Raw genomic sequence first — 55432 nt, 5'->3', positions numbered from 1 at the left:
TTACCCGGCAAGCTGCTTTCGCTGCGGATCTGCGCATGACTGATCAGCGCAAAGATACAGCTGCCGCCAATGATATTGCCGGCCAGGGTCGGCCCGGCGAATATCAGCCAGAAATCCTTCCACGGCAGTTCACCGGCAAATACCAGGTAAGACACTTCCGCCGAGCCGACCACGATGTGGGTGAAATCCCCCAGCGCCATCAAGTAGGTGATCAGGATGATGATCCAGAGCTTGGCGCTTTCCATCGACGGAATCATCCACACCATGGTGGCGATCATCCAGCCGGAAACGATGCCCTTGGCGAACATCTGGCCGGGGGCGTTTTCCATGACTTTGCGTCCGATCTCAAGGAAGGCCTGATCGGTCTTGGTATCGAAGATCGGCAGGTGCAGCATCACATAAGCCACCAGCAAGGTGCCGCACAGGTTGCCCACCAGCACCACCGTCCACAGCCGCAGCAAGCGCCCGGCATTGGCCAGGGTCGGTTTGCTCATCACCGGCAGCACTGCGGTCAGGGTGTTTTCGGTGAACAACTGCTGACGCGCGAGAATCACCGCCAAAAAGCCCGCGCAGTAACCGAAACTGGCGATGACTTTGAACCCTTCACCGTCCGGCAGGCGCGAGTTGAGCAGGCCCATGCCCATCAATGACAGGCCCATGGTCAGGCCGGCCGCCAGCGCCGACCACCACAATGCCGCCACCGTGCGCTCCAGTTCCTGGTCGCCCTGGGTGCGGATGATTTCATGCAGCACCGCCGCGCGGGGTGGCTGGTTCTTGTCGACGTCGTGCTGCTCTTCCTTCGACAGGTTGGGGGTCTTGCCGTCGTCGTGCGTGGCCATGATGCTCCAGAGTCCAAGGGGTGCCTGTAGCTACGACAGGCTGGAGCGATGGCTGTTCAGTGGCCTGGCAACTAAACCGGTATGCGCCAGGCCTTGGCCATCTCCACCGTGGTCGAACTGAACGGTTTTGACCAGGGCTTGTTGCGCGCGCCGTAGTGCCGAATGATCTCGTCGAGCACCCGGTTGAACGCCGCGGGGGTGGTCGCCTTGGCCAAATCCGCCGCAGCGCGTTGCAGCAGGTCGACATTGGCGTCGGTCTGGCCCGGCCGGTACAGCGATGGGTAGATGACCTCGCGGGTGAAATTTTCGGCCTTTACCGCGATGTCGCGCCGTTTCATTTCGGCGACCGCACTGGCCATGACGCTGGACATCGGCGAGGCGCCCGAAGCCTGCTTGGCCGCCACCTGCAACAACTGCTGAAAATTGCGCTGCCCCGCGGCATTCAATCGACGCCCCAGCCACTCGACGTGCTCAGGCCGGCTGGCGAGCGCATCCAGGTTACGCAGCGCGGCAGACAGCTCAGGTGTGAAGATCAGGGTGTCGTGGGCCTGGTTCACCTTGGCAATGGCACTGTCCAGGGTTTGCAGCGCTTGTTGTGCGTTCTGTCTGAACATCAACACCGCGGCGGCGGCCGGGTCTTTCTGCAAGGTTGCCTGCGCACTGGCCAGCATCGCATCGTCCATTGCCAGCACCGCGTCATCCAACGAGGCGAACGTGTGATGCTCGCGCACCGTGTCGCGTTGTTCCAAGTGCGCCGCCACGGTTTTGCGCGCCTGTGCCTGTAGATGCTGCTTGTCTTGCGCGCTCATGGTGAAATTCACGGTGCCGTTGAGCGTGCCGCGAAAGTCCCCCTTATCCGTCTTCAGCGGCAGGACCACGGTCTGCTCGGCAAACGCCTTGAGCCGCTCATTTTGATAGGCCTCGGCGGACGCATGGGGCGTTCCCGTCAGCTTGTCGACGAGGCTGCTGAAAAAACCGCCGCCTTTTTTCGGCATCGCTGCGTCTTCGGCTTCAAACTTGACGATCAGAGACTCGTGCTGGCTCAACGGGCTTTCTGCAAACGAGGGCTCGATCACCCCGGGGGCCGGCGTGTTGAGCAGCAGGCCGCCGTCCTGGAATGCAGTGGCTTCGGCGGTTTCCTGGAAGGCATGCCCCTGCTCGCCAGGGCGCTTGAAAAGCACCGGCAACGACGCCGAGATGTGCGCGGCGCGGGCGATGTCCATGTCCGGGGTCAGGCTGGCGTTGAACGTCACCAGTTGCGGGCGGCCGTCGAACATCCCTGTGCCGGTGATATTGAGCGGTTTGATCGCCGGGATATGTCGGTTCAACACCTCAAGATCGCGAAACGTCGGAGCCTCGCCGGCGCTGAGCCGGTCGGCGATTTTCATGACTTCACCAGGCCGGGTGGCCCTTGGCGTAGCGGCGATATGGGCAAGGACCGATTGGCGCGACTCATTGCGCAGCAATTGCTCCAAGGGACGCGCCTCGGTTTGCAGGCGCGGCATCATGGTCAGCAACAATTGAGAGATATTGCCCGCCGGGCCTGGCAAGCGCCGGGTGAGTTTGCCCAGGCGAGCACTGGCCTCTTGCAGCCAGGCCGTCAACGGGTCGTCGCTGTTCAACAGGCTCGGCAGGTCGATGCGGTTCGATAGCTTGCCGAAGACCTCGGCGTTCATGCCGCTGGCGAGCAACGAGGCAGAAATCGCGCCGGCGGATGAGCCGGAAATAACCTGGATACCTTGCAGCTTCCCACTGTCCTCCAGCGCCTGCACCATTCCCGGATAGGCAACGCCTTTGGCACCTCCGCCGCTGAGCACCAGATGGCTGGGCGGTGGCGGCGACAACACCACCTCCACCTGGCCGTCAATATTGCGGGAAAGACTCAGTTTGCGCGGTCCCGCGGCCTCAACCAACGTGGTTTTCACGTCTTGGCTGAGGGGGGCTTGCGATGACTGGAGCGAAAGCGGCTGCATCTGCTCAGCCGGATTGGACGACACTTTCATACATAGGCTCTCGATACAGAACGTAGTCCTGAGTCGTGAGAAAGCCTGGGAAAGATCCACGCGGAATGATTTGGTAAAGCAATCAAACCGCTGTGCGGTTACGCAGGAGGGCTGTCTTCCTTGAACTGGTCTTTCACGTATTTGATCTCGGTCCGGCCGTGAGGCGCGGGCAAACCGTCTTCGCCGAGGTTGACGAAGACCATTTTTTCCACGGTGAGGATGCTTTTGCGGGTGATCTTGTTGCGCACTTCACAGGTCAGGGTGATGGAGGTGCGGCCGAAATCGGTGGCGGTGATGCCCAGCTCGATGATGTCGCCCTGGCGCGAGGCGCTGACGAAGTTGATTTCAGAAATGTACTTGGTCACCACGCGCTGGTTGCCCAATTGGACAATCGCGTAGATGGCTGCTTCCTCGTCGATCCAACGCAGCAGGCTGCCACCGAACAGGGTGCCGTTGGGGTTGAGGTCTTCAGGTTTTACCCATTTGCGGGTGTGGAAGTTCATGGTCACTCCAAAGCGTCTTGCCGAATGATGGGCAATATCATGGCAGAGCCTGGGCGCAAGCTCTATGCGCCATTGCCTATCGCCCCCATGCGGGATCTTCATATCGCCGACAGAAAGGCTTGGGAAGTGCCGCGTACACAGCTATAATCGCACCCGCTTCAAAACGGTCATCTTCAGTTGATACCGTTCTCCCGCCACCTGTCCGAGGGGCGCTGCAGCAGGTTAGACCTGTCAGGCTCGGATGGGGCGTTGTCCGGCCTGGTTGTCCTGGCCTGATACTAAACGCACAACGGCGCCCATTCGCACACTACGAATGGAGGCTCTTCATGAGCGCTGTAATTACGCCTGCAGATTTCAACGACTACAAAGTCGCCGACATGTCCCTCGCTGCCTGGGGCCGTCGCGAAACCTTTATCGCCGAATCCGAAATGCCTGCCCTGATGGGTCTGCGTCGCAAGTACGCCGCCGAGCAACCGCTCAAGGGCGCGAAGATTCTCGGCTGCATCCACATGACCATCCAGACTGCCGTGCTGATCGAAACCCTGGTTGCCCTGGGTGCCGAAGTGCGTTGGTCGTCCTGCAACATCTTCTCGACCCAAGACCAGGCCGCCGCCGCCATCGCTGCTGCCGGTATCCCGGTATTCGCCTGGAAAGGCGAGACCGAAGCAGAGTACGAATGGTGCCTGGAGCAAACCATCCTGAAAGATGGCGCGCCTTGGGATGCCAACATGGTCCTCGACGACGGCGGCGACCTGACCGAGCTGCTGCACAAGAAGTACCCGCAGATCCTCGACCGCGTCCACGGCGTGACCGAAGAAACCACCACCGGCGTACACCGCCTGCTGGACATGCTGGCCAAGGGCGAGCTGAAAATCCCGGCCATCAACGTCAACGACTCGGTGACCAAGAGCAAGAACGACAACAAGTACGGCTGCCGTCACAGCCTGAACGATGCGATCAAGCGCGGCACCGACCACCTGCTGTCGGGCAAGCAAGCCCTGGTGATCGGCTACGGTGACGTGGGCAAGGGTTCGTCCCAGTCCCTGCGCCAGGAAGGCATGATCGTCAAGGTCTCCGAAGTCGACCCGATCTGCGCCATGCAAGCCTGCATGGACGGTTTCGAAGTGGTTTCGCCGTTCATCGATGGCATCAACGATGGCAGCGAAGCGAGCATCGACAAGGCCCTGCTGGGCAAGATCGACCTGATCGTCACCACCACCGGTAACGTGAATGTCTGCGATGCCAACATGCTCAAGGCCCTGAAGAAGCGCGCCGTGGTGTGCAACATCGGTCACTTCGACAATGAAATCGACACCGCTTTCATGCGCAAGAACTGGGCATGGGAAGAAGTGAAGCCACAGGTACACAAGGTTCACCGTACCGGCTCGGGCGATTTCGACCCGCAGAACGACGACTACCTGATCCTGCTGGCCGAAGGCCGCCTGGTAAACCTGGGTAACGCCACTGGCCACCCAAGCCGCATCATGGACGGCTCGTTCGCCAACCAGGTACTGGCGCAGATCTTCCTGTTCGGCCAGAAGTACGCCGACCTGTCGCCGGCCCAGAAAGCCGAGCGTCTGACCGTGGAAGTGCTGCCGAAGAAACTCGACGAAGAAGTGGCCCTGGAAATGGTCCGCGGCTTCGGCGGCGTGGTGACTCAACTGACCAAGACCCAGGCCGACTACATCGGCGTGACCGTCGAAGGTCCGTTCAAGCCGCACGCTTACCGCTACTAAGTAACCAGCTCCACCTGCTCTAACCTGTAGGAGCGAGCTTGCTCGCGAAAAACCCAAGGGCACCGCGTACAGCCTGTTTGACGCGTTATCGTTGACGTTCTTCGCGAGCAAGCTCGCTGCTACAGTGCAGGTGGGTTGCACAGTCGGCTTCTGAGTTTCCAAGGGTATTACCATGTCCCAAGACCGTCGCTACAGCTTCGAGTTCTTTCCGACCAAGACCGATGCTGGGCATGAAAAACTGATGGCGACTGCCAAGCAGTTGGCCAGCTACCACCCCGACTTCTTCTCCTGCACCTACGGCGCTGGCGGCTCGACCCGTGACCGCACGATCAACACCGTGTTGCAGCTGGAAAGCGAAGTCAAAATTCCCGCCGCGCCGCACTTGTCGTGCGTGGGCGACAGCAAGGCCGACCTGCGCGCCCTGCTGACCCAATACAAAGGCGCCGGCATCAAGCGCATCGTCGCCCTGCGCGGTGACCTGCCATCCGGCATGGGCATGGCCAGCGGTGAGCTGCGCTACGCCAACGACCTGGTGAGCTTCATCCGCGAAGAAAGCGGCGATCACTTCCACATCGAAGTGGCCGCTTACCCGGAGATGCACCCACAGGCGCGCAACTTCGAAGACGATCTGCAGAATTTCGTGCGCAAGGCCAACGCCGGCGCCGACAGTGCGATCACCCAGTACTTCTTCAACGCCGACAGCTACTTCTACTTCGTCGAGCGTGTACGGGCCATGGGTGTGAACATCCCGATCGTGCCGGGCATCATGCCGATCACCAACTACAGCAAGCTGGCGCGCTTCTCCGACGCCTGCGGTGCTGAGATCCCACGCTGGGTGCGTAAGCAACTGGAAGCCTATGGCGACGACGTCAAAAGCATCCAGGCATTCGGCGAACAGGTAATCAGTGAGATGTGTGAACAATTGTTGCAAGGTGGTGCGCCAGGGCTGCATTTCTATACCCTGAACCAGGCTGAACCTAGCCTTGCCATCTGGAACAACCTCAAGCTGCCACGCTGAAGTTTGCCCGGCTGTGCCAAGGCCCTCGTTTCTACGAGGGCCTTTGTCGTTTTACATGCCCACGGAACCCAGCAGTCCATGAATACAGTGCCCTCGACTTCCCGCCCGCAACTGGTGTATCTGGTTTTCGGTGCCCAGACCTACCATCAGGAAGCCGTCTTCAGTATCGCCAGCGCCTTGGCTTTTCTGCAGGACACCCCGGACGCCGTCGTGGACATCCAGGTATTCAGCGACAACCCCGAACCCTATCGCCTGCTGCCGGTACGCGTGCGCCCGCTGGACGACGCCACCCGCAAACGCTGGAGCGAGCCCCACGGCTATCACTTCCGCACCAAACACGTGGTGCTGCGCCAGGTGCTGGAAGAGTCGTCGACAGCCCTGCTGATCGACACCGACACCTTCTTCCACCATTCGCCCACAGCCCTGTTCGAGCGCGTGCAACCCGGCACTCTGCTGTGCAACGCCTTCTACACCAAGTACCGCGACAATCACGAAAGCATCCTCTATAGCGCCCTGCACCAGCGCCTGCTGGACATGGGCGTGGCCGACGATGACATGATGACCCTCAACTCCGGCGTCATCGGCCTGACGCAACAGGACGCGCACATCCTCGATCACTCCATCGAGTTGATGGATGAACTGTTCCCCCACGCCCAGGGCGCCTACACCCTGGAAGAGTTCTGCCTGTCGATCGCCGCCTACCGCACCGTGAATGTGCGCGAGTGCCCGGACCTGATCCACCATTACTGGAGCCGCAAGCAGCTGTTCCGCGCCAAGGTCAAGGCGTGGATCGCCAAGCATGCGGCCGCCCCCACCAGCGCGCAGGCCCTGGCAGACACGCGTCAGGTTTCCTCGCACCTGCCGCGCCCGCCGCGCTTGCAGCGCCTGATGTACAAACTGATCACCCTGCTCTTGCCCAAGCACCAGCAGCAGTTCATCCGCGAAGTTCTCTACGGTTGCTACGAGCACGAGAACGAGTTCGACCAGGCGTGCGGCCCGGTGTGGTGGGACAAGGCGCGGCAGAATCAGGAAGAGCGCCAGCAACGTCCGCTCGACGCCCACCAACTGGAGCACTGGTTCGCCAACCCGGTGGTCAGGCTGATTCTGGGCGAGCGGCGCAGCGCGATCTACGAACATTTGATAACCTCGCCCGCCAAATAACGATCCTTGCAGATGCGCGTGCCAGAGCTTCTCTTTCATTCAGGAGCATCGTAACCTCAGGCCATGTCCGCCCTTCTGAAGCTGTTGACTGCGACTCTTTTTACTTGCCTGAGCCTGGCCGCTCACGGCGAGAAATTGCGCATCGTCACCGAACCGTGGGCGCCTTACGTGTATGACGACAACGGCACGATGCGCGGGCTGGACTATGAAACCACGGTGATCGTGTTCCAGCGCCTGGGCGTCGATGTGCAGTGGCAATTCCTGCCGTGGAAACGCTGCCTGGCGATGCTCGAACAAGGCCACGCCGACGGCGCGCTGGACATTTTCCACAGCCATGAGCGCGATGCCCTGCTGCTGTACCCCAGCGAACCGCTGTCGGAAGTGGAGTTCGTGCTGTTCTACGCCAATGAGCGGCCCCACCCGGTCCAGACCCTCGACGAGTTGCGCGGGCTGACCGTGGGCACCTCGCCGGGTTACCTGTACGGCGCCGAATTCAGTGAGTCCAGCGTGTTCCAACGCGAGCCGGCGCCGAGTCATGAAGCGAACTTCGGCAAATTGCTGCTTGGCCGCATCGATCTGCTGGTGACTGCCCGCCGGGTCGGCCAGCATGTGATCGCGGCCTTGGGCCTGGAAGGCCAGGTCAGCCAGGCGCCCGCCGTGATCCGCCGCCAGCAGCAGTTCCTCGCCGTGCGCCGTGGCGCGGGCATGGACCTCCTAGTGCAGCGCTTTGCCGCCGAACTCAAGCGTTTCAAGCAAGAGCCGGCCTACGCCGCCTTGAGCGCCAAATATGGTGGTATTCAAAGCGCAACGGCGCCGATTACACTGCACGAACACACCGTTGAGCAGCAGGAAAGCAGCGCGCGGTGATTGCTCTGTTATACTCGGGCCTTCCCGCCAGGCTTACGCCCGGCCGCTGAGGTCTTGAAAAAGACACCCAACCCAGCTACTGCGCAGCTTTGCGGCCCGCGCGAGCCATTGGAGTGTCCGCCAGACGCAGCAGGACCGGACGGGGTTGCGCTCCCCTAAGCGCCATTCACGCCCGGCAAGATTATCCCTTTGGGCCAAGCCCTAACTAAAACAGGATTACTCATGTCCTTTGCTTCCCTCGGTCTCTCCGAGGCTTTAGTCCGCGCCATCGAGGCAGCGGGCTATACCGAGCCTACTCCGGTGCAACAGCGGGCTATTCCCGCCGTGTTGCAAGGTCGCGACCTGATGGTTGCGGCTCAGACAGGTACTGGTAAAACCGGCGGCTTCGCCCTCCCGATTCTGGAGCGGTTGTTCCCCAATGGTCACCCGGACAAGTCCCAGCGTCATGGCCCGCGCCAACCGCGCGTACTGGTCCTGACCCCTACCCGCGAACTCGCCGCCCAAGTGCACGACAGCTTCAAGCTGTATGCCCGCGACCTGAAGTTCGTCAGCGCCTGCATCTTCGGCGGCGTCGGCATGAACCCACAGGTTCAGGCCATGTCCCGTGGCGTTGACGTCCTCGTCGCCTGCCCGGGTCGCCTGCTCGACCTGTGCGGCCAAGGCAGCGTCGATTTGTCCCACGTGGAAATCCTCGTGCTCGACGAAGCCGACCGCATGCTCGACATGGGCTTTGTCCATGACGTGAAAAAGGTCCTCGCCCGCCTGCCGGCCAAACGTCAGAACCTGCTGTTCTCGGCAACGTTCTCCAACGACATCACTGCCCTGGCCGGCAAGTTGCTGCACAACCCGGAGCGCATCGAGGTCACGCCGCCGAACACCACGGTCGAGCGTATCGAACAACGCGTGTTCCGCCTGGCCGCCAGCCACAAGCGTTCGTTGCTGGCGCACCTGATCACCCACGGCGCGTGGGAACAGGTGCTGGTGTTCACCCGCACCAAGCACGGCGCCAACCGCCTGGCCGAGTACTTGGACAAGCACGGCCTCACCGCCGTCGCCATCCACGGCAACAAGAGCCAGAACGCGCGCACCAAAGCGCTGGCCGACTTCAAGGCCGGTGAAGTACGCATCCTGGTGGCCACCGATATCGCCGCACGCGGCCTGGATATCGACCAACTGCCGCACGTGGTCAACTTCGAGCTGCCTAACGTCGACGAAGACTACGTACACCGTATCGGCCGTACCGGCCGTGCCGGTCGTTCGGGCGAAGCCATCTCCCTGGTTGCGCCGGACGAAGAAAAACTGCTGAAAAGCATCGAGCGCATGACCAAGCAGAAAATCGCCGACGGCGACCTGATGGGCTTCGATGCCAGCACCGTTGAGGCCGAGAAGCCTGAGGTGCGCGAGCGTCCGGACGTGCGTAACCCACGCAATCCACGCGGTCCGAAGGGCGATGGCCCGAACGGCGGCGGTGGCGGCGGCGGTCGTCGCGACAAGGGCAAGGACAAGGGCGGCAAGGAAAAAGCGCCGACCAACGGCCGCGGCGAACGCCCGGCCCGCGAGCAGAAGCCCCGCGAAGGCACCCCGGCCCGCGAACAGCGTCAGCCGAGCCAGCCAAGCCAGCCGCCACGCGCCAGCGCCGACCGCGCGCCGGACGAGTTCCTCGACGACGATGTGGATAACTTCGGTAACCGCGTCGACTACGTGCCCCAGGCCAAACCGGCCCAGGGCCGTGGCCGTCGTCCAGGCGCTCCGGCTCCGGGCGCTGGCACTGGCGCACCGCGTGGCGGCCAGCCACAGGGCGCGCGTCAGAACGGCCCGCGCAACAGCAGCGGCGGCACCACCGGTACGCCACCGGCCAAGCGCAGCGGCCCGCGTAACGGCGCACCGCGTGATGGCCAGGCGCGTCGCGAAGACTCGCGCAGCAACAACCGCCGCCCGGCCCGTGACGACCAGCCACGCTTGTCCGAGCCAGCGGTGCAGAACCCGCGCGGCGGCCCAGCGCCGAAGATCATCCACAAGGAGTCGAAAGCCGACCGCTTCCCGACACCGGAGCAGCTGGATCAGTTGCCAGGCCGTCCTCGTGGTGAAAAACCAGCGCTGCTGACCCGCAACCGCGAAGCATAAAAAAAAACCCGTATCGCGAGATACGGGTTTTTTTGCCTGTAGGAGCGAGCTTGCTCGCGAAGGTCGTCAACGATAACGCTGGCAGCCTGAAAAAACGCGGTGTCTCTACGTTTTTCGCGAGCAAGCTCGCTCCAACAAGTGAAGCGTTACTTCGCTTTCACACCTTCAAACGTCACGTACAGCTCAACATTGTTGGACGCTGGGCCCAGGTCCATCTGCTTGCCGAAGTCTTGGCGATTGAAGCTGGTAGTGCCTTCAAAACCGGCACGGTAGCCGCCCCATGGATCCTTGCCTTCACCCAGGAAGGTGGCCTTGACGACGATCGGCTTGGTCACGCCGTGCAGGGTCAGGTCGCCGGTCACGTCGGCAGTGACTTGGCCCGCAGCATTCTTACCGGTGGTTTTAACACTGGTGGAGACGAACTTGGCATCGGCAAACTTGCCAACGTCCAGGAAGTCTTTGCTGGAGATGTGCTTGTCACGCTCAGCGTGGTTGGTGAACACGCTGGCGGTGCGGACGTTGAACTCAATCTTGCTGTCTTCAGGCTTGGCGGCATCGAAGCTGAACTTGCCGTCCAGGTCCTTGAACGTACCGGTGATGAAGCTGTAGCCCAAGTGGCTGATCTTGAAGTCGACGAAGGCGTGCTGGCCTTCTTTGTCGACAACATAGTCAGCGGCCATCACCTGGCCTGCGGACAGCAGAGCAGAACCGATTGCCAGAGCAGCGAGTGTCTTTTTCAACATGCTTTCTATTCCTTGTGAGTCGAGGTTGAACATCAGGCTTTGCGCCCCAGCATTCGCGTGAGGGTCGCATCACGATCGATAAAGTGGTGTTTCAACGCGGCCACGCCGTGCAGGCCGGCGAAAACCACCAGCACCCAGGCGAGGTACAGATGCACCACGCCTGCGGTGTCTGCCTGGTCCGGCAAGCCGGAAACCAAGGCAGGAATCTCAAACAGGCCAAACACCGGGATACCCACACCGTCCGCGGTGGAAATCAGGTAACCGGCGATCATCACGGCAAACAAGCCGACATAAAGGAACCCATGGCCAAATGCAGCACCGATCCGCGTCAGCCGGCTGTAGCTGGCCAGCGCCGGTGGCGGCGGGCTGATCAGGCGCCAGACGATACGCACCAGCATGATGGCGAACAGCGTGATGCCTATGCTTTTGTGCAGATCCGGCGCGTCTTTGCGCCATGCGCTGTAGTAGTCGAGACCGACCATCCACAAGCCCAGGGCGAACAGACCAAACACCACCAGGGCCACGCCCCAGTGCAATACCATGCTGACCCAGCCGTAGCGGGCTGGTGAGTTACGTAGCTGCATGTACTTAATCCCGTAAGAACTGTGCTCAAGACTAACGATTTACCTATCGAATTAAAGCGCAATTTTTTGCTTTGAAATATCGAGAAATATGATCATAAGCCTAGGCACAATACGTTAACGAGGGATTAAGACTATTCCTAAGAAACGTGACAGACCGTCCTGTGTTTACTGCGAATTGCCCCACAATGGCTTGTGACACGGGCCTCCATTGCATAGGCTTGCGCGATTGTTTCACCTGCGCCGGACGCAGGACCGCTTCGAGGAGATAGACGATGGGCTTGAACAACCAGTGGATGCAACGCGACCTTGCGGTGCTGTGGCATCCCTGCACCCAGATGAAAGACCACCAGCAACTGCCGCTGATCCCGATCAAGCGCGGTGAAGGCGTGTGGCTGGAAGACTTCGAAGGCAAGCGCTACCTCGACGCCGTCAGCTCCTGGTGGGTCAACGTGTTCGGCCACGCCAACCCGCGCATCAACCAACGCATCAAAGACCAGGTCGACCAGCTGGAACACGTGATCCTCGCCGGTTTCAGCCACCAGCCGGTGATCGAACTGTCCGAGCGCCTGGTGGCGATGACGCCCGCAGGCCTGACCCGGTGCTTCTACGCCGATAACGGTTCGTCGTGCATCGAAGTCGCGTTGAAGATGAGCTTTCACTACTGGCTCAACCGCGGCCTGCCGAACAAAAAACGCTTCGTCACCCTGACCAACAGCTACCACGGCGAAACCATCGCCGCGATGTCGGTGGGCGACGTGCCGCTGTTCACCGAAACCTACAAAGCGCTGCTGCTCGACACCATCAAGGTGCCAAGCCCGGACTGCTACCTGCGCCCCGAGGGCATGAGCTGGGAAGAACACTCGCGCAACATGTTCCTGGCCATGGAACAGACCCTGGCGGACAACCACGACACAGTCGCCGCCGTAATCGTCGAACCGCTGATCCAGGGCGCCGGCGGCATGCGTATGTACCACCCGGTATACCTCAAGCTGCTGCGCGAAGCCTGCGACCGCTACGGCGTACACCTGATCCACGACGAAATCGCCGTGGGCTTCGGCCGCACCGGCAGCATGTTCGCCTGCGAACAGGCCGGCATCCGCCCGGACTTCCTGTGCCTGTCCAAGGCCCTCACCGGCGGCTACCTGCCGCTGGCGGCGGTGGTCACCACCGAAGATGTCTACAGCGCCTTCTACGACGACTACCCGACCCTGCGCGCCTTCCTGCATTCCCACAGCTACACCGGCAACCCGCTGGCGTGCGCGGCGGCCCTGGCGACCCTGGATATTTTCGAAGAAGACAACGTCATCGAAAACAACAAGGCCCTGGCCCAGCGCATGGCCACGGCCACCGCGCACCTGGCGGACCACCCCCATGTGTCGGAAGTGCGCCAGACCGGCATGGTGCTGGCCATCGAGATGGTCCAGGACAAAGCCACCAAGACCGCCTACCCCTGGCAGGAGCGCCGTGGCCTGAAGGTGTTCGAGCACGCCCTGGCGCGCGGCGCGCTGCTGCGGCCGTTGGGCAGCGTGGTGTACTTCCTGCCGCCGTATGTGATTACGCCGGAGCAGATCGACTTTTTGGCGGAAGTGGCCAGCGAAGGGATCGATATCGCCACCAACAGCAAGGTGAGCGTTGCCGTGCCCAAAGACTTCCACCCAGGCTTTCGCGATCCAGGTTGATTTGCCCTTCAAGCTTTGTATTTTTTCCAGAGAACAGACATGAGACTGTCCCGCTTTTTCACCGACACCCCGCTGAGCCTCGGCGATCACGAACTGCCTGAAGCCCAGGCGCACTACATCAGCCGCGTGCTGCGCATGAGCGAAGGCGATGCCGTGCAACTGTTCGACGGTTCCGGCCAGGAGTTTCGCGGCACGTTGCTGGAGGTCGGTAAAAAACACGTCAGCGTGCAACTGACCGAGCAATTCGCCGGGCAGGCCGAATCGCCGCTGCACATTCACCTCGGCCAGGGCCTGTCCCGCGGCGAGCGGATGGATTGGGCGATTCAGAAAGCCACCGAACTGGGCGTCAACGCCATCACGCCGATTTTCAGCGAACGCTGCGAAGTGCGCCTCAAGGACGAACGCGCCGACAAACGCCTGCTGCACTGGCGCCAGGTGGCGATCAGCGCCTGCGAGCAATGCGGGCGCTCGACGGTGCCGGTGATTCATCCACCGCTGCTACTGGCCGATTGGCTGAAGCAGACCGAGGCGGACCTGAAGCTGGTGCTGCACCCGGTGGCCGAGCCGATGGTCAGCCATGCCAAACCATCGAGCCTGGCGTTCCTGATCGGGCCCGAAGGCGGCTTGACCGACCCTGAAGTCGACACCGCGCAAGACGCCGGCTTCCACGCCGCCCGCCTCGGCCCACGCGTGTTGCGCACCGAAACCGCGCCGGTCGTCGCGCTGGCCGTCGCCCAACAACTGTGGGGCGACTTCTGACCGGCCCGAGGAGCGGGTTTATTCCACCGGCTCGCTGACCGGCGTGGCGAAGATCGCCTTCAACTCGGCGGTCATCGGAAACTCCAGGTTCAGGCCCTTCGGTGGGATCGGCTGTTCAAACCAGCGCCGGTAAATCCCGTTGATCTCACCGGTGCGGTACAGATCGCCCAAGGTGTCGTTGACCACCGCGAGAAACTGCGGATCGTCCTTGCGCACCATGCAGCTGTAGATTTCCCGCGACTGCTCCTCGCCCACCACCACCCAGCGATGTGGGTCCCTGGCCTTGGCGCGCTCGCCGTAGAGCAACGCATCGTCCATATAGAACGCGGCTGCGCGGCCGGTCTCGAGCATCTTGAAGGCTTCGCCATGGTCCTTGGCGCTGATCACCGACAGGTTGCCGTTGTGCTCGGCGTTGTAACTTTTGAGAAAACGTTCGTTGGTGGTGCCGGCGGTCGTCACCACGTTCTTGCCCTTGAGGTCGGCGAAGCCTTGGATGCCGCTGTCTTTCGCCGTCAGCAGTTGCCCCTTCACGTAGATGAAGCCGTAGGAAAACGCCACCTGCTTCTGCCGCTCGGCGGTCACCCCGGTAGAACCGCACTCCAGGTCGACGGTGCCGTTCTGCACCAGCGGGATACGGGTCTGGGAAGTCACCAGGTTGTACTTCACGCTAAGGTTGGCCACCCCGGTTTTCTGCTGGATGCGTTCGACAATCTTGTTGGCCAGGTCCACCGAATAGCCCATGGGCTTGCCGCTCTGGTCGCCCACGTAGGAAAACGGCACCGACGCATCGCGATAACCCAAGGTAATGGACTTGGTGCTGGCGATCTTACTCAACGTGCCCTCTGCCGGCGGTTCATTCGCCTGAACCGGCACGCCGAACAAAAGCCCCAGGGTGCAACCGATCAACAGGATTTTTCTCATTGTTATTCTCCGTTGGTGTGTGACGATTCAAGCGGCGCGGGGCGCCAGGCCCTGCATATCAATCGATGGCATGTGCTGGCCGATCAGTTCGGCCAGCAGTTGGCCGCTGCCGCAGGCCAGGGTAAAACCGAGCGCGCCATGGCCCAGGTTCAGCCACAGGTTGCGATAGGCACTGGCGCCGATCAGCGGCACCCCGGTCGGCGTGGCGGGACGCATGCCGGCCCATTCGACCGCCTGGGCGTAGTCGCCGGCCAAGGGGAATGTCTCGACCGCCTGGCGCCTGATCAACGCGAGCCGCTTGGGCTCGAGGCCGGCGTCGAAACCGACGATATCGACCATCGCCGCCACCCGCAATTGCTCGCCGATCCGGGCGTACACGATCTTGCGGTCGTAGTCGGTGATGCTCACATTCGGCGCCCGATGCTGCGCGCCAATCGGCACGCTCAGGCTGTAGCCCTTGAGCGGATACAGCGGCAGCGCCAGCCCCGGCAACCCCAACTCAGCGCTGCGATGCCCGGCGGCGAGGACCAGTTGCTCGACCGGCATTACCTCCTCGCCCAACTCGATGGCCTGCACCGCACCGGCGCTGTGACGGATCCCGGTGACCTTGCGCCCCAGCAAGAAGCGGCAATGCCCCGACGCTTGCAGGCGCGCCGCCAGGCGTTGGCAGAAGGCGTGACAATCGGCCACTTCCTCGTTCGGCGTGTAGATCCCACCGACAAAACCACCGCTCGCCAGCGCCGGCTCCAGGCGGGTGCAATCGGCCGCCGACAGCACCTGCTGTTGCAGGATATCCGTGACCTTGCGGCGCGCATGCTCGAAGGTGTCGGCGTTGCGAAACGTCACCAGCTTGCCGTTGCGCCGCCAGTCGAAGCCGTCCAGACGATCATCCTCGCGCCATTGCTCCAAGGTGGCCTGGCTCAGGCTCGCCAGGCGCAGCAAGTGGGCGGCATTGCGCCGGTTCACCGAGCCACGGCAGGCGCCGAGGAACGCCGCCATCCAGCGCCATTGCTGCGGGTCGAGGCGCGGGCGCAGCTTCAATGGCGAATCACCGCGCAGCAGCCAGCCAAGCGCTTGCAGCGGCACGCCGGCATCGGCCAGCGGCGCAACGTAGCGATACGACAACTGCCCACCGTTGGCGAAACTGGTTTCGCTGCCCAGGGTGTCGCGCGCGTCGATCAGCGTCACGTCATGCCCGGCGCGCACCAGCGCGTAGGCGCTTGCCAGGCCGATGACCCCACCCCCGATGATACAAACCTGCCTGGCCATCCCCGCTCCTCGCCGTTGAATAAGACGGCTCAAGCGTAGGGGCAGGTGACAGGCCCGCGACAATGAATAAAGATGGGTCACCTATAAGCAAAGGTTATGGACTCGCCATGCGCTTGCGTCATATCGAAATCTTCCAGGCCATCCGCCAGACCGGCTCCATCAGCGCCGCCGCGCAATTGCTGCACGTCTCGCAACCGGCAGTGAGCAAAGTGTTGCAGCACGCCGAGTTGCAACTGGGCTTCCCGCTGTTTCTGCGCGTGCGCGGCAAATTGCAGCCCACGCCGGAAGCCCTGGCGTTGGAACGCGAAGTCGAGAAAGTCAGCGAAAGCCTGCAAGGCGTAAGGCGCCTGGCCAAGAGTCTGCGCCGGTCGCCGGCGCAGAGTGTGCGGATCGGCGCGATCCCGGCGCTGGCGCTGTCGTTGCTGCCACCGGCGATTCTGCAGTGGAAGCGCGCTTACCCGGACATCGCCTGCGAACTGTCCAGCGACCATAGCCGCGAGTTGGTGCAGAAGCTGTTGATGCGCGAAATCGACCTGGCGCTGACCCTCAACTTCGCCGGCCACCCGGGGCTCACCACCCAAGTGCTGGCCAACGGAGCCTTGGTCGCGCTGGCGTCCAAGGGCTATTGGAGCGACGCACAAACCCGCCAGCCGCTGCCGTTGGCGGAGCTGGCGGGAGCGCCGTTGATTGGCCTGTCCAGCGCCGACCCGTTGGCGGCAAAGCTCGACAGTTACCTGGAGAAAGTCGACCCGCCACCACGGGTGAGCCTCTCGGTGCAGACCTACTCCCTGGCCCGCGCGATGGTCGAATCCGGCGCCGGCCTGACCGTCATCGACCCCTTCACCGCCCTCGGCGCGTCGACGGCGACCACCTGCATCCGCACGCTCACACCGCCGCTGCCGATCACCCTGTACGCCCTGACCCGCGCCGACGAACCGCCGCCGCACATGTTGGCCAACCTGCTGCAGATCTTCGGTGAACGTGCCCGGGAGCTGCTCGAACGCCTGTAGTCAGCGCCCTCAACCTCTCTGAAGAACCAATGTGGGAGGGGGCTTGCCCCCGATGGCTGTGGTTCAGCCAGCATATTTGCCAACTGACACACCGCCATCGAGGGCAAGCCCCCTCCCACATTTTTTTAGACCGCGTCGTGCGTTAGAGCACGTAGTGCATGATCGCCACGAAATGCAGCAAACTGCCGCCGATCACAAACAGATGCCAGATCCCATGGGAATGCCGCAGGCGGTCCTCCAGGGCAAAAAAGATAATGCCGACGGTGTACAACACCCCGCCCGCCGCCAGCCAGATAAACCCCGCCGTGCCCAGCGCGGCGATCAGCGGCTTGACCGCCACCAGCACGATCCAGCCCATCACCGCATAGATCACGATCGACAGAACCCGTGCTTCAGAACGCGGTTTGATCTCCTGCAGAATGCCGATCACCGCCAGCCCCCACACGATCCCGAACAACGTCCAGCCCCACGGCCCTCTTAAACTGACCAGGCAAAACGGCGTGTAACTGCCGGCGATCAACAGGTAGATCGAAAAGTGATCGACCTTCTGCATGATCGCTTTTCGCCGCCCCTGCACGCTGTGATACACCGTCGACGCGCTGTACAGCACCATCAACGTAAACCCATAAATCGCCACGCTGACAATCTTCCAGGGGCTGCCGTCCAGGCTCGCCACCACCAACATCCACACCGCGCCCACACACGCCGCGACTGCACCGAGCAAATGGCTCCAGGCGTTGAATCGTTCCCCGTGGTACATCTGTCACTGACCTCCCGTAACCGTTGACCGCTGGCTGACAAGCGTCCCGCCTTGCGCATAAGAGTGCAAGGGCCTTATGACGTTCCGGCGACGCCGCACGGTTTTGCGCGCACAATCGGCAGCATTCGAACAAGAGCCACGGCCATGTTGATCGACGAAGAGTTCACCCTCAAAAAGCTGGAAATCTTCCTGGCCTTCATGCGTACCGGCAACCTGGCCCGCGCCGCTGCCGAGCTGCAAACCAGCAACGTCAGCGTACACCGCGCCATCCACTCCCTGGAAAACGCCCTGCGCTGCCCGCTGTTCAAGCATGAAGGCCGCAACCTCACCCCGCTGGAAAGCGCCTACGTGCTCGAAGAGCGCGCACAAAAGCTGGTGCAGGACGCAGTCGACAGCATCCGCCTGACCCGCGAAGCCGCCGGCTTCTCCGCCGAACGCTTCAAGCTCGGCTCGCTGTATTCGCTGACGGTGAAAACCGTGCCGCAGTTGATCATGGGCCTGAAACTGCGCCGCAGCGAACTCAACATCGACCTGATCCTCGGCTCCAACTTCGACCTGCTGTATAAGCTCAAGAACATGGAGGTCGACGCGATCCTGATCTCCCTCGACGAACGCGCCAACGACCCCGATTGCGAACAGATCGCGTTGTTCTCCGACGACATCTTCCTCGCCACGCCCGCCGACTCGCCCTTCGACCGCGACCAGCAGATCGACCTGGCCGACGTGCGCGACGCCACGTTCATCACCCTCACCCAAGGCTTCGCCACCCACCAGGACGGCAACCGTGTGTTCAAGCAAGCGGGGTTCGAGCCGAAGGTGGCGATGCAGGTCAATGACATCTTCACCCTGCTGAGCATGGTCAGTTCGGGGGTCGGTTATGCGCTGCTGCCGGGGCGGATTGCGGCGGTGTATGAGAACCGCGTGAAGCTGATACCGCTGCAACCCCGGTATCGGTTGCAGCAGCATATCGGGGTGGTGTTCTTGAAGGCCAAGGAGCGTGATCCGAATTTGCTGGCGTTGTTGGCCGAATGTCGGATGTATGCCAATCGGCAGGTGACAGCCTGACAGACCGTTATCGGGGGCAAGCCCCCTCCCACATTGAAACGCACTCCAAATGTGGGAGGGGGCTTGCCCCCGATAGCGCCAGCCCAATCACCGCAACACCCCAAAGTCAGCCCACCAACCCTCGCACAATGAAGTACAGCAACGAAGGCCCGAGCAAACAGCCAAGCCCGGTGTGGAACGTCGCGGTCAGCGCGCCATACGGCACCAGGCGCCGATCCGTCGCCGCCAGCCCCGCCGTCACGCCACTCACCGTACCGGCCAGCCCACCGAACACCATCGCCGAACGCGGGTTATCCAGGCCCATCCAACGCGCCGCAACCGGCGTGCCGACCATCACCAGAATCGCCTTGATCAAGCCAGTGGCAATCGACAGCGCCATCACATCCGAGGTCGCGCCGATCGCCGCACCGGTCACCGGGCCGACGATGTAGGTCACGGCGCCAGCGCCGATGGTGGTCATGCTGATCGCATCGCGATAACCGAACACCCAAGCCATGCTTGCACCGACGATAAACGGCAGGATCGTGCCCAGCAGCAGCGCAATCACACCGATCATCCCGGCCTTGCGCGCTTCGGTGGCTTGCACTTCAAACGCCGTGGCGACGATGGCGAAGTCGCGCAGCATCGCGCCGCCCATCAGGCCGATGCCGGAGAACAGCGATATATCCGCCAGGCCTTTTTGCCCGCCGGTCATGGTGCCGCCGACCCAGGCCAGCACCAGGCCGATCACGATGGCAATCGCCGAGCCGTGAACGCGCCCGAACGTCAGACGCTTGGACAGCACCATGGAAATCCACATCACCACGCCCACGAACGCAAAGGCGGTGACCAGGCCGTTATGCTCCAAACCCTTTTCAATGAGAGCCCACATATCAGCGGCCTCCCACGACAGGTGTCGGTGTGATCAGCGGTTCTTCATCGGGCAGCGGTTCGCCCTTGTGCGTGCGGCTGATCAACGCGATGGTGCAACCACACACCACCACCGAACCAATCGCCGCGAGCACCGCGACCGGGCCGCCGTGCAGAGCGGTGACCACGTTTTGCTGTGCGGCCATCGCCACCACCACGGGGATGTACATCGCCCCCCAGAAGCCGACGCCCATTTCGCAATCCTTGGTCATGCCGCCGCGTTTGTGCATCCACAGCCGTGCGCAGATCAGCAGGATCATCGCGATGCCCACCCCGCCCACGTTGGATTTGACGCCGAGCAACACGCCAAGCATGTCGCCCATGATCACGCCCGCGAGCGTGCAGATCGCCAGCAATGCCACACCGTAAATAATCATTGTTGTTGTCCTCAAAGTGCTCGATCGATTTTTTGTTGTTGTGCTTCGAAAGCCTTGGGTGGTGCTTTATCGGTGGCGGCGCTCCTCCTCTTCCAGCAGGGCCTGCAAGGTGTCCAGGCGCGCACCTTCGCAGGCGATCACCGTGCCGTGTTCGAACACGCGGCGTGACAAGCCGGTGAGAACGGCGCCGGGGGGCAGTTCGATCTGCAGGCGCACGCCGCGCTCATAGGCGCTTTGCACGGTGCCGCGCCAGTCGACGACGCGGCACATGTTGAAGGCCAGGTCGTCGCGCAATTGCGCAGGGTCGCGGATCGGCCGCGCCCGGGTACTGCTCAAGTAGCTGATGCGCGGTGCATTGAGCGTGACGAACGCTTCAGCCAGCACCTGGGCCGGGCGCTCCAGCAGCGCGCAATGGGACGGCACGCTGACGGCCAGGCGCTTGGCGATGCCGTTGCCTTTGACGCGCTGGGCGACACGCTGCATCGCTTCATCGCTGCCGGCGATCACCGTCTGGTTGTCGGCGTTGATATTGGCCAGGTACACCGGGGTTTCGGGGCTATGGATGTCGGCCAGCAGGGTTTCGACAGTGGATAAATCCGGGCCGATCAGGGCGGTCATACCGTAGCCCTGTGGATAAGCCTGCTGCATCAGTTCGCCACGCAGGCTGACCAGCCGGACGGCGTCGGCAAAGTCCAGGGCACCGGCAATCCCCGCCGCCGGGTAAGCACCGATGGACAAACCCGCCACATAGTCCGGCGTGCGCGCCAACAGGCGCGCATGGGCCACACCCGCAATCAACAGACACAACTGCACAGCGCGGGTACTGGCCAAGGCTCGCGCAGAGTCGAGTGGGCGAACGTCTTCAGCCAAGGCCTCGCTGGCTTCGTCCAGCACCGACGCGGGCAAATGCCGAAGCATGCCAGGGCGTTGCGCGCCCTGCCCCGGAAACACCAGCAGGCTGCTCATATCAGCGCCTGCCAGGGATCGATGACCAGGTGCGCGCCGCTGGCGGTTTTGAGTAATACGCGACGTGACGAGCCGGCCCATTCGCGCAAGGCGACGGCGCCAAACGGGGTTTGCAGTTGCAGGTCCACGGCGCAGACCGCCGTGTCCAGGATCGCCAGCAAGTCCTCGGCGTCGCGTCGCTCCAGCGGCTCGGGGGTGTGCAGGATCAAATCCAGATCGCTGGCGTCATGCAGCGCTTCGATGCCCGTGGCCAATTCAAAACCCGCACTGCCGCTGACGCCCCAATCCTTCTGCGCCAGCAGCGGCCGCAGTTGAGCCAGCGCCTGCAATGCCGGCAAATCCCGTGGCGATGTCACCTCGCGCAGGGCTTGCGGCGTCACGCGCCGCCGCACCAGCGCCAGCGGCATCTGCGCGGCGAAACGCTGCTCGCGCAAACGCCCGCGCACGCCGACCGCCACCAGGCCCGGTTGCGCAATGGCGCGGCGGACCACCACCGGCTGCCCGGCGCCGAGCGCCTCCAGCACCCAGGCCGGCGCATCGGCAGGCACATGCGCCGGGGTCATGCCCCAGAGCAGGTCGTGGGCGTTCACCATTGCGCCCGCAGCAGTTGGCGCACATGGCTGGAGGCGGCGCGATGGGGCGCACCCAGGCGACCGCTCAAATCACGGCCATCGACATCCTTGATCGCATTGACCAGGCAGTCGCTGACCCGCGCCACATCGTCCTTCGTCGGCTGTTCAATCTGGCTGACCGACAGGGTCTCCCAGAGCAAACCGAGGCTGGCATAACTGTCGATGTCATAGGCCATCGGCGGCACGCTGGCGGCCAGGGCTTCGAGCTCTTCGACGCTGCGCAGGGTCACCCGCGCCGCCGAGGCCTTGCCCATGGCGTGAACCATCACGCCGGGGTCGCGCAGGGCGATCAGGCGGTTGGCCTGGTAGCCGTGGGCGAGGAACGCGCCGGACATGGCCTTGCCCACCAACAACCCGATCACCGGGTGCCCGGCCAGACGGGCCCGAGCGTAGCTGTCGACCGCGGCGGCCAGGGCTTGATGGATGCCGAGGGCTTCTTCGCGACGGCCATAGGCCTGGCTCGGCACATCGACGATGGCGATCAACGGGCGCTGGTCGCCGGTCGCAATGGCTTCATCCACGGCTTTGGCCAACCCCCAGCCTTCGAGCAGGCCGACTTCGCCATTGCGTGCGCGGGGGAAGCGGTTTTGCGCGTCAGGGACCACGGCGATAAAGCGCACCGTGTGTTCACCCAATACGCCATCGGCGACTTTCAGCGAGTCCGGCAACCCTTCCACGGGTTGGGCGCCGGCACTCAACGCGTTGAACCACTGCAAGCCTCTCATGAGCGTTCTCCCTGATACAGATCGCGAACCGTCGCCGGGTCGATTTGCGGTTCGGCGTCCAGTTCAGCCAGGCGCGCCAGATAGAAGTCGGCGCGGCGACTGCGTTGTTGGGCGGGCAAGCCGAGCTGCAATAGCGCGCTGACGGTCTGCTGAATCTGCGCGACATCATCCGCCACGTAACGGTCGGCCAAGCCGCTGTTGAAGCGTTGTTCGCCGCCGGTCAGGCTCCAGATAAAGGGCCGGTCGCGGGAATCGTATTCATCCAGGCCGGCTTCCTGCTCGATCACCTGCGGACCGTTCAAGCCCAGGCGCGCTTCGCGGGTCACCAGCAGATAGCTGCACAGCCCGGCGGCGATGGACATCCCGCCAAAGCAACCGACGCTGCCCGCCACCACGCCGATCACCGGCTGATACTGGCGCAGATCGACAATCGCGGCGTGGATATCGGCAATCGCCGCCAGGCCCAGGTTGGCTTCCTGCAGGCGCACGCCACCAGTTTCCAGCAGCAGCACGGCGCGGGTCGGGATGCCGTTGCGGTTGTCTTCGGCCGCCAGTTCAAGGGCGCCGGCGATTTTTGCGCCGCCGACCTCACCGAGGCTGCCGCCCTGGAAGTTGCCTTCGATCGCGGCGATCACCACCGGCTTGCCAGCGATGTTGCCTTTGGCGATCACCACGCCGTCGTCGGCCTGGGGCACCACGCCCTGACGGCTGAGCCAGGGCGACATGACCCGTTCGAACGGGTCGATCAGCTCGCGGTAAGAACCTGCGTCCAACAAGGCCTTGGCCCGCTGCCGTGCGCCCAGTTCGACGAAGCTGTGTTTGCTGAGCAAGTCAGTCATGGCCGATCTCCTCGAAGCCTTGTTCCAGGCGCAGGCGCACCACGCCGGGCGTGGCACCGAAGTCGTGGATATCAATGTTCAACGCGGGCGGCGTGTGCTCCTGGAAGATCCGCTCGAACAGGTGCTGCCAGCGCTGTTCGGCGCCATTCACCGAGGTCTGTACCTGAATGCTCAGGATGCCGGGCGTGCCCGGTTCCAGCAGCACTTCGAGGTCGCCCGAACCGACACACCCCACCAGCGCGCGACCTTTGGGCGGCTGCCCGGCGGGAAATTCAAAGGATAAGGTTTCCATCAAAACGCTCCATCGAGGCGGTCGATAAACAGGCAGGCGGCCAACAGGTCGGCGGCGCCGCCGGGGGAGGCATTCAGGGCCAACAGCTGTTGGTCGAGTTCGTGCAAATGGCGGCGACCGGCCAGGGTCGCGCTGCCGCCTGCGTCGAGCACCGCTTGAGCGCCGTGTTGCATGGCGTGCAGGCCCGCGGTGCCGGCGCGGTAGAGCACGCAGGTGTCGGCCAGGGCGGTCATGATCGCGAGCAACGCATCCAGGCGCGCGTTCTGTTCACCGGCCTGTAGCTGGCGGCTTTTGTGCAGTTGCGGCAGGCCGCGTTGCAGCACCGAGGGGAAACCCAGCTGGGCTTCCTCACGGGCACCGCGTGCGCCGTAACGTTGCGCCACCTGCGCGCCGTGGCTCATGGGTTGCGGGGCATGGCGATCGTCGAGCAGGGCCAGTTTTGCCGCTGTCAGGGTTACGGCATTCGGGTGAAGGGATTGGGGTTCCAGTGCCGCAGCCGCGGTGAGTAAGCCGAGGGCCCAGATCGCACCGCGATGGGTGTTCACGCCGAGGGTGGTGACGAGCATCGCCTGTTCACCCTCACGACCGATGCGGCCGAGGGCTTCGCGCAGGGGCAAGCCGACTTCACCGATGTCGCGGGCGGCTTCGGCCATTGCCAGGAACATCGGCCACAGCGACAGCGCCGAGGCGTGCATCAGGCCCAGGTGCAAATCGCGGTGGGCGCCGTTGCCACGACGGTCCACCAGGGCCGGTTTGGGCGACAGGTCGGCTTCGTCGATCAGGGCGTCGACGGCCAGGTCCGCCAGGCGTTCGGCAACGCTGAGTGGGTGCAGTTTGAGGGCGCGCATTTACCAGCTCCTGAACTTGGCGGGAGGGTTGTACAAACCGCCGGACCACTCCACCAGGTCGGCCACGCTCTTGGCGGCCAACAACTCGCGGGTGGCGTCGGTGCGGCGGATGCCGAGGTCTTCGGGCCAGGCGATCAGGCCCTCACGGCGCATGCGCGCGGTGTCTTTGGGGTTATGGCGCATGCCGATGGCAGTCACCCCGGCGACGGCGGCAATCATCGCCTGGCGCTCTTCCAGGGAGCGCGCCTTGTACAGGTAGGCAATGCCTTCTTCGGTGAGCAGGTGGGTGACGTCGTCACCGTAGATCATGATCGGCGCCAAAGGCATGCCGCTTTTGCGCGCCACCTCCACCGCGTCTAGGGTGTTGACGAAGGTCGGTTTGCCGCCCTCCTGGAACGTCTCGACCATTTGCACCACGAGCTTTTTGCCGCGCTCCAAGAGTGCTTCGGGAGCATCCTCGTGACGCATGTCGAGCCAGGCCGGGGTGCCATGGCGGCGGCCACGCGGGTCGTGGCCCATGTTCGGTGCGCCGCCGAAACCGGCGAGGCGCCCGCGGGTGACCGTGGAGGAATGCCCGTCGCCGTCGACTTGCAGGGTGGCGCCGATAAACAGGTCCACCGCGTATTGGCCGGCCAGTTGGCAAAACATGCGGTTGGAGCGCATGGAACCGTCGCGGCCAGTGAAGAACACATCCGGTCGGGCGGCGATGTAGTGTTCCATGCCCAGTTCAGTGCCGAAGCAATGCACGCTTTCGACCCAGCCGCTTTCAATGGCGGGAATCAGCGTGGGGTGCGGGTTGAGGGTCCAGTTGCGGCAGATCTTGCCCTTAAGACCCAGGGATTCGCCGTAGGTGGGCAGGATCAATTCGATGGCGGCGGTATTGAAGCCGATGCCGTGGTTGAGCGACTGCACGTTGTGTTTTTCGTAGATGCCGCGGATTGCCATCATCGCCATCAGCACATGCACCGGCTTGATGTGGCGCGGATCACGGGTGAACAGCGGTTCGATGTAGAACGGCTTGTCGGCCACCACCACGAAGTCGACCCAACTGGCCGGGATGTCGACGCGGGGCAAGTCGGTGACGTCATCCACCAACTGATTGACCTGCACAATGACAATGCCATCGCTGAACGCTGCCGGCTCGATCAGCGCCGGGGTGTCTTCGGTACTCGCGCCGGTGTAGATATTACCGGCGCGGTCGGCCATGAAGCCGGCCGAGAGCACCACATTGGGGATCAGGTCCACCACCAACCGGGCATAGAGTTCGATGTAGGTGTGGATCGCGCCGATTTCCAGCAGGCCGTCTTCCAGCAACTGGCTGATGCGCAAGGATTGGGTGCCGGCGAAAGAGAAGTCGAGCTTGCGCGCGATGCCCTTTTCAAACAGGTCCAGGTGCTCGGACCGGCCGACACTGGGCATGATCATGTGCAAATCGTGGAGCTTGGCCGGGTCAGCCTTGGCCAGGGAGCGCGAGAGGAAATCCGCCTGCTTCTGGTTATTGCCCTCCAGCACCACGCGGTCGCCGGGGAGAATCAGGGCTTCGAGGGCCTCAACGATTTTGTCGCTGGGCAGCACGGCCCCATCCGCATACTGCTTGACCAGCCCGAGCCGCCGCTGCTTCTCGTCGCGCCGCCGCGTCCAGCGCGAGTCGGGGGTAATTATTGTTGTCATGGTCGCTCCACGGGTTTGCTGTCGTGGGCTGTACCTTAGGAGTGATTCAGAGGGGCATCAATCAAGCTGGGCGGCGGATCGTTACGGCTGGAGTAATGAATCAGCCACAGACACGGGGTTAAGCCTAATGGGGAGCAACATGCCCCCCAAAACAGCCCACGGCGCTACTCGAAGCGAGGTAAATGCGGAACCACCGTCGGCTTTTGCGCACTCACCCATGCGTCGAACCCTCCGGTGATCGATGTTACGTGCAGGTAGCCCATATCAAGCAGCGATACAGCCGCGAGTGCTGCACGACCACCCGTTTTGCAGTACAGCACGACCTTAAGGTCCCGCGAACTGAGTGCGGTATCGTTGGACAGTTTAAATTCCAGCATTCCGCGCGAGGCATGCACAGCGCCCGAGATATGACCTGCGGCATACTCGTCGGCTTCACGTACATCAATAAGTACATCCGCATTCTGGATAGCCAGGTCAACGTCTTCGATGGCAACTTCTTCGATACGGGCTTTAGCGTCTACTACAAGATCGTGGGCAGTTTTAATCATGGTATTTGGGAAGCGTCCAGTTGGGAGAGTTAGCCGACGTTCAAAGCGGCGCCGCAACACCTGCGCGGCTGCCATCGGTATTAATCATGTGGTCGGCCATTTCGGAAAACATACGTTGCAGCTTCGCATTCAGGACTGCGTCATCCACCTGCTCGTTGATTGCCTGACACATGCACAGCATCCATTCGTCGCGCTCGACAATACTGACTGCAAAGGGCGCATGTCGCATGCGCAAACGCGGGTGGCCACGTTCCTGTTGAAACAGTGGCGGACCGCCAAGCCAGCCACTCAGGAACTTGAATAGACTGTCGGCGCTGCCGGCAAGACTCGGCGGGTGCATCTGGCGCACTCTTCGCGCCTCGCACAGCACCTCCATCAATTCGAAAAAGCGGTCGACCAGTTTATGGATACCCGCCTCTCCCCCTAACTGGAGATAAGTACTGGTGTTGTTCTTATGCACGGTACTCAATAGTTCAGTCATATCGTCAGCACTCAATGTTGGAACTTTATCCCGCGGGCAAGCGCATGTGTCACACAGCACTGCCATTGGCAGATGACGCCGCCGTCGTTTATCGCAACGGGCCATGACCAGGCAGTTAGCACGCGCCATGCCAAGAGCGGAAATGTGTTTTTTATTGATTGATAACAAATACTTAACTATTCGAGCACGAAGATGGCAGATGCGTTGGCAGTCACATATTCTGCCAATCGGCTATGACGGCAGTGGTTGGCAGTCAGGGTGCGGGCGAGCGCCTACGACGTGTGGCAGGCCGAGCATTGGGAGCAGCGGATTGATTGAGCTCTGAAGACGAGCGCTAACCTGTGTGGGAGGGGGCTCGCCCTCGATGGCAGTGGCTCAGTTACAGATACTGAGACTGACACACCGCCATCGGGGGCAAGCCCCCTCCCACATTTGTTCGGCGGTGTCTTTTAAATAGCGGTCCCCAAAAGGGAGTGATCAGTCGCTGTTTGGGAACGTTTCAAGATGCTGGAGAAGGGCTGACTTGATCCCGCGCTCTGTCGACCAGCAACTGCCCCAAAGCCGCCATTTGCTGGATTCCGAGCATGATTGCGCGCTGCGAGCGACACGTTCATGCAGGGCGCAAAATATTGCAGGAAGAATCCGAACGCTGACTCATCACAACTCCATCACCACCTTGACCGCTCCAAGACCTTCGAGGGCGTAGCTGTTGTACTCATACACGCCCCCCTGAATATCCAACCGAAGCACGCCCTCATGCTCACTTACTTGCACATCGGGTTCTTTGGTTTTCAGAAATGGATGAGCCGACACCAACCCTGTGAGTATTTCCTGATCACTCCCCAGGTCCTTATGAACGTAGTACCTGTAGGAAAAGCCCACCGTCGCACCACCCTGCCCATCCCGCGCGCCGTAGATTGAGGTGCCGTTGCCCAAGGAATGTTTCAACACCACCTCATCCAGATCCGGTGTCCCGGGCGACATGACCCAACTGCCCGCGATATAAATCAGGCAGACCACTAACAGGCAGTTACGCAGGATCGGTATGAAGCCTTCAGTGGCCTTGAGAAATCGCATACTCAATACCTCTCCTTATCCAATATTGATCTCGCGGGTCATCACCAAAAGGATCACCTCCCCACCATGATCCAAAATCCGGATGGGTGGTTTTTGCGATGGTCTGAGCAACACCAGCGGCGCGCAGCAACACGTGCTCAGGAATGCCCAACACCGTACCAGTTGCACCGTAATTGAAGTTACCAAAAGCCTCGTATTGGCGCCCTCGCTTCTTGTAGTTCCATGGCCCGGCAGCTCTGACCTGAGAATAAAACCAGGAGTAGGCGAACGCCGAGCCTGACTGGAGATGAACACGCTTGCATTTGGCTATTGCCATATTTTCTAGAAGTGAAACACCAGGCGGCATTAACGGTACGGCCATGTGCCGGTCCTTGTTGGCAGTGAGGGGTGCTGAAATTAGCATCCCACTCAGGCCAGAAAACCTGTCCAATCCAGGCAAAGAACTTGCCTACATAAACAACATTCAATTCTGACATCAGTGCGCTCAACGCTAACCTGTGTGGGAGCAAGCCCCTCCCACATCGGGATCATCGCAAGGCTTATGTTCAGGCCAGGCCGGATTCAACCAGCAGGGCTTCTAACCCCATCAAATCCGGCACTTTCGCCACATGCTCCCCCACCTGCACCGCCGCCAGTTCCAGCGGGCACAGCGGCACATCCACGTAGCTCAACTGGCTATCGAGTTTGTAGGAGCGGGGAATCCCCTGGATCACCATCGCAATGAACTTCAATGACGGCCGCCCGCCCAGGGCGTTCAGCACGACGATGCGCGAGCGCTCGCCGGTCACGCTGGCTTCACCGCAGGCCGCTTCGAAGCTGATCAGCGGCAATTGCCGGTCGCGCCAGGTCACTTGCCGCAGGTACCAGGGCGGTGCGTCGCTGGCCGGTTCGCCGCGCTGGAAGTCGATCAGTTCAGCGATGGCGACGTTGGGCAGCACCAGGTGGCGGTCGGCGAGGGGCAGGAGCAGGCCGGTGAGTTGGCTGGTGCGGTGGTCAAGCATGGGACTTGCTCCAATAGGCGATGCTTTCCAGCAGCACCGACTCCTGATACGGCTTGCCGAGGTAGTCGTTGACGCCGATGGCCATGGCGCGGTCGCGGTGTTTCTGGCCGGTGCGGGAGGTGATCATGATGATCGGCAAGCGCATCAGCCGTGGGTCGTTGCGCACCTGGATGGCCACTTCGAAACCGTCCATGCGCGGCATTTCGATGTCCAGCAGCATCAGGTCCGGGGTGTGTTCTTCCAGCACGGCCATGGCGTCGATGCCGTCCTTGGCGGTGAGGACGTTCATGCCGTTGCGCTCGAGCAGGCGGCTGGTGACTTTGCGCACGGTGACCGAGTCGTCCACCACCAGCACCAGCAGCGGGCGCTTTTTCAGCGGCGCGTTGAGCAGCAGCGGGACGTCCACCACCTGGGCCGGCAAGGCCGGTTGCCGGGCGCGGATGTGGGCGAGCAGGTCGATGATCAAGACCACGCGGCCATCGCCGAGAATGGTCGCCCCGGAGAGCCCCTTCACCCCGGCAAACTGCGGCCCCAGGCCCTTGACCACGATTTCCCGGCTCCCCGCCATGCTGTCTACCTGCACCGCCACGTGCCGTTCGTTGTACTGCACCAACAGCACCGGCAACGGTTGGTACTGGCCCAGCAGTTTCGGGCGGGCGACCGTGTGCAACAGGTCACCGAGGTAAAACAGCTCATAGCGCTGGCCAGCGTATTCATAACGCGGCGGGTCCAGTTGATAGTGCCCTTCCAGCTCATGGGGCAACACGCGCACCAGACCTTCGATGGTGTTGAGCGGCATCGCGTATTGATCGTCCGCGCACTGCACCATCAGCGCACGGTTGACCGACACGGTGAACGGCAGGCGAATACGAAAATGCACGCCCGCCCCCGGTATCGAATCGATAAACATCGAGCCGCCAAGCTGGCGCACTTCTTCATGCACCACGTCCATGCCCACGCCACGCCCGGAAATCTGGGTGATCTTTTCCGCGGTGGAGAACCCCGGCTGCAGGATGAACTGCAACACGTCATGGTCGCTGATCTCTTGATCAGCAGCGAGCAGGCCGCGCTTGATCGCCTTGCGCCGTACCGCATCGAGAGACACGCCGGCACCGTCGTCGCGCAGGTCGAAGAGGATATCGCCGCCTTCGTGGGTCAGGTCCAGGGTGACGCGGCCCTTCTCGGGCTTGCCGGCCAGCAGCCGCGCCTCGCGGGACTCCAGGCCGTGATCGACGGCGTTGCGCAGCATATGTTCCAGCGGCGCGACCATGCGTTCCAGCACGTTGCGGTCCATCTCGCCCTCGGCATTGCCGACCACGAATTCCACGTCCTTGCCCAACTCCTGCGCGACCTGGCGCACGATGCGCTTGAGGCGCGGCAGCATGCGTTCAAAGGGCACCATGCGCGTTCGCATCAGGCCTTCTTGCAATTCGGTGTTGATGCGCGCCTGTTGCTGCAACAGGTCGTGGGCATCCTGGTTGCGGCGTTCGAGGGTTTCCTTGAGGTCGAGCAAGTCGGAAGCAGACTCGAACAACGCCCGGGACAGTTGCTGCAACTGTGAATGACGGTCCATTTCCAGCGGGTCGAATTCGTCATAGTCCAAGCGCTCGGCTTCGGCCTGCTGACGGCTGAAGAGGCGGCCCTGGGTTTCGCTGTCGAGCCGACGCAGTTGGTCGCGCATGCGCTCGAGGGTGGTTTCCACCTCGTTGAGGGCAACCTGCGCGTCGTTGACCTGCTGTTCGATTCGGCCACGGAAGATCGAGGTTTCACCGGCCAGGTTGACCAGGTCGTCCAGCAGGTCGGCGGAGATTTTCACCATGTCGGCCGTCGGTTCGACAGCCGCTTCGGCCTTGCCCGTCACCAACGCCACCGCCGCCACCGGCTCATCGCTGGGGTGGACCAGGCTCTTGATGCGCTCGATGAGTTTGTCCACCGAGCCCACCGGCAAGCCCGCCGCCACCGCATCGATCATCTGCGCCAGGCGGTCGTGACAACCTTGCAGCAAGGCGAACAACTCAGAGGACGCCACGAGCAAACCGGAGGACAAGCCTTCGTAGAGAAACTCCAGCTCATGGGCCAAGTCGCCGATCGGGCCGATCTCGACCATGCGCGCACCGCCCTTGAGGGTGTGCAGGTCGCGCAGCAGGGTTTCGACTTCCTGGCGGTTATGGGGCTCAGCCTGCCAGCGCAGCAACGCCGCGCCCGAGCTGTCGAGAATATCGGCGGCTTCTTCGAGGAAGATATCCAGCAATTCAGGGTCGATGCCCAAGGTATGCGCGGTCGCGACTGGCGCCGTGGGCGAACCGCTGTGGCGCAACGCCCGGACTTTGGCGATCAACTCACTGGAATCGCTCAGCGCCTGATGCTCTTGCAACTGGTCCAACTGCAACGCCAAGTGCTCATGACTGGACATCAGTACCTGGGACAGCTCGCCGGAATAGCTGTAGCGGCGGTCCGCCAGGCCTTCGTAAAGGCCTTCCAGCTCGTAGGCAAGGTCGCCGACCGGCCCGATTTCGGCCATGCGCGCGCCGCCCTTGAGGGTGTGCATATCGCGCTGCAACGAGGTCAACGGCGCGACGCCCTCGGGTTCCAGCAACCAGCGCTTGAGGGATTGCCCGGCGCTGTCGAGGATATCCACGGCTTCTTCGAGGAAGATCTCGACGATCTCATCATCTACCACCGCGTGCCGATCCAGGCGGGCCGTCGCGGCGCCCAGTTCGGAGATGCTCAGCGCACGGCTGCCGTCGCTTTTGATCAGGCCGGTGGCGGACGGATCGAGGGCGCCATCCAGCAGCTCGCGCAAGGCTTGCATGCGCGTCGGGGCCGGGCTGATTTCCTGACCGGCGGCCAGTTCGTCGAGCATGTTGATCAGCGCTTCGTGGGCCTGTTCGGCCTCCTGGAAAAACCGCTCGCTGACCGCCAGGCTGCTTTCTTCCACGGCGCCGTAAAGGTCGAGCAGGGCTTCGCACAGTTCGTCGATGGCGTGCAGGTCGGCGAGGTGCGCGCCCTGCCCCAGGGTAGTCAATTCATCCAGCAGCGCGGTCAGTTCCTGGCGTTCGCCGGGGTGTTGTTGCCAGCGGCGCAGCAGGCTTTCGGCGTCGAGCAGGATGTCCATGCCCTGGGCCAGGAAGTTGTTGATCAACTGCGGATCACGCTTGATCCGCAGCCCGGTGCTCGGCGCTTCGAGCTGGGCTTGAAGCTGCTGATCGAGCAGGCTTTGGGTGCGACCGATCAGGTCGGCGGCCCCTTGGATCGGCATCAGCGGGTCGCCGTTCAACTGGCGCAAGCCCCGTTGGAACAGGCCCTCGGCCTCCAGCAGCAGTTCCACTTCATCCAGGTCCAACGGCAGGCGGTGGGCCTTGTACTCGCGGGTCAGGTGATCGAGCGGGCGCGCCAGTTCGGCGATCGGCAGCACGCCGGCCATGTAAGCGCTGCCTTTGAGGGTGTGCAAGGCGCGTTGCAGCTCATCGCTGACTTGCAGCGGCACATGCTCGGCGGCCTGGCGCAGGAAATGGTTGAGGCTGTCGAGGTGGCTCTGGACTTCGTTGCGGAAGATCTCCAGCAGCATCGGGTCATGGGGTTCGGCAGCCGCCACGGCAGTGCCGCTGGCCAACGCGTGGGCGCGCGCGGCCAGGGCGTCGACCGCGTCCCGCTGGCGCTGGGCACCGGCGGCGAAGTCGGCGATCAGTTCCGGCAGCAGGGCCACTGCTTCATCCAGCACCTGTTGCACCTCGGGGCCGGCGGCCACGCTGCGCTCCAGCACGCGGTTGAGCAGGTTCTCCACGGCCCAGGCCAGTTCCGCCAGCACCAGGGCCCGCACCATGCGGCCGCTGCCTTTGAGGGTGTGGAAGGCACGGCGCATTTCGCCGAGGGCGGTTTTATCGACGCCGCTCGGCAGATGGTGGTGCAGCACCTCGAGGACTTCGGCGGTCTCTTCGAGGAACACTTCACGCAGTTCGTCGTCGATCGGCTCTTCACCGGCCGGCGGCGGCAGCAGGCTGCCGGGGCGTTGCAGGGCGGGCGGGTTCAAGCGCGAAGCGGGATTGGCCAGCGCGTCGAACTGGGACTGGCTCGGCGTGCTCTCGCTCGACAGCGCACCATCCGGCGCCACCAGCGCCTGGCGCCAGGGCTTTTCGGCAGGCAGGTAACCCAGCGCGGCCAGGCCCCGGGTGGCCAGCTCCAGCACCCGTTCGCCAGCGGCGTCGGGGTCTTGGAGCATGCGCTCCAGGTAGTACTCCAGGCCGCTGATCACGTCGGCGAAATGCTCCAACTGCTCTGCGGACGGCACTGCGTCGTTGATCATCAGTTGTTCATCGACGTAATCAGTGCAACCGCGCATCAGGCTCGCTGCGCGTGGCAGTGGAATCATCGCCAGGGCGCCGCGCACCTGGCTCAACAGCTCCGGCAGGGACTCCAGGCGCTGGCGCTCCCACTGGGCGTCGATGCAGTCGATCACCAGCTCTTTGGCTTGCTTGAGGCACTGGCAGGACTCGCGGATCACCAACTGATGAATCTGCGTCAGGTCGGTGGTGGGCAGGCGGCTTTCTTCGCGGTTTTCCGGCTCGACCGTGCCCGCCATCCCGGCCAGCGTGGCTTCGACGTAGAGCAAGGCGCCGGCGACATCCATCAGCACCGCATCGTTGGGTTCGCGCTGGCCCTGGGCCAGGCTCAACACCACCGCAAGCTGGTCGATGATAACTTTGCGCGGCTGGCCAAAGCCCAGCACCGCAAGGGTATCGGCGATTTGCCGCAGCGGCGCCAACAGCGCATCGAGGTCGCTGGTGTGTTGACGGTCGCTGCGCACGAACAGGTCGAGGCGCTCCTTGACCCGCACCAGCTCCTCGCACAACGCGCCGAGCACCGAGCCCATTGCATTGCGGTCCGGCCCGGCCAGGCGCGCCCGTTCGGCATCGACCACGGCGCTGTCGGGCAAGGCTTCATCGAGGCCGTAGCGTTCTTTCAGGCTTTGCATGCGCGGCGTTGGCCGGGTGACTTTGGCGACGTAGAACAGCAGGCTCTTGAGCAGTTCATCCGGCGCCGGCTGGTTGATGCCGCCAATGCCCTGGACAAGCAGGCGCTTGAGTTGCTTGTCGCTGGCCTTGAGCAGGCTGCGCAGCGCCGGGCTGTTGGCGATCACGCCGGTCAACATGCCCTCGACCAGCGCCGAGGTAACTTGCCACAGCGGCAACAGCGGCGCGCCCTGGCACAGCGCTTCGAGGCGCGCGAAGACTCGCGCCATGTCTTCCAGGTTGCTCGGGCCGTGATCTTCGCGCAGCAACCCGGCCAGGGCTTGTTGCAGCAGCAGGTGCCACTGGCGCACCTGCTCGTTCAGGTCGGGCGGCGCGCGTTGCGCCAGCGTTTCTTCGGACAACGGCGCAATCGACAGCAGTTGCGGGCTGAACAGGCTGGTTTCGGACAACAGGCTTTCGCCGCGCGCACTGCGCAGGTCGTTGAGCAGCGGCAACACCACCAGCGGCAAGTCGCGACGCGCGCTGTGGATGCGGTCCAGGTACAGCGGCAATTGGCCGAGGGCTTGTTGTAGCAGGCGGATGCTTTCATCGCGCTGGCTGACGCGCCCGGCCTGCAGGGCCAGAGCCAGGGCTTCGATTTCTTCGGCGAGCAGCGCCGCGCCGTAGAACTCGACCATTTGCAAGGCGCCATGCACTTGATGGATGCACGCCAGGCAGTCGCCGAGGGTGTCGTTGTCGGTGGTTTCGACAAACGCGTCCAGCGCCGAACGGGCCTGTTTCAGGGTTTCGGCAATGTCGCCCTTGACCCATTCGAGGGCCACGTAGTCGTGCCGATCAACCATAACTGCTCCGCTTAGAATTCATGAGTTGCTGGTGTTCTTGAAACAAAGAGCGAGATCACATGTGGAGGGGGCTTGCTCCCGATGACGGTGTATCAGTCACCTGATTCATTGACTGACCCACTGCCATCGGGAGCAAGCTCCCTCCCACATTTGGATTGCATTTCAATCATCAGCCTGCTTAGCAGCCGGGAGGGTGAAGCCCGATACTGAGCGGCGCAGCTGGCTGGCCATCTTCGCCAGGTTGCCGATGCTCTCGGCGGTGGCGGTCGAGCCCGATGAGGTCTGGCTGGTGATCTGCTGGATGACGTTCATGGTCAGCGAGATCTGCCCCGCCGACGACGTCTGTTGCTGCGCCGCGTTGGAAATACTCTGGATCAGCGCCGCCAGGGTTTTCGACACGCCTTCGATCTCTTCCAGCGCCACCCCGGCGTCCTGGGCCAGCCGTGCGCCGCGCACCACTTCGGTAGTGGTCTGTTCCATCGAGATGACGGCTTCGTTGGTGTCGGCCTGGATCGCCCGCACCAGGGTTTCGATCTGCCGCGTGGCCGCCGAGGAGCGCTCGGCCAGGCGTTGCACTTCATCGGCAACCACCGCGAAGCCGCGCCCGGCATCCCCGGCCATGCTTGCCTGGATCGCGGCGTTGAGCGCAAGGATGTTGGTCTGGTCGGCGATGTCATCGATCAGGCTGACAATGTCGCCGATCTCCTGGGACGACTCGCCCAGGCGCTTGATGCGCTTGGCGGTGTCCTGGATCTGCTCGCGAATGTTGTCCATGCCGTGGATGGTGTTGTGTACCACTTCATTGCCCTTGTTGGCGATTTCCACCGAGCGCTCGGCCACCGCCGAGGATTCAGCCGCGTTCGCCGACACCTGATCGATCGACTGGGCCATCTGCTTGATCGCGGTGGAGGCCTCGGCGATTTGCTGGGCCTGATGCTCCGAGGCCTGCGCCAGGTGCATGGCGGTGGCCTGGGTGTCCTGCACCGCGCCGGCGACCTGGCCGGCGGTGAGGTTGATGGTAGCGACAAGGTCGCGCAGTTGGTCCACGGAATAGTTGATGGAGTCGGCGATGGTGCCGGTGAAGTCTTCGGTCACCGAGGCTGTCACGGTGAGGTCGCCGTCGGCCAGGTCTTCGATTTCATCCAGCAGGCGCATGATCGCGTTCTGGTTGCGCTCGTTCTTCTCGGCGGTTTCCCGCAGTTGCTGGTTGGTGGCGCGGACCATCACCAGGCCGATCAGGATGATCGAGGCCAGCGCCAGCAAGCCCAGCACATAGCCGCCGATCGTGTCGAAGCTGCGCCCGCCGGCGAGGTTTTCAAAGCCGGTGGCCAGGAGCGAGGCTTCATCGAGCAGGGTTTGCGAGAGGTTGAAAATATTGCTCGCCGAGGCCCGGACCTGGAACAGTTGCGGTGAGGTTTCGAGGATCTCGTCCACGGAGCCGGAGACAAACTCGAACAGCTCGGCGATTTCCGCCAGGCGCGCCCGTGCGTCGTGGTCCTCGACCTGGGTGATGCGCAGCCCGGGGTTGCCCTGGAGCATGCCGGTGAGCACCTGGCCGAAGCGGTTGGCATCGCGGCCAAAGGCATCGGCGGCCTGCGCGGCGGTTTCGTCACCGGCCAGCACGGTGTTGACCGCCCCCAGGATCCGTTCGGCCAGCAGCGACTGGCGCTGGGCCAAGGCCACCTGGCTGGCCGGGGCGCCGCGTTGCAGCAGGATATCCACGACCTTTTCCGATTCCATCTGCAGTTGCGGCACGGTTTCGGCCAGGGTCGCGGCAACTTGATGCAACGACAGCACGGTCTGTTCGCTGGCGAGGATCGCGTCGGTGTTTTTCAGCAGCGCTTCCCAGTCGGTCTGCACCGCCCGCATCTCTGCACGTACCGCACTGGGCGCGGCGGGCAGGCCGGTGGCCGGGTCGCCCTTTTTCAGGTAACCCCAGCGCCGGGCAAAGTCATTGCGCGCCTCCGCCAGCAACTTGAACGCCGCGGCCTTGCCGGCGGCGGCTTCGGTGGCGTTCTTGGCGATACGCTGGGACAGCACCCGCAACTCACCGGCGTGGCCGATGTACTGCTTGTCGTAGGTGGACTGGGTGTTGAGGTACGCGAAGTTGGCGAACAGCAACATGATGAACACGATCAGCGCAATAAACAGCACGATGATCTGCGAGCGGCTGCGTGAGCCTGCCTGGGGTTTGGGCGTGGTAGCGGTGGTCATGCGGCAACATCCATGAAGCCAGGGGCCTGGGCCAGAGCGAAGGGGCTGAAGACCTGCCATTGCTGATCAGCGTCGAACCGGCCACTGATAAAGGGTACGCCGGGGGTGGCGCTGGGCAACAAGGCGTCTTGTGCGAAATGCTGCATACCCACCACCTCGTCCACCAGCAGCCCGATAAATATGTCCTGGTATTCCACGACCAATACCCGCCGCTGCTTGTCTGCCTTGGACAGCGCATGGCCGAGGAACCCGCCGAGATCCATCACCGGCAGCAGGCGCCCACGCAGGTTAGCGACTCCTCTGATCCAGGTCTTGACCCCGGGCATTAAAGTGCAGCGCGGCTCATGCAGCACTTCGGCGACTTCGCGCATGGGCGCGACAAACCACTGTTCGCCCACGCGAAAGCCGATCCCGCTCCAGCCTTGCAGGCGGGTTTCCTGGGACGGCAGGTCAGCGGCCAGCAGGCGACAGCGGCGGTCGATGTCCAGCAGCAGCTCGAAGGCGGTTAGCGACTCGGTCATGATGGCGTGCCGTCAGCGGGCCAAGACCTTGTTCAGGGTGGCGATCAGCGTGGCTTCGTCCACCGGCTTGGTCAGGTAATCCTTGGCGCCCTGGCGCGCGCCCCAGATTTTGTCGGTTTCCTGGTCCTTGGTGGTGATGATGATGATCGGGATGCTGTTGGTTTCCCGCTCCTTGGACAGCTGGCGGGTGGCCTGGAAGCCATTGAGGCCCGGCATCACGATGTCCATCAAGACCGCGTCGGGCTTTTCCTGGCGGGCCAGGGCCACGCCGTCGGCACCGTTTTCCGCTTTCAAGACCTGATGACCGTGCTTTTCCAGCATGCCGGTCAGTTTGTACATTTCGGTCGGCGAATCGTCGACGATCAGAACACGTGCCATGGTTTTCCCCACTACATTGGAAGACGCACGCCCTTGTGAGGTTGCGTCAGTGTGCTTGTTCTACTGCGGCGAAACCCGGCACGTAGGCCTTGATCGCGCCCAGCAGTTCTTCCTTGCTGAAAGGCTTGGTCAAAAACTGATCGACACCGACGATACGCCCCTTGGCCTTGTCGAACAGGCCGTCCTTGGAAGACAGCATGATCACCGGGATCGACTTGAACGCCGGGTTGTTCTTCACCAGGGCGCACGTCTGATAGCCATCCAGGCGCGGCATCATGATGTCGACAAAGATAATGTGCGGGTGATGATCCACAATCCGGGCCAGGGCATCGAAACCATCGATGGCCGTGATGACATCGCAGCCCACGTTCTTCAACAGGGTTTCGGCGGTGCGGCGGATCGTTTTCGAATCGTCGATCACCATCACTCTCAAGGCGTTGGAATGCTGTTCCATATCTGCTCTACCATCGCCACAGCGAATCGGTTTTCGGTGTGTACGGCCTGATACTGCCCAGGATGAGCGTCACAAGCCTTGGAATTCAGGGGCTGCTGCGCCGTGGCAGTCTTTTTAGCACAGTCTCGTGGAGCAATCTATCGAGCGACCCGCCAGGTGGTTTTTCCTTGACCCACAACAGTCGCAGCGCCACTCTGACGCCACTTTTATGCGCCCTAATTTGCTAGAGGAAATCCCCCATGAGCGTTCGCGTCGGCATTGTCATGGACCCTATCGCCAGCATTTCCTATAAAAAGGACAGCTCGCTGGCCATGCTCCTGGCCGCCCAGGCCCGCGGCTGGAGCCTGTTCTATATGGAACAGCGCGACCTTTACCAGGGCGACGGCGAGGCGCGTGCGCGGATGCGTCCGCTCGAGGTGTTCGCCAACCCTGAAAAGTGGTTCGAGCTGCAAGACGAAATCGACAGCCCCCTGAGCGACCTGGACGTGATCCTGATGCGCAAGGACCCGCCGTTCGACATGGAATTCGTCTACTCCACCTACCTGCTGGAGCAGGCCGAGCGCGCCGGCGTGCTGATCGTCAACAAGCCGCAGAGCCTGCGCGACTGCAATGAGAAGCTGTTCGCCACGCTGTTCCCGCACTGCACGCCGCCGACCGTGGTCAGCCGCCGCGCCGATGTGCTGCGCGAATTCGCCGCCAAGCACGGCGATGTGATCCTCAAACCGCTGGACGGCATGGGCGGCACCTCGATCTTCCGCCACCGCGCCGGCGACCCGAACCTGTCGGTGATCCTCGAAACCCTGACCGCCCTGGGCACCCAGCAGATCATGGGCCAGGCTTATCTGCCGGCGATCAAGGACGGCGACAAGCGCATCCTGATGATCGACGGCGAACCGGTGGATTATTGCCTGGCGCGCATCCCGGCAGCCGGCGAGACCCGCGGCAACCTGGCGGCCGGCGGTCGTGGCGAAGCCCGGCCTTTGTCGGACAAGGACCGCTGGATTGCTTCCCAGGTCGGCCCGACCCTGCGGGAAAAAGGTTTGCTGTTCGTAGGCCTCGACGTAATTGGTGAACACCTCACCGAAATCAACGTCACCAGCCCGACCTGTATTCGCGAGATCGACAATGCATTTGGCACGAACATCGGCGAAATGCTGATGGCCGCGATTGAGCGCAAGCTACAAGCCAAGTGACATAGAACAGCCGGACACCCGCCAACATTGCGTTATCATGCGCCACCTGTGAAACACGCGATGTTGGTTTTCTTGTCATGACACTCCCGTCCGATCTGCCCTTCGAACCCTCCCCCAGCGGCGTGCGCCCGGCTGATCGGCTCGGATTTACCCTGTTTCTCGCGGCATTGATCCACCTGGCGCTGATCCTCGGCGTGGGTTTCACCATGGTCGAACCCAAGCAAATCACCAAGACCCTGGAAATCACCCTCGCCACGTTCAAGAGCGAAAAGAAGCCCGAGAAGGCCGATTTTCTCGCCCAGGACAATCAGCAGGGCAGCGGCACGCTGGACAAGAAAGCCGTGCCCAAGACCACCGAAGTGGCACCGTTCCAGGACAACAAGGTAAATAAAGTCTCCCCGCCGCCGACGCCCAAGCCCGAAGTCCCCCAGGCCGCGCCCAAGCCTGTGGTGACCACCGTCGCGCCGAAACCGCAAAAAGCCGCGACCCAGCGCGAGAAAACCAAGACCGAACCGCGACCCGAGCCCGTCAAGCCGGCGCCGACCTTCGACAGCTCGCAGCTCTCCGACCAGATCTCCAGCCTCGAAGCCGAACTGGCCAATGAGCAACAGCTGTACGCCAAGCGCCCGCGCATCTACCGCCTGAACGCAGCGTCCACCATGCGCGACAAAGGCGCCTGGTATAAGGACGAGTGGCGCAAGAAGGTCGAACGCATCGGCAACCTCAACTACCCGGACGAGGCCCGCCGCCAGCAGATCTACGGCAATTTGCGCTTGCTGGTGTCGATCAACCGCGACGGCACGTTATATGAAGTGCAGGTGCTCGAATCGTCCGGCCAGCCGCTGCTGGACCAGGCCGCCCAGCGCATCGTGCGCCTGGCCGCGCCCTTTGCGCCGTTCAGCGGCGACCTGAACGACGTGGACCGCCTGGAAATCATCCGCACCTGGCGGTTTGCCAAGGGCGATCGCCTGTCCAGCAACTGATAACCCCAATCAACACCAATCACTGTAGGAGCGAGCTTGCTCGCGAAAAACTTGAGAGCGACGCGGTTCTACCTGGAGCACTTCGTTATCGTTGGCGTTTTTCGCGAGCAAGCTCGCTCCTACAGAAAAGGCGACGGCGCTGTATTCGGATCACTCCCAGCTTGTCAGTTCGCCCCTCCAACGCCACACTAGCGGACATGAAAAATGTCAGCCCGACCTACCTCAAGCACCAATTCCTGATCGCCATGCCCCATATGGCCGACCCGAACTTTGCGCAGACCTTGACCTACATTGTCGAGCACACGGCCAATGGTGCCATGGGGTTGGTGGTGAACCGCCCGCAGGAGCTGAACCTGGCCGATATCCTCGAGCAACTGCGCCCGGAGATCGACCCGCCAGCCCGCTGCCAGGGCGTGCCGATCTATATCGGCGGGCCGGTGCAGACCGATCGCGGCTTTGTGCTGCACCCGACCGGGCCGAAATTCCAGGCCACGGTGGACCTCGACGGCGTGTCGCTGTCCACATCCCAGGACGTGTTGTTCGCCATTGCCGACGGCGTCGGCCCCGAACAGAGCGTGATCACCCTCGGCTACGCTGGCTGGGAAGCCGGGCAACTGGAGGCCGAGCTGGCCAGTAACGCCTGGCTGACCTGCCCCTACGATGCCAACATTCTGTTCAACACTGCCGCCGAGCTGCGCCTGGACGCGGCCGCGGCCAAGCTGCGGGTCAACCTCAGCCTGCTGACCAGCCAGGCGGGGCACGCCTGATGGCCTTGCGTCTGATCCTCGGTTTTGACTACGGCACCAAACAGATCGGCGTCGCTGTCGGCCAGGTCATCACTGGCCAGGCCCGCGAGCTGTGTACCTTGAAAGCCCAGAACGGCATACCGGACTGGAACCAGGTCGAAGCCCTGATCAAGGAGTGGAAGCCCGATGCGGTGGTGGTCGGCCTGCCCTTGAACATGGACGGCACCCCCAGCGACATGTGCCTGCGCGCCGAAAAGTTCGCGCGCCGCCTCAACGGCCGCTACAACCTGCCCTTTTATACCCACGACGAGCGCCTGACGACCTTCGAAGCCAAGGGTGAGCGCCGCGACCGTGGCGGGCAGAAAGGCAGCTACCGCGACAACCCGGTGGACGCCATCGCCGCGGCCTTGCTGTTGCAGGGTTGGCTGGATGAAAACACCGCGTTATTTGAATCCTGACTGACGCGGCTTGCCGCGTCTTTTTACGTTTGAGCCCGGTCCTTGCTGGCAAACCCTGCCGCGCAAGGCCTTGAAGGAGCGACCATGAGCCTGCCAAACCCCGCCGAACTGATCAGCCAGATGGCGATTCGCCTCAAGGCCCACCTGAAACACCGTGGCATCAGCGAGCCGCGCTTCATCGGCATTCGCACCGGCGGCGTGTGGGTGGCCCAGGCGCTGCTGCAAGAGCTGGGCAACGATTCGCCGCTGGGTACGCTGGATGTGTCCTTCTACCGCGACGACTTCAGCCAGAACGGCCTGCACCCGCAAGTGCGCCCGTCGGCCCTGCCGTTCGAGATCGAAGGCCAGCACCTGGTGCTGATCGATGACGTGCTGATGAGCGGCCGCACCGTCCGCGCCGCGCTGAACGAGCTGTTCGACTACGGCCGCCCCGCCAGCGTGACCCTGGTCTGCCTGCTGGACCTGGACGCCGGCGAGTTGCCGATCAGCCCGGATGTGGTCGGCGCGACCCTGTCGCTTTCAGCCCAGCAGCGGGTAAAATTGTCCGGTCCCACGCCGCTCGTACTCGAACTGCAAGACCTTGCCCTTTAACCCGCCTTGTAAAGAGTCCCCGCGATGACGCCTCTAGATGCCAAGCGCCCGCTGCAGCTCAATGCTCAGGGCCAGTTGCAACACTTCTTGTCCCTCGACGGTTTGCCCCGCGAACTGCTCACCGAAATCCTCGACACCGCCGACTCGTTCCTCGAAGTCGGTGGCCGCGCGGTGAAGAAGGTCCCGCTGCTGCGCGGCAAGACCATCTGCAATGTGTTCTTCGAGAACTCCACGCGCACCCGCACCACCTTCGAACTGGCGGCCCAGCGCCTGTCGGCCGACGTGATCACACTGAACGTGTCGACCTCGTCGGCGAGCAAGGGCGAGACCCTGCTCGACACCCTGCGCAACCTCGAAGCGATGGCCGCCGACATGTTCGTGGTGCGCCACGGCGACTCCGGCGCCGCGCACTTCATCGCCGAGCACGTCTGCCCGCAGGTGGCGATCATTAACGGCGGCGACGGCCGTCACGCCCACCCGACCCAGGGCATGCTCGACATGCTCACCATCCGTCGGCACAAAGGCAGCTTTGAAAACCTTTCGGTGGCCATCGTCGGCGACATCCTGCACTCGCGGGTAGCGCGCTCGAACATGCTGGCCCTGAAAACCCTGGGTTGCCCGGATATCCGCGTGATCGCGCCGAAAACCCTGCTGCCGATCGGCATCGAGCAATACGGCGTGAAGGTCTACACCGACATGACCGAAGGCCTCAAGGATGTGGACGTGGTGATCATGCTGCGCCTGCAACGCGAACGCATGTCCGGTGGCCTGTTGCCGAGCGAAGGCGAGTTCTACCGCCTGTTCGGCCTGACCACCACGCGCCTGGCCGGAGCCAAGCCGGATGCCATCGTGATGCACCCGGGGCCGATCAACCGCGGGGTGGAGATCGAATCGGCGGTGGCCGACGGCAACCAGTCGGTGATTCTCAACCAGGTGACCTACGGCATCGCCATACGCATGGCGGTGCTGTCCATGGCCATGAGCGGGCAAACCGCGCAACGTCAATTCGAGCAGGAGAAGGCCCAGTGAAGCTCAGCATTCTCGGCGCCCGCGTCATTGATCCGGCCAGTGGCCTGGATCAAGTCACTGATCTTCATCTGGAAGCCGGCAAGATCATCGCCATCGGCGCTGCGCCCGCTGGCTTCAGCGCCAGTGAAACCCTCGACGCCAAGGGCCTGGTGGCCGCGCCTGGCCTGGTCGACCTGAACGTCGCCCTGCGCGAGCCGGGTTACAGCCGCAAAGGCAACATCACCAGCGAAACCCGCGCCGCCGCCGCCGGTGGCGTCACCAGCCTGTGCTGCCCGCCGCACACCAAACCGGTGCTGGACACCTCGGCCGTGGCCGAGCTGATCCTCGACCGCGCCCGCGAAGCCGGCAATTGCAAAGTGTTCCCCATCGGCGCCCTGAGCAAAGGCCTGGAAGGCGAGCAACTGGCCGAACTGATCGCGCTGCGCGATGCCGGTTGCGTGGCCTTCGGCAACGGCCTGGAGAGTTTCCGCAGCACCCGCACGCTGTGCCGTGCCCTGGAATACGCGGCCACCTTCGACCTGACGGTGATCTTCCACTCCCAGGACCGCGACCTGGCCGAAGGCGGCCTGGCCCATGAAGGCGCCGTGGCCAGCTTCCTCGGCCTGCCGGGCATCCCGGAGACCGCGGAAACCGTGGCCCTGGCCCGCGATCTGCTGCTGGTGGAACAAAGCGGCGTGCGCGCGCACTTCAGCCAACTGACCAGCGCCCGCGGCGTCGCCCTGATCGCCCAGGCCCAGGCCCGCGGCTTGCCGGTGACGGCGGACGTGGCGCTGTATCAGTTGATCCTGACGGACGAGGCGCTGATCGACTTCTCCAGCCTGTATCACGTACAACCGCCGCTGCGCACCCGTGCCGACCGCGAGGGTTTGCGTGCGGCGGTGAAGTCCGGTGTGGTGTCGGCGATTTCCAGCCATCACCAGCCCCACGAGCGCGATGCCAAGCTGGCACCGTTCGGCGCGACCGAGCCGGGTATCAGCAGCGTCGAGCTGTTGCTGCCGTTGGCGATGACGCTGGTGGCGGATGGCTTGCTCGACCTGCCGACGCTGCTGGCGCGCCTGAGTGCAGGCCCTGCCGAAGCCTTGCGCCTGCCAGCGGGCAAGTTGGCGGTGGGGGCGGCGGCAGACCTGGTGCTGTTCGATCCAGCCAGCTCGACGATTGCCGGCGAGCACTGGCTGTCCAAGGGCGAAAACTGCCCGTTCATCGGCCATAGCCTGCCGGCGAGCGTGCGCTACACCCTGGTGGACGGACGCATCAGCTACCAGGCCTAAAGCGGGCTCGGTAAAAAATGTGGGAGGGGGCTTGCCCCCGATAGCAGTGGGTCAGCTACAGATAAGCTGACTGGTCCACCGCCATCGGGGGCAAGCCCCCTCCCACATTGGGTTCTCTATAGAGCTTGAGAGATCAGCGCCCGCCTCTTAACTCGGCGTTACGGATCGATATCTGCGTATTCAACGTCCAGAAGTCATACAACACCCCCACCAGGAACAGGCCGCCGGTCAGCAGGTACAGCAGGCCGGTGATCCATTTGCCCTGATACATCCGGTGTACACCGAACACGCCGAGAAACGCCAACAGAATCCAGGCCACGTTGTATTCGATCGGGCCGGCGGTAAAACGCAGGTCGGCTTCACGGTCCATCGCCGGAATCAGGAACAAGTCGATCAGCCAGCCGATCCCCAGCAAGCCCAACGTGAAAAACCAGATCGTCCCGGTGACGGGTTTGCCGTAATAGAAGCGATGCGCCCCGGTAAAACCAAAAATCCAGAGCAGGTAACCGATCACCTTGCTGTGGGTGTCTTGCTGCGAAACATCCTGTCGATAGGTGTTCATGGCGTACCTCTTTTGCTGCGATAGATAAATTTTTTCACTTTCTTTGTGACTTTTTTACATGCGCCCGACGTATGGCCGATGGTATCTTCGCTCCCCTGAAAGCCTGATGCCACCTGACTTGTGTAGGACAATTGCGGCGATTCGTCGCGTATTTCCTGAGTTTGACCCCAAGGTTCAGTCGACAAACGGCCTGAGAACGACACAAAAAGCTGTTATAAAGTTGCGCGCAAACCCATAAGAGCCACGCCTAATGCGACCATTTTTCAAGACATGGCTAACCATTTGCCTATTAATGCCACTGGCCGCCCACGCCACCAATCGTGAGCAACGACTTCCTAACGTCAACGGCTTCACCCCTAAAGTCCACAGCACACCCAGCACGGCCAAATCCGTAAAGCCCACCGTCAGCCGCCCGACTAAACTGAGCAAGGCCCACGGTAAGGCAACACCCGGCCTGATGGCGGGTAACACCAAGCAAAGCAGCACCGTCCTCAGCCGCGCCGTGAATGTGCTCGGTACACCTTATCGTTGGGGCGGCAGCAGCCCAAGTAAAGGGTTCGACTGCAGCGGCCTGGTAAAATATGCATTCAACGACGTTGCCGCGGTGGATTTGCCACGCACCTCCAACGCCATGGCCGCCGGCCACGGGCAGAAGGTTGACCGCAAGGACTTGAAGCCGGGCGACCTGCTGTTCTTCAAATTGAAGAGCCGCCGGGTTAACCACGTTGCCATCTACCTGGGCAACGACCGCTTTATCCACGCACCGCGTCGCGGCAAGTCGGTCAGCATCGATACCCTGAAGAAGCCGTTCTGGGACAAGAACTACGTGATCGCCAAGCGGGTTCTGCCGAAAGAACAGAACAACCTGCGGATCGTCCAACGCTGATCTGAAGCTGGAATACAGTACCCATGTGGGAGGGGCTTGCCCCTCCCACATTTGATTTCATTGCCCACAAGATCTCATATGTCTGTCGGCACCCTCGCCTTCTCCCGCGCCGCCTCCCGGCTGATCACGCCCTGCGTGACCAAGGCCTTCAAGCGCATATCCAACGCCTGCATCCCCGATGTACCACCGGTTTGAATCGCCGATACGATCTGCGCCACCTTGTCTTCGCGGATCAAATTGCGAATGGCAGGCGTACACAGCATGATTTCATGGGCCGCCACGCGCCCGCCGCCGATCTTCTTGACCAACACCTGGGACACCACTGCCTGCAGCGACTCCGAGAGCATCGAGCGGACCATCGGCTTTTCTCCCGCAGGAAACACGTCCACCAGGCGATCCACGGTCTTGGCCGCCGACGCAGTGTGCAGGGTGCCGAAGACCAGATGCCCGGTCTCAGCCGCCGTCAGCGCCAGGCGGATGGTTTCCAAGTCACGCAGTTCACCCACCAGGATCACATCCGGGTCTTGCCGCAGTGCCGAACGCAAGGCCGCCGAAAAACTGTGGGTGTCGCGATGCACCTGGCGCTGGTTGATCAGGGCCCGGCAGGGCTGGTGGATGAATTCGATGGGGTCTTCCAAGGTGAGGATGTGCTGGCGCCGGTGCTGGTTGAGGTGATCGATCAGCGCCGCCAGGGTGGTCGACTTGCCCGAACCGGTGGGCCCGGTCACCAGCACCAGGCCGCGCGGCAGTTGGGCGATACGCTGGAATACCGTGCCCAACCCGAGGCTTTCCAGGCTCTGGACCTGGGCGGGGATGTTGCGAAACACCGCGCCCATGCCACGCGCCTGCTGGAACACATTCACCCGGAATCGCCCGACACCGGGCAGCTCGAAGGCGAAATCCGTTTCAAGAGATGTTTCGAAATCCTTTTGTTGGTAGCGGTTGAGCAAAGGGCTGAGCAAATCCGCCACGTGCGTGGGTGACAACACTGGCCCATCCAGGGACCAGACCTCGCCATCCATCCGCAGCATCGGTGCGAGGCCGGCCGACAGGTGCAGGTCGGAGGCGCCCCGGCGCACGCTGTGCGTGAGTAATTCAGTGATATCCATAGGGCTTTCCATTTCCAGTAGAATGCCGCGGACTCCATATCCACGGGCGCATCTTGAATGTCGACGATAGCAGACAACATTGGCCAGGTTCGCCAGCGCATCCGCGCCGCAGCCGACGCCGTGCAACGTGACGCAAACAGCATCCACCTGCTGGCCGTGAGCAAGACCAAGCCCGCGCAAGCCGTGCGCGAAGCCTATGCCGCCGGGATGTGCGATTTCGGCGAAAACTACCTGCAGGAAGCCTTGGGCAAACAGGCCGAATTAACCGACCTGCCCTTGAGTTGGCACTTCATCGGCCCCATTCAATCGAACAAGACTCGCGCGATCGCCGAGAACTTCGCTTGGGTGCATTCCGTGGACCGCCTGAAAATCGCACAACGCCTGTCCGAACAACGCCCGGCCGACCTGGCCCCGTTGAACATCTGCATCCAGGTCAACGTCAGTGGCGAAGCCAGCAAGTCCGGCTGCACGCCCGCCGACCTGCCGGCGCTGGCCAACGCGATCAGCGCCCTGCCGCGCTTGAAGTTGCGCGGTTTGATGGCGATCCCTGAACCGACCGAAGACCGCGCCGCACAGGATGCAGCGTTCGCCGCCGTCCGCGACCTGCAGGCCAGTTTGAACCTGCCGCTCGACACACTTTCCATGGGCATGAGCCACGACCTCGAGTCGGCCATCGCCCAAGGCGCCACCTGGGTGCGGATCGGTACCGCCCTGTTTGGCGCCCGCGACTACGGTCAGCCGTGAAATGGCCGACTTCCCTCTGAATAAGGACCTGTCATGAGCAACACGCGTATTGCCTTTATCGGCGCCGGCAACATGGCGGCCAGCCTGATCGGCGGCCTGCGGGCCAAGGGCCTGCAAGCCCAACAGATCCGCGCCAGCGATCCGGGCGCCGAAACCCGCGCCCGCGTCAGCGCCGAACACGGTATCGACACCTTCGCCGACAACGCCGAGGCCATCCAGGGCGTCGACGTGATCGTGCTGGCGGTCAAGCCGCAAGCCATGAAAGCCGTGTGCGAAAGCCTGCGCCCGAGCCTGCAGCCGCACCAGTTGGTGGTGTCCATCGCCGCCGGCATCACCTGCGCCAGCATGAACCGCTGGCTCGGCGCCCAGCCCATCGTGCGCTGCATGCCCAACACCCCGGCGCTGCTGCGCAAAGGCGTGAGCGGTTTGTATGCCACCGCCCAGGTGAGCGCCGAACAGCGCGACCAGGCCCAGGAACTGCTGTCCGCCGTGGGCATCGCCCTGTGGCTGGAACAGGAAGAGCAACTGGACGCGGTGACCGCCGTCTCCGGCAGCGGCCCGGCCTACTTCTTCCTGCTGATCGAAGCCATGACCGCCGCCGGCGTGAAACTGGGCCTGAGCCGGGACATCGCCGAGCAACTGGCCGCGCAAACCGCCCTGGGCGCCGCGCAGATGGCCGTGACCAGCGACGTGGATGCCGCCGAACTGCGCCGCCGCGTGACCTCCCCCGGCGGCACCACGCAAGCCGCCATTGAATCGTTCCAGGCCGGGGGCTTCGAAGCCCTGGTGGAAAAAGCACTGGGTGCCGCGGCACATCGTTCGGCCGAGATGGCCGAGCAACTGGGCAAATAGTCGCCCCCAACCTGCAACTGGACTAGATAGGAATCGAACATGCTCGGAATCAATGACGCTGCCATTTTCATCATCCAGACCCTGGGCAGCCTGTACCTGCTGATCGTGCTGATGCGCTTTATCCTGCAACTGGTGCGGGCGAACTTCTACAACCCGCTGTGCCAGTTCGTGGTGAAGGCCACCCAGCCGCTGCTCAAGCCCCTGCGCCGGGTGATCCCGAGCCTGTTCGGGCTGGACATGTCCTCGCTGGTGCTGGCGCTGCTGCTGCAGATCCTGCTGTTCGCGGTGATCCTGATGCTCAACGGCTACCAGGCCTTGACCCTCCTGCTGCTGCCATGGGCGCTGATCGGGGTTTTCTCGCTGTTTTTGAAGATCCTCTTCTGGTCGATGATCATCAGCGTGATCCTCTCGTGGGTCGCACCCGGCAGCCGCAGCCCTGGAGCCGAGCTGGTCGCGCAGATCACCGAACCGGTGCTGGCGCCGTTCCGCCGGTTGATCCCCAACCTGGGCGGTCTGGACATCTCGCCGATCTTCGCGTTTATCGCGATCCAGCTCCTGCAAAGCTGGGTGATCCCGCGCCTGGCGTTCTATGCGTTCATGCCCAAAGAGCTGTTCGGGTTGATCTGATTCAGCCGCGCTTGCGTGTCAGGGCCGGATAACCTCCGGCCTTTGCTTGCCGCTAGGGGCAGCGGTCTTTAGACTTACGCCTCATTTAAACGAGAGCAGGGTCGATGCCAGCTGCCTTCCCCCCCGATTCTGTTGGACTGGTCGTGCCCCAAATGGCGCACTTCAGCGAACCGCTGGCCCTGGCCTGCGGACGTTCGCTGCCCGCCTACGACCTGATCTATGAAACCTACGGCCAGTTGAACGCCACGGCGAGCAACGCCGTGCTGATCTGCCACGCCTTGTCCGGCCATCATCACGCCGCGGGCTTCCACAGCGTCGACGAGCGCAAGCCCGGCTGGTGGGACAGCTGCATCGGCCCCGGCAAGCCCATCGATACCAACAAGTTCTTTGTGGTCAGCCTGAACAACCTCGGCGGCTGCAACGGCTCGACCGGCCCCAGCAGCCTCAACCCGGAAACCGGCAAGCCCTTCGGCGCCGACTTCCCGGTGCTGACCGTGGAAGACTGGGTCCACAGCCAGGCGCGCCTGGCCGACCGGCTGGGCATCCAGCAATGGGCCGCCGTGATCGGCGGCAGCCTCGGCGGCATGCAGGCCCTGCAATGGACCATCACTTACCCCGATCGCGTGCGCCATTGCCTGGCCATCGCCTCGGCCCCCAAGTTGTCGGCGCAGAACATCGCCTTCAACGAAGTGGCGCGCCAGGCGATCCTGACCGACCCGGACTTCCACGGCGGCTCGTTCCAGGAAGCCGGCGTGATCCCCAAGCGCGGCTTGATGCTGGCGCGGATGGTCGGGCATATCACCTACCTGTCCGACGATTCCATGGGCGAGAAATTCGGCCGCGGCCTCAAGAGCGAGAAACTCAACTACGATTTCCACAGCGTCGAGTTCCAGGTGGAAAGCTACCTGCGTTATCAGGGCGAAGAGTTCTCCGGGCGGTTTGACGCCAACACCTACCTGCTGATGACCAAGGCCCTGGACTACTTCGACCCGGCCGCCAACTTCGACGACGACCTGGCGAAAACCTTAGAGGGCGCGTCGGCCAAGTTCTGCGTGATGTCGTTCACCACCGACTGGCGCTTCTCGCCGGCCCGCTCGCGGGAACTGGTGGATGCCTTGATGGCGGCGAAGAAAGACGTCTGCTACCTGGAAATCGATGCTCCGCAAGGCCACGACGCCTTCCTGATCCCGATTCCTCGTTATCTGCAGGCGTTCAGTAACTACATGAACCGCATAACTCTGTGAGAACGCCATGAGAGCCGACCTGGAAATCATCCAAGACTGGATACCCGCCGGCAGCCGTGTGCTCGACCTTGGCTGCGGCAATGGCGAACTGCTGAGCTGGCTGCGCGACAACAAGCAAGTCACCGGCTATGGCCTGGAAAACGACCCGGACAACATCGCCGAGTGCGTGGCCAAGGGCATCAACGTGATCGAGCAGGACCTGGACAAGGGCCTGGGCAACTTTGCCAGCAACAGCTTCGACGTCGTGGTGATGACCCAGGCCCTGCAGGCGGTGCATTACCCGGACCGCATCCTCGACGAAATGCTGCGCGTCGGCCGCCAGTGCATCATCACCTTCCCCAACTTCGGTCACTGGCGCTGCCGCTGGTACCTGGCCACCAAGGGCCGCATGCCGGTGTCGGATTTCCTGCCGTACACGTGGTACAACACGCCGAACATCCACTTTTGCACCTTCGAAGACTTCGAAGCCCTGTGTGGCGAGCGGGAAGCCAAGGTGATCAACCGCCTTGCCGTCGATCAACAGCACCGCCACGGCTGGGCGAGTAAACTATGGCCCAACCTGTTGGGTGAAATCGGGATTTACCGGGTCAGCAGCCCGGGCCTGACAGACCACAAGATCGCCGTCTAACTATTTTCGAGGAAGACGAATATGAGACGCCTGGCTGTATTTCTACTCACCGCGTGCCTGGGCGTCAGCGCCATGGCCGCCGATGCCATCGACAGTAAGCGCCAGAAGGAATTTGGCGATATCACCGTACACTACAACACCTTCACCTCCAGCTTCCTGCAACCCGATACGGCCCAGGCTGTCGGCGTGGTACGCAGCAAGAACAAGGGCTTGATCAACGTGACCGTGATCAAGGGCGTGACGCCCGTGACCGCGCAAGTGACCGGCACGATCAAAGACCTGAGCGGCAGGAGCGAAATCCTGACGTTCAAGCAGATTACCGAAAAAGGTGCGATCTATTACCTCGCGCCCTACAACGTGCCGCAACAGGAAGTGCGGGTTTTCACCATCAACGTTGAAACCGGCGGCAAGGCCCATGGTTTCCAATTCAACCAGGAACTGTTTCCGGCGGACTGATGAACCTGACTCAACTCGTGCTGGCCAGCCATAACGCCGGCAAACTCAAAGAACTCCAGGCCATGCTCGGCGAGTCCGTGCAACTGCGCTCGATCGGCGAGTTCAGCCAGGTCGAGCCCGAAGAAACGGGCCTGTCGTTCGTCGAGAACGCCATCCTCAAGGCGCGCAATGCCGCGCGCCTGTCCGGCCTGCCGGCGCTGGCGGACGACTCGGGCCTGGCGGTGGACTTCCTCGGCGGCGCCCCCGGTATCTATTCGGCGCGCTATGCCGACGGCAAAGGCGACGCGGCGAACAACGCCAAGCTGCTCGATGTGCTCAAGGACGTGCCGGATGCCGAGCGTGGCGCGCAGTTCGTCTGCGTGCTGGCCCTGGTGCGGCATGCCGACGATCCGTTGCCGATCCTCTGCGAAGGCCTGTGGCACGGGCGCATCCTGCATGCGGCCAGCGGCGCGCATGGGTTTGGCTACGACCCGCTGTTCTGGGTGCCGGAGCGCGATGTCTCCAGCGCCGAACTGAGCCCGGCCGACAAAAACCAGATCAGCCACCGCGCCCGCGCCATGGCTTTGCTGCGCCAGCGCCTGGACTTGAAATGACCCAGAACACCTCCGCGCAGCCGCTGATCCACGGCGGCGCGCAAACACCACGGGCGACCCTGCCCCATCTGCCGCCCCTGGCGCTGTACATCCACATCCCGTGGTGCGTGCGCAAATGCCCTTATTGCGACTTCAACTCTCACACCGCCAGCCCTGTGTTGCCGGAAGAAGAGTACGTCGATGCGCTGCTGGCCGACCTCGATCAGGACCTGCACGCGGTTTATGGCAGGGAACTGAGTTCGATCTTCTTCGGTGGCGGCACGCCGAGCCTGTTCAGTGCCGCCGCGCTGGGCCGCCTGCTCAAGGGCGTGGAAGCACGCATCCCGTTTGCCGACGACATCGAGATCACCCTGGAAGCCAACCCGGGAACGTTCGAGCAAGAGAAGTTCGTGGCGTACCGCAAGCTGGGGATCAATCGCCTGTCCATCGGCATCCAGAGCTTCCAGCAGGAAAAACTCGCGGCCCTGGGCCGTATCCACAACGGCGATGAAGCCGTGCGCGCCGCCGGCATGGCGCGCCAGGCCGGGTTCGACAATTTCAACCTGGACCTGATGCATGGCTTGCCCGATCAGTCCCTGGACGACGCCCTGAGCGACCTGCGCCAGGCCATCGCGCTCAAACCGACCCATTTGTCGTGGTACCAACTGACCCTGGAGCCCAACACCGTATTCTGGAACCAGCCGCCGACGCTGCCGGAAGACGACACCCTGTGGGATATCCAGGAAGCCGGCCAGGCGCTGCTGGCCGAACACGGTTACGCGCAATATGAAGTCTCAGCCTATGCGCAACCGGGGCGAGCGGCGCGACATAACCTCAACTACTGGAGCTTCGGCGACTTCATCGGCATCGGTGCCGGCGCCCATGGCAAGCTCAGCCACCCGGACGGGCGCATCGTCCGCACCTGGAAGACCCGCGCACCGAAGGACTACCTCAACCCGGCCAAAAGCTTCCTGGCCGGCACGAACGCGCTGACCAACGAAGAGCTGCCGTTCGAGTTCCTGATGAACGCCCTGCGCCTCACCGAAGGCGTCGACGCCAAGCTCTACGCCGAACGCACCGGTCTGGCGCTGGCAAGCCTCGCGCAAGGCCGCACCGAGGCAGAACAAAGTGGCTTAATGCAGGTCGAACCGTCACGCCTGGCGGCGACTGACCGCGGGCAACTCTTTCTCAATGACCTGTTGCAGAAGTTTTTGAGCTGATCGCTCTTAAGGAAATCGAATGGATTTGGTACTCGACCTGCTCGCCACCGTATCCCGCTGGAGCCGCAGCAACCTGTCGGAAATCTCCCTGGCCCTGGTCGGCTGCCTGTTGGTGCTGTTCGGCGCCGACATCAAAGGCTGGGTCGAGGCCCGCCTCGGCAGCATCGCCGGCGCCTTGCGCGTACCGTTGATGGCCCTGCTGTGCATGATCGGCAGCGGCGCGGCGCTGATCTACGCCACGCCGTGGATTGTGCGGGGGCTGAGCCAGTTCAACAACTACAGCCTGGCGCCGGTATTGGTGGTGGTGCTGGTATTGATCGGCGTCGTCGCCGACCGCCGCTGAATTTAAAGCCAGATACAAAACAATGTGGGAGGGGGCTTGCCCCCGATAGCAGAGTGTCAGTCAACCACTCTATGACTGACCCACCGCTATCGAGGGCAAGCCCCCTCCCACATTTTTTGACCGCATTCCAAGTTACTGGCTGATCAGTCGACTTTCTCGAACTTCAGATCCCACACCCCATGCCCCAACCGCTCGCCGCGGCGTTCGAACTTGGTGATCGGGCGCTCGGCCGGGCGTGGTACGCATTTGCCGTCTTCGGCCAGGTTGCGGTAGCCAGGGGCGACGTTCATCACTTCCAGCATGTATTCCGCATAGGGTTCCCAGTCGGTGGCCATGTGCAGGATACCGCCGACTTTCAGCTTGCTGCGCACCAGCTCCGCGAAAGACGCCTGGACGATGCGGCGCTTGTGGTGACGGCTTTTGTGCCATGGGTCGGGGAAAAACAGCATCAGGCGATCGAGGCTGTTGTCGGCGATGCAGCGGTTGAGCACTTCAATCGCGTCGCAGTCGTAGACCCGCAGGTTGGTCAAACCCTGGGTCAGCACGCCATTGAGCAGCGCGCCGACACCTGGGCGATGGACTTCCACACCGATGAAATCCTGTTCCGGCGCGGCTGCGGCCATTTCCAGCAGGGAGTGGCCCATGCCGAAGCCGATTTCCAGGGAGCGCGGGGCCGAACGGCCGAACACTTGGTCATAGTCCACCGGCGCGTCGGCCAGGGGCAGGACGAACAGCGGCGTGCCTTGCTCCAGGCCCTTTTGCTGGCCTTCGGTCATGCGACCGGCGCGCATCACAAAGCTCTTGATGCGGCGGTGCTTGGACTCGTCGCCCTGTTCCACGGTGTTCGGCGTTTCGTTTGATTCAGTCATCAATGGCTCTTACTTGATCAGACCATCCAGCGGCGAGGAGGCGCTGGCGTAGAGTTTTTTCGGCATGCGCCCGGCGAGGTAGGCCAGGCGGCCCGCGACGATGGCGTGTTTCATGGCTTCGGCCATCATGATCGGCTGTTGGGCATTGGCGATGGCCGAATTCATCAGCACCGCTTCGCAGCCCAGCTCCATGGCGATGGTCGCGTCGGAGGCAGTGCCCACGCCCGCATCCACCAGCACCGGGATCTTGGCTTCTTCGAGGATGA

57 protein-coding genes, 1 pseudogene and 1 riboswitch (2 of these 59 cut by a window edge) are annotated in these 55432 nt (G+C 62.7%); of the genes and pseudogenes, 26 read left to right on the top strand and 32 right to left on the bottom strand.

Annotated elements, in window-relative coordinates:
* The 3 genes from INT12_RS09360 to INT12_RS09350 form a co-directional block, all read right to left on the bottom strand.
* Positions 1 to 839, bottom strand: the 5' portion of a protein-coding gene (locus INT12_RS09360; RefSeq protein WP_017844965.1) for a formate/nitrite transporter family protein. 49 nt of this gene lie to the left of the window's left edge; only the first 839 of its 888 coding nucleotides appear in the window; its start codon is at positions 837 to 839; its stop codon lies off the left edge, out of view.
* A 71-nt stretch (positions 840 to 910) separates the two neighbouring features.
* A complete protein-coding gene (locus tag INT12_RS09355; protein WP_193039515.1) occupies positions 911 to 2842 on the bottom strand; it encodes a patatin-like phospholipase family protein in 1932 nt (643 codons plus the stop codon).
* 98 nt (positions 2843 to 2940) lie between these two features.
* Entirely contained in the window at positions 2941 to 3345 is a 405-nt protein-coding gene (locus INT12_RS09350; protein WP_017844967.1) for an acyl-CoA thioesterase, read from the bottom strand.
* 198 nt (positions 3346 to 3543) lie between these two features.
* Positions 3544 to 3650: riboswitch (S-adenosyl-L-homocysteine riboswitch) on the top strand.
* Positions 3651 to 3671: 21 nt separating this feature from the next.
* On the opposite strand from INT12_RS09350, the gene ahcY reads away from it, so the two are divergent.
* The 5 genes from ahcY to INT12_RS09325 all read left to right on the top strand — a co-directional run bounded on the left by ahcY (position 3672) and on the right by INT12_RS09325 (position 10251).
* Entirely contained in the window at positions 3672 to 5081 is a 1410-nt protein-coding gene (ahcY, locus tag INT12_RS09345) for an adenosylhomocysteinase (RefSeq protein WP_017844968.1), read from the top strand.
* A gap of 172 nt (positions 5082 to 5253) precedes the next feature.
* Entirely contained in the window at positions 5254 to 6099 is an 846-nt protein-coding gene (metF, locus tag INT12_RS09340; protein WP_017844969.1) for a methylenetetrahydrofolate reductase [NAD(P)H], read from the top strand.
* Between the two features lie 78 nt (positions 6100 to 6177).
* Positions 6178 to 7260, top strand: coding sequence for a hypothetical protein (locus INT12_RS09335; RefSeq protein ID WP_193058831.1), 1083 nt, complete (start codon positions 6178 to 6180; stop codon positions 7258 to 7260).
* Between the two features lie 63 nt (positions 7261 to 7323).
* Entirely contained in the window at positions 7324 to 8127 is an 804-nt protein-coding gene (locus tag INT12_RS09330; protein ID WP_193058830.1) for a substrate-binding periplasmic protein, read from the top strand.
* A gap of 222 nt (positions 8128 to 8349) precedes the next feature.
* Entirely contained in the window at positions 8350 to 10251 is a 1902-nt protein-coding gene (locus INT12_RS09325; protein ID WP_046381778.1) for a DEAD/DEAH box helicase, read from the top strand.
* Between the two features lie 146 nt (positions 10252 to 10397).
* On the opposite strand, the gene INT12_RS09320 is transcribed toward INT12_RS09325, so the two are convergent.
* Both INT12_RS09320 and INT12_RS09315 read right to left on the bottom strand, forming a co-directional pair.
* Positions 10398 to 10994, bottom strand: a complete 597-nt coding sequence (locus tag INT12_RS09320; protein ID WP_017844972.1) for a YceI family protein — start codon at positions 10992 to 10994, stop codon at positions 10398 to 10400.
* A 32-nt stretch (positions 10995 to 11026) separates the two neighbouring features.
* Positions 11027 to 11578, bottom strand: coding sequence for a cytochrome b (locus INT12_RS09315; protein WP_017844973.1), 552 nt, complete (start codon positions 11576 to 11578; stop codon positions 11027 to 11029).
* Positions 11579 to 11850: 272 nt separating this feature from the next.
* Between INT12_RS09315 and INT12_RS09310 the strand changes: the two genes are divergently transcribed.
* Together INT12_RS09310 and INT12_RS09305 are read left to right on the top strand one after the other, a co-directional pair.
* A complete protein-coding gene (locus INT12_RS09310) occupies positions 11851 to 13257 on the top strand; it encodes an adenosylmethionine--8-amino-7-oxononanoate transaminase (protein ID WP_057003944.1) in 1407 nt (468 codons plus the stop codon).
* Between the two features lie 39 nt (positions 13258 to 13296).
* Positions 13297 to 14016 carry a 16S rRNA (uracil(1498)-N(3))-methyltransferase gene (locus INT12_RS09305; RefSeq protein WP_193039518.1) on the top strand — a complete coding sequence of 240 codons (720 nt, stop codon included), beginning with the start codon at positions 13297 to 13299 and terminating at the stop codon, positions 14014 to 14016.
* 18 nt (positions 14017 to 14034) lie between these two features.
* On the opposite strand, the gene INT12_RS09300 is transcribed toward INT12_RS09305, so the two are convergent.
* Together INT12_RS09300 and INT12_RS09295 are read right to left on the bottom strand one after the other, a co-directional pair.
* Positions 14035 to 14937: a transporter substrate-binding domain-containing protein gene (locus INT12_RS09300; protein WP_193039519.1), complete on the bottom strand. Its 903-nt coding sequence runs from the start codon at positions 14935 to 14937 to the stop codon at positions 14035 to 14037.
* A gap of 27 nt (positions 14938 to 14964) precedes the next feature.
* Positions 14965 to 16206, bottom strand: a complete 1242-nt coding sequence (locus INT12_RS09295; RefSeq protein ID WP_193058829.1) for a D-amino acid dehydrogenase — start codon at positions 16204 to 16206, stop codon at positions 14965 to 14967.
* 107 nt (positions 16207 to 16313) lie between these two features.
* Here INT12_RS09295 and INT12_RS09290 point away from each other — a divergent pair, with 107 nt between their 5' ends.
* Positions 16314 to 17216 carry a LysR family transcriptional regulator gene (locus INT12_RS09290; RefSeq protein ID WP_017844978.1) on the top strand — a complete coding sequence of 301 codons (903 nt, stop codon included), beginning with the start codon at positions 16314 to 16316 and terminating at the stop codon, positions 17214 to 17216.
* A 142-nt stretch (positions 17217 to 17358) separates the two neighbouring features.
* On the opposite strand, the gene trhA is transcribed toward INT12_RS09290, so the two are convergent.
* A complete protein-coding gene (gene trhA / locus INT12_RS09285; RefSeq protein WP_017844979.1) occupies positions 17359 to 17976 on the bottom strand; it encodes a PAQR family membrane homeostasis protein TrhA in 618 nt (205 codons plus the stop codon).
* Between the two features lie 144 nt (positions 17977 to 18120).
* Here trhA and INT12_RS09280 point away from each other — a divergent pair, with 144 nt between their 5' ends.
* Positions 18121 to 19041, top strand: a complete 921-nt coding sequence (locus INT12_RS09280; protein WP_017844980.1) for a LysR substrate-binding domain-containing protein — start codon at positions 18121 to 18123, stop codon at positions 19039 to 19041.
* A gap of 106 nt (positions 19042 to 19147) precedes the next feature.
* Here INT12_RS09280 and madM read toward each other — a convergent pair whose 3' ends face one another.
* The 20 genes and pseudogenes from madM to pilG all read right to left on the bottom strand — a co-directional run bounded on the left by madM (position 19148) and on the right by pilG (position 38786).
* On the bottom strand, positions 19148 to 19912 hold the full coding sequence (madM, locus tag INT12_RS09275; RefSeq protein WP_104904309.1) for a malonate transporter subunit MadM: 765 nt from the start codon (positions 19910 to 19912) through the stop codon (positions 19148 to 19150).
* A 1-nt stretch (position 19913) separates the two neighbouring features.
* Positions 19914 to 20327 carry a malonate transporter subunit MadL gene (gene madL, locus INT12_RS09270; protein WP_017844982.1) on the bottom strand — a complete coding sequence of 138 codons (414 nt, stop codon included), beginning with the start codon at positions 20325 to 20327 and terminating at the stop codon, positions 19914 to 19916.
* Positions 20328 to 20393: 66 nt separating this feature from the next.
* Complete coding sequence (gene mdcH, locus INT12_RS09265; RefSeq protein WP_193058828.1) at positions 20394 to 21293, bottom strand: malonate decarboxylase subunit epsilon; 900 nt, start codon at positions 21291 to 21293, stop codon at positions 20394 to 20396.
* Positions 21290 to 21886 (bottom strand): malonate decarboxylase holo-ACP synthase, encoded by a 597-nt coding sequence (locus tag INT12_RS09260; RefSeq protein ID WP_193058827.1) that lies wholly within the window; start codon positions 21884 to 21886, stop codon positions 21290 to 21292. Before INT12_RS09260 ends, mdcH begins: the two co-directional genes overlap by 4 nt.
* Entirely contained in the window at positions 21880 to 22650 is a 771-nt protein-coding gene (gene mdcE, locus INT12_RS09255) for a biotin-independent malonate decarboxylase subunit gamma (protein WP_193039523.1), read from the bottom strand. Before mdcE ends, INT12_RS09260 begins: the two co-directional genes overlap by 7 nt.
* Positions 22647 to 23489, bottom strand: a complete 843-nt coding sequence (locus tag INT12_RS09250) for a biotin-independent malonate decarboxylase subunit beta (protein ID WP_046381770.1) — start codon at positions 23487 to 23489, stop codon at positions 22647 to 22649. The genes mdcE and INT12_RS09250 overlap by 4 nt, the downstream gene beginning before the upstream one ends.
* Positions 23482 to 23781, bottom strand: a complete 300-nt coding sequence (locus INT12_RS09245) for a malonate decarboxylase subunit delta (RefSeq protein WP_046381769.1) — start codon at positions 23779 to 23781, stop codon at positions 23482 to 23484. The genes INT12_RS09250 and INT12_RS09245 overlap by 8 nt, the downstream gene beginning before the upstream one ends.
* Entirely contained in the window at positions 23781 to 24629 is an 849-nt protein-coding gene (locus INT12_RS09240) for a triphosphoribosyl-dephospho-CoA synthase (RefSeq protein WP_193039524.1), read from the bottom strand. Before INT12_RS09240 ends, INT12_RS09245 begins: the two co-directional genes overlap by 1 nt.
* Entirely contained in the window at positions 24630 to 26300 is a 1671-nt protein-coding gene (gene mdcA / locus INT12_RS09235) for a malonate decarboxylase subunit alpha (protein WP_046381767.1), read from the bottom strand.
* Positions 26301 to 26464: 164 nt separating this feature from the next.
* Entirely contained in the window at positions 26465 to 26845 is a 381-nt protein-coding gene (locus INT12_RS09230) for a rhodanese-like domain-containing protein (protein WP_104904597.1), read from the bottom strand.
* Between the two features lie 43 nt (positions 26846 to 26888).
* On the bottom strand, positions 26889 to 27329 hold the full coding sequence (locus tag INT12_RS09225; protein ID WP_193058826.1) for a group II truncated hemoglobin: 441 nt from the start codon (positions 27327 to 27329) through the stop codon (positions 26889 to 26891).
* Positions 27330 to 27828: 499 nt separating this feature from the next.
* A pseudogene (locus INT12_RS31930) lies at positions 27829 to 27930 on the bottom strand (DUF6124 family protein); the annotation flags it as partial.
* A gap of 56 nt (positions 27931 to 27986) precedes the next feature.
* Positions 27987 to 28406: a hypothetical protein gene (locus INT12_RS09220; RefSeq protein ID WP_046381766.1), complete on the bottom strand. Its 420-nt coding sequence runs from the start codon at positions 28404 to 28406 to the stop codon at positions 27987 to 27989.
* Entirely contained in the window at positions 28384 to 28767 is a 384-nt protein-coding gene (locus tag INT12_RS09215; RefSeq protein WP_079444867.1) for a polymorphic toxin type 44 domain-containing protein, read from the bottom strand. Before INT12_RS09215 ends, INT12_RS09220 begins: the two co-directional genes overlap by 23 nt.
* Positions 28768 to 28951: 184 nt before the next feature.
* Positions 28952 to 29407, bottom strand: a complete 456-nt coding sequence (locus INT12_RS09210; RefSeq protein WP_017844993.1) for a chemotaxis protein CheW — start codon at positions 29405 to 29407, stop codon at positions 28952 to 28954.
* Positions 29400 to 35219, bottom strand: a complete 5820-nt coding sequence (locus INT12_RS09205) for an Hpt domain-containing protein (RefSeq protein ID WP_193039525.1) — start codon at positions 35217 to 35219, stop codon at positions 29400 to 29402. Before INT12_RS09205 ends, INT12_RS09210 begins: the two co-directional genes overlap by 8 nt.
* Positions 35220 to 35381: 162 nt before the next feature.
* Positions 35382 to 37433 carry a methyl-accepting chemotaxis protein gene (locus INT12_RS09200; protein WP_017844995.1) on the bottom strand — a complete coding sequence of 684 codons (2052 nt, stop codon included), beginning with the start codon at positions 37431 to 37433 and terminating at the stop codon, positions 35382 to 35384.
* Positions 37430 to 37954 (bottom strand): chemotaxis protein CheW, encoded by a 525-nt coding sequence (locus tag INT12_RS09195; RefSeq protein ID WP_046381763.1) that lies wholly within the window; start codon positions 37952 to 37954, stop codon positions 37430 to 37432. The genes INT12_RS09200 and INT12_RS09195 overlap by 4 nt, the downstream gene beginning before the upstream one ends.
* Positions 37955 to 37966: 12 nt before the next feature.
* On the bottom strand, positions 37967 to 38332 hold the full coding sequence (gene pilH, locus INT12_RS09190; RefSeq protein WP_046487806.1) for a twitching motility response regulator PilH: 366 nt from the start codon (positions 38330 to 38332) through the stop codon (positions 37967 to 37969).
* A 46-nt stretch (positions 38333 to 38378) separates the two neighbouring features.
* On the bottom strand, positions 38379 to 38786 hold the full coding sequence (gene pilG / locus INT12_RS09185; protein ID WP_010564379.1) for a twitching motility response regulator PilG: 408 nt from the start codon (positions 38784 to 38786) through the stop codon (positions 38379 to 38381).
* Positions 38787 to 39025: 239 nt separating this feature from the next.
* Between pilG and gshB the strand changes: the two genes are divergently transcribed.
* The 7 genes from gshB to INT12_RS09150 all read left to right on the top strand — a co-directional run bounded on the left by gshB (position 39026) and on the right by INT12_RS09150 (position 45054).
* A complete protein-coding gene (gene gshB, locus INT12_RS09180; protein WP_017844998.1) occupies positions 39026 to 39979 on the top strand; it encodes a glutathione synthase in 954 nt (317 codons plus the stop codon).
* Positions 39980 to 40056: 77 nt separating this feature from the next.
* Entirely contained in the window at positions 40057 to 40962 is a 906-nt protein-coding gene (locus INT12_RS09175; protein WP_017844999.1) for an energy transducer TonB, read from the top strand.
* Positions 40963 to 41159: 197 nt separating this feature from the next.
* Positions 41160 to 41729: a YqgE/AlgH family protein gene (locus INT12_RS09170; protein WP_193039526.1), complete on the top strand. Its 570-nt coding sequence runs from the start codon at positions 41160 to 41162 to the stop codon at positions 41727 to 41729.
* On the top strand, positions 41729 to 42166 hold the full coding sequence (gene ruvX, locus INT12_RS09165; RefSeq protein ID WP_005792259.1) for a Holliday junction resolvase RuvX: 438 nt from the start codon (positions 41729 to 41731) through the stop codon (positions 42164 to 42166). Before INT12_RS09170 ends, ruvX begins: the two co-directional genes overlap by 1 nt.
* Before the next feature lie 84 nt (positions 42167 to 42250).
* On the top strand, positions 42251 to 42757 hold the full coding sequence (gene pyrR / locus INT12_RS09160; RefSeq protein WP_017845001.1) for a bifunctional pyr operon transcriptional regulator/uracil phosphoribosyltransferase PyrR: 507 nt from the start codon (positions 42251 to 42253) through the stop codon (positions 42755 to 42757).
* A gap of 24 nt (positions 42758 to 42781) precedes the next feature.
* A complete protein-coding gene (locus INT12_RS09155; RefSeq protein ID WP_017845002.1) occupies positions 42782 to 43786 on the top strand; it encodes an aspartate carbamoyltransferase catalytic subunit in 1005 nt (334 codons plus the stop codon).
* Positions 43783 to 45054, top strand: a complete 1272-nt coding sequence (locus tag INT12_RS09150) for a dihydroorotase (protein ID WP_193039527.1) — start codon at positions 43783 to 43785, stop codon at positions 45052 to 45054. The genes INT12_RS09155 and INT12_RS09150 overlap by 4 nt, the downstream gene beginning before the upstream one ends.
* A 133-nt stretch (positions 45055 to 45187) precedes the next feature.
* Here the strand turns inward: INT12_RS09150 and INT12_RS09145 are convergent, their stop codons facing one another.
* Positions 45188 to 45616: a TM2 domain-containing protein gene (locus INT12_RS09145; protein WP_017845004.1), complete on the bottom strand. Its 429-nt coding sequence runs from the start codon at positions 45614 to 45616 to the stop codon at positions 45188 to 45190.
* 250 nt (positions 45617 to 45866) lie between these two features.
* On the opposite strand from INT12_RS09145, the gene INT12_RS09140 reads away from it, so the two are divergent.
* Positions 45867 to 46502 carry a C40 family peptidase gene (locus INT12_RS09140; protein ID WP_046487813.1) on the top strand — a complete coding sequence of 212 codons (636 nt, stop codon included), beginning with the start codon at positions 45867 to 45869 and terminating at the stop codon, positions 46500 to 46502.
* A gap of 74 nt (positions 46503 to 46576) precedes the next feature.
* Here the strand turns inward: INT12_RS09140 and INT12_RS09135 are convergent, their stop codons facing one another.
* Positions 46577 to 47611, bottom strand: coding sequence for a type IV pilus twitching motility protein PilT (locus tag INT12_RS09135; RefSeq protein ID WP_193039528.1), 1035 nt, complete (start codon positions 47609 to 47611; stop codon positions 46577 to 46579).
* Positions 47612 to 47668: 57 nt separating this feature from the next.
* On the opposite strand from INT12_RS09135, the gene INT12_RS09130 reads away from it, so the two are divergent.
* From INT12_RS09130 to INT12_RS09090, 9 genes are all read left to right on the top strand, one after another.
* Complete coding sequence (locus INT12_RS09130) at positions 47669 to 48355, top strand: YggS family pyridoxal phosphate-dependent enzyme (protein WP_017845007.1); 687 nt, start codon at positions 47669 to 47671, stop codon at positions 48353 to 48355.
* A 33-nt stretch (positions 48356 to 48388) separates the two neighbouring features.
* Positions 48389 to 49207 carry a pyrroline-5-carboxylate reductase gene (gene proC, locus INT12_RS09125; protein WP_017845008.1) on the top strand — a complete coding sequence of 273 codons (819 nt, stop codon included), beginning with the start codon at positions 48389 to 48391 and terminating at the stop codon, positions 49205 to 49207.
* Between the two features lie 39 nt (positions 49208 to 49246).
* A complete protein-coding gene (locus tag INT12_RS09120) occupies positions 49247 to 49834 on the top strand; it encodes a YggT family protein (RefSeq protein ID WP_017845009.1) in 588 nt (195 codons plus the stop codon).
* Between the two features lie 104 nt (positions 49835 to 49938).
* Positions 49939 to 51078 (top strand): homoserine O-succinyltransferase MetX, encoded by a 1140-nt coding sequence (metX, locus tag INT12_RS09115; RefSeq protein WP_026139792.1) that lies wholly within the window; start codon positions 49939 to 49941, stop codon positions 51076 to 51078.
* 7 nt (positions 51079 to 51085) lie between these two features.
* Positions 51086 to 51706 carry a methionine biosynthesis protein MetW gene (metW, locus tag INT12_RS09110; RefSeq protein WP_017845011.1) on the top strand — a complete coding sequence of 207 codons (621 nt, stop codon included), beginning with the start codon at positions 51086 to 51088 and terminating at the stop codon, positions 51704 to 51706.
* A 21-nt stretch (positions 51707 to 51727) separates the two neighbouring features.
* The gene (locus INT12_RS09105) at positions 51728 to 52162 is read left to right on the top strand and encodes a DUF4426 domain-containing protein (protein ID WP_017845012.1); all 435 of its coding nucleotides are present in this window, start codon (positions 51728 to 51730) and stop codon (positions 52160 to 52162) included.
* A complete protein-coding gene (gene rdgB / locus INT12_RS09100) occupies positions 52159 to 52755 on the top strand; it encodes an RdgB/HAM1 family non-canonical purine NTP pyrophosphatase (RefSeq protein WP_193039532.1) in 597 nt (198 codons plus the stop codon). The genes INT12_RS09105 and rdgB overlap by 4 nt, the downstream gene beginning before the upstream one ends.
* Positions 52752 to 53954, top strand: coding sequence for a radical SAM family heme chaperone HemW (gene hemW, locus INT12_RS09095; RefSeq protein ID WP_193039529.1), 1203 nt, complete (start codon positions 52752 to 52754; stop codon positions 53952 to 53954). The genes rdgB and hemW overlap by 4 nt, the downstream gene beginning before the upstream one ends.
* 19 nt (positions 53955 to 53973) lie before the next feature.
* Positions 53974 to 54297, top strand: a complete 324-nt coding sequence (locus INT12_RS09090) for a DUF3392 domain-containing protein (RefSeq protein ID WP_003176691.1) — start codon at positions 53974 to 53976, stop codon at positions 54295 to 54297.
* A 143-nt stretch (positions 54298 to 54440) separates the two neighbouring features.
* On the opposite strand, the gene trmB is transcribed toward INT12_RS09090, so the two are convergent.
* The gene (trmB, locus tag INT12_RS09085) at positions 54441 to 55166 is read right to left on the bottom strand and encodes a tRNA (guanosine(46)-N7)-methyltransferase TrmB (RefSeq protein ID WP_017845015.1); all 726 of its coding nucleotides are present in this window, start codon (positions 55164 to 55166) and stop codon (positions 54441 to 54443) included.
* Between the two features lie 9 nt (positions 55167 to 55175).
* Positions 55176 to 55432 carry the 3' portion of a thiazole synthase gene (locus INT12_RS09080; protein WP_017845016.1) on the bottom strand. 538 nt of this gene lie beyond the right edge of the window, so 257 of the gene's 795 nt are visible here — the last part of the coding sequence; the start codon falls outside the window, past its right edge; it ends in the stop codon at positions 55176 to 55178.

Source organism: Pseudomonas sp. K8, assembly GCF_014889455.1.
GTDB lineage: Bacteria > Pseudomonadota > Gammaproteobacteria > Pseudomonadales > Pseudomonadaceae > Aquipseudomonas > Aquipseudomonas veronii.
The sequence above is the reverse complement of the archived record's forward strand: the minus strand, read 5'-3'. Positions and strand labels throughout refer to the sequence as shown.

Bases quoted from the DNA above. Each gene is read 5' to 3' on its own strand.
- INT12_RS09210 (WP_017844993.1), bottom strand. From the start codon at position 29,407: ATGCTTGACCACCGCACCAGCCAACTCACCGGCCTGCTCCTGCCCCTC.
- INT12_RS09195 (WP_046381763.1), bottom strand. From the start codon at position 37,954: ATGACCGAGTCGCTAACCGCCTTCGAGCTGCTGCTGGACATCGACCGC.
- pilH (WP_046487806.1), bottom strand. From the start codon at position 38,332: ATGGCACGTGTTCTGATCGTCGACGATTCGCCGACCGAAATGTACAAA.
- metW (WP_017845011.1), top strand. From the start codon at position 51,086: ATGAGAGCCGACCTGGAAATCATCCAAGACTGGATACCCGCCGGCAGC.
- mdcE (WP_193039523.1), bottom strand. From the start codon at position 22,650: ATGAGAGGCTTGCAGTGGTTCAACGCGTTGAGTGCCGGCGCCCAACCC.
- pilG (WP_010564379.1), bottom strand. From the start codon at position 38,786: ATGGAACAGCATTCCAACGCCTTGAGAGTGATGGTGATCGACGATTCG.
- INT12_RS09215 (WP_079444867.1), bottom strand. From the start codon at position 28,767: ATGGCCGTACCGTTAATGCCGCCTGGTGTTTCACTTCTAGAAAATATG.
- INT12_RS09305 (WP_193039518.1), top strand. From the start codon at position 13,297: ATGAGACTGTCCCGCTTTTTCACCGACACCCCGCTGAGCCTCGGCGAT.
- mdcH (WP_193058828.1), bottom strand. From the start codon at position 21,293: ATGAGCAGCCTGCTGGTGTTTCCGGGGCAGGGCGCGCAACGCCCTGGC.
- proC (WP_017845008.1), top strand. From the start codon at position 48,389: ATGAGCAACACGCGTATTGCCTTTATCGGCGCCGGCAACATGGCGGCC.
- INT12_RS09280 (WP_017844980.1), top strand. From the start codon at position 18,121: ATGTTGATCGACGAAGAGTTCACCCTCAAAAAGCTGGAAATCTTCCTG.
- madL (WP_017844982.1), bottom strand. From the start codon at position 20,327: ATGATTATTTACGGTGTGGCATTGCTGGCGATCTGCACGCTCGCGGGC.
- INT12_RS09330 (WP_193058830.1), top strand. From the start codon at position 7,324: ATGTCCGCCCTTCTGAAGCTGTTGACTGCGACTCTTTTTACTTGCCTG.
- INT12_RS09350 (WP_017844967.1), bottom strand. From the start codon at position 3,345: ATGAACTTCCACACCCGCAAATGGGTAAAACCTGAAGACCTCAACCCC.
- INT12_RS09355 (WP_193039515.1), bottom strand. From the start codon at position 2,842: ATGAAAGTGTCGTCCAATCCGGCTGAGCAGATGCAGCCGCTTTCGCTC.
- INT12_RS09105 (WP_017845012.1), top strand. From the start codon at position 51,728: ATGAGACGCCTGGCTGTATTTCTACTCACCGCGTGCCTGGGCGTCAGC.
- INT12_RS09315 (WP_017844973.1), bottom strand. From the start codon at position 11,578: ATGCAGCTACGTAACTCACCAGCCCGCTACGGCTGGGTCAGCATGGTA.
- INT12_RS09325 (WP_046381778.1), top strand. From the start codon at position 8,350: ATGTCCTTTGCTTCCCTCGGTCTCTCCGAGGCTTTAGTCCGCGCCATC.
- INT12_RS09250 (WP_046381770.1), bottom strand. From the start codon at position 23,489: ATGACTGACTTGCTCAGCAAACACAGCTTCGTCGAACTGGGCGCACGG.
- INT12_RS09260 (WP_193058827.1), bottom strand. From the start codon at position 21,886: ATGGTGAACGCCCACGACCTGCTCTGGGGCATGACCCCGGCGCATGTG.
- INT12_RS09245 (WP_046381769.1), bottom strand. From the start codon at position 23,781: ATGGAAACCTTATCCTTTGAATTTCCCGCCGGGCAGCCGCCCAAAGGT.
- INT12_RS09155 (WP_017845002.1), top strand. From the start codon at position 42,782: ATGACGCCTCTAGATGCCAAGCGCCCGCTGCAGCTCAATGCTCAGGGC.
- INT12_RS09320 (WP_017844972.1), bottom strand. From the start codon at position 10,994: ATGTTGAAAAAGACACTCGCTGCTCTGGCAATCGGTTCTGCTCTGCTG.
- madM (WP_104904309.1), bottom strand. From the start codon at position 19,912: ATGTGGGCTCTCATTGAAAAGGGTTTGGAGCATAACGGCCTGGTCACC.
- metF (WP_017844969.1), top strand. From the start codon at position 5,254: ATGTCCCAAGACCGTCGCTACAGCTTCGAGTTCTTTCCGACCAAGACC.
- INT12_RS09140 (WP_046487813.1), top strand. From the start codon at position 45,867: ATGCGACCATTTTTCAAGACATGGCTAACCATTTGCCTATTAATGCCA.
- trhA (WP_017844979.1), bottom strand. From the start codon at position 17,976: ATGTACCACGGGGAACGATTCAACGCCTGGAGCCATTTGCTCGGTGCA.
- INT12_RS09175 (WP_017844999.1), top strand. From the start codon at position 40,057: ATGACACTCCCGTCCGATCTGCCCTTCGAACCCTCCCCCAGCGGCGTG.
- ahcY (WP_017844968.1), top strand. From the start codon at position 3,672: ATGAGCGCTGTAATTACGCCTGCAGATTTCAACGACTACAAAGTCGCC.
- metX (WP_026139792.1), top strand. From the start codon at position 49,939: ATGCCAGCTGCCTTCCCCCCCGATTCTGTTGGACTGGTCGTGCCCCAA.
- INT12_RS09205 (WP_193039525.1), bottom strand. From the start codon at position 35,219: ATGGTTGATCGGCACGACTACGTGGCCCTCGAATGGGTCAAGGGCGAC.
- INT12_RS09310 (WP_057003944.1), top strand. From the start codon at position 11,851: ATGGGCTTGAACAACCAGTGGATGCAACGCGACCTTGCGGTGCTGTGG.
- INT12_RS09135 (WP_193039528.1), bottom strand. From the start codon at position 47,611: ATGGATATCACTGAATTACTCACGCACAGCGTGCGCCGGGGCGCCTCC.
- INT12_RS09290 (WP_017844978.1), top strand. From the start codon at position 16,314: ATGCGCTTGCGTCATATCGAAATCTTCCAGGCCATCCGCCAGACCGGC.
- INT12_RS09335 (WP_193058831.1), top strand. From the start codon at position 6,178: ATGAATACAGTGCCCTCGACTTCCCGCCCGCAACTGGTGTATCTGGTT.
- mdcA (WP_046381767.1), bottom strand. From the start codon at position 26,300: ATGACAACAATAATTACCCCCGACTCGCGCTGGACGCGGCGGCGCGAC.
- gshB (WP_017844998.1), top strand. From the start codon at position 39,026: ATGAGCGTTCGCGTCGGCATTGTCATGGACCCTATCGCCAGCATTTCC.
- INT12_RS09240 (WP_193039524.1), bottom strand. From the start codon at position 24,629: ATGCGCGCCCTCAAACTGCACCCACTCAGCGTTGCCGAACGCCTGGCG.
- INT12_RS09145 (WP_017845004.1), bottom strand. From the start codon at position 45,616: ATGAACACCTATCGACAGGATGTTTCGCAGCAAGACACCCACAGCAAG.
- INT12_RS09220 (WP_046381766.1), bottom strand. From the start codon at position 28,406: ATGCGATTTCTCAAGGCCACTGAAGGCTTCATACCGATCCTGCGTAAC.
- INT12_RS09130 (WP_017845007.1), top strand. From the start codon at position 47,669: ATGTCGACGATAGCAGACAACATTGGCCAGGTTCGCCAGCGCATCCGC.
- INT12_RS09295 (WP_193058829.1), bottom strand. From the start codon at position 16,206: ATGGCCAGGCAGGTTTGTATCATCGGGGGTGGGGTCATCGGCCTGGCA.
- INT12_RS09090 (WP_003176691.1), top strand. From the start codon at position 53,974: ATGGATTTGGTACTCGACCTGCTCGCCACCGTATCCCGCTGGAGCCGC.
- ruvX (WP_005792259.1), top strand. From the start codon at position 41,729: ATGGCCTTGCGTCTGATCCTCGGTTTTGACTACGGCACCAAACAGATC.
- INT12_RS09200 (WP_017844995.1), bottom strand. From the start codon at position 37,433: ATGACCACCGCTACCACGCCCAAACCCCAGGCAGGCTCACGCAGCCGC.
- trmB (WP_017845015.1), bottom strand. From the start codon at position 55,166: ATGACTGAATCAAACGAAACGCCGAACACCGTGGAACAGGGCGACGAG.
- INT12_RS09170 (WP_193039526.1), top strand. From the start codon at position 41,160: ATGAAAAATGTCAGCCCGACCTACCTCAAGCACCAATTCCTGATCGCC.
- INT12_RS09225 (WP_193058826.1), bottom strand. From the start codon at position 27,329: ATGACTGAACTATTGAGTACCGTGCATAAGAACAACACCAGTACTTAT.
- INT12_RS09120 (WP_017845009.1), top strand. From the start codon at position 49,247: ATGCTCGGAATCAATGACGCTGCCATTTTCATCATCCAGACCCTGGGC.
- INT12_RS09300 (WP_193039519.1), bottom strand. From the start codon at position 14,937: ATGAGAAAAATCCTGTTGATCGGTTGCACCCTGGGGCTTTTGTTCGGC.
- pyrR (WP_017845001.1), top strand. From the start codon at position 42,251: ATGAGCCTGCCAAACCCCGCCGAACTGATCAGCCAGATGGCGATTCGC.
- hemW (WP_193039529.1), top strand. From the start codon at position 52,752: ATGACCCAGAACACCTCCGCGCAGCCGCTGATCCACGGCGGCGCGCAA.